General features: G+C 69.6%; 46 protein-coding genes (1 of these 46 running past the window's edge). 22 read left to right on the top strand and 24 right to left on the bottom strand.

Features of this window, described 5'->3' with window-relative positions; translation table 11 throughout:
• Positions 1–194: 194 nt before the first annotated feature.
• Positions 195–2,264: a 4Fe-4S binding protein gene (locus AC1DVI_RS05390; RefSeq protein WP_476957053.1), complete on the bottom strand. Its 2,070-nt coding sequence runs from the start codon at positions 2,262–2,264 to the stop codon at positions 195–197.
• Between the two features lie 194 nt (positions 2,265–2,458).
• Here AC1DVI_RS05390 and AC1DVI_RS05385 point away from each other — a divergent pair, with 194 nt between their 5' ends.
• Positions 2,459–3,022: an N-acetyltransferase family protein gene (locus tag AC1DVI_RS05385; protein WP_476957052.1), complete on the top strand. Its 564-nt coding sequence runs from the start codon at positions 2,459–2,461 to the stop codon at positions 3,020–3,022.
• On the opposite strand, the gene AC1DVI_RS05380 is transcribed toward AC1DVI_RS05385, so the two are convergent.
• From AC1DVI_RS05380 to AC1DVI_RS05370, 3 genes are all read right to left on the bottom strand, one after another.
• Positions 3,019–4,914 (bottom strand): response regulator, encoded by a 1,896-nt coding sequence (locus tag AC1DVI_RS05380; RefSeq protein WP_476957051.1) that lies wholly within the window; start codon positions 4,912–4,914, stop codon positions 3,019–3,021. The two genes, AC1DVI_RS05385 and AC1DVI_RS05380, sit on opposite strands and share 4 nt — an antisense overlap.
• Before the next feature lie 128 nt (positions 4,915–5,042).
• Positions 5,043–5,525, bottom strand: a complete 483-nt coding sequence (locus tag AC1DVI_RS05375) for an MmcB family DNA repair protein (protein ID WP_149163028.1) — start codon at positions 5,523–5,525, stop codon at positions 5,043–5,045.
• A 93-nt stretch (positions 5,526–5,618) separates the two neighbouring features.
• The gene (locus AC1DVI_RS05370) at positions 5,619–6,920 is read right to left on the bottom strand and encodes a sensor histidine kinase (RefSeq protein ID WP_476957050.1); all 1,302 of its coding nucleotides are present in this window, start codon (positions 6,918–6,920) and stop codon (positions 5,619–5,621) included.
• A 329-nt stretch (positions 6,921–7,249) separates the two neighbouring features.
• Between AC1DVI_RS05370 and AC1DVI_RS05365 the strand changes: the two genes are divergently transcribed.
• From AC1DVI_RS05365 to AC1DVI_RS05350, 4 genes are all read left to right on the top strand, one after another.
• Entirely contained in the window at positions 7,250–8,725 is a 1,476-nt protein-coding gene (locus AC1DVI_RS05365; RefSeq protein ID WP_476957049.1) for an ATP-binding response regulator, read from the top strand.
• 244 nt (positions 8,726–8,969) lie between these two features.
• Positions 8,970–11,210 (top strand): sensor histidine kinase, encoded by a 2,241-nt coding sequence (locus AC1DVI_RS05360; RefSeq protein WP_476957048.1) that lies wholly within the window; start codon positions 8,970–8,972, stop codon positions 11,208–11,210.
• Between the two features lie 585 nt (positions 11,211–11,795).
• Positions 11,796–13,247, top strand: a complete 1,452-nt coding sequence (locus tag AC1DVI_RS05355) for a bifunctional enoyl-CoA hydratase/phosphate acetyltransferase (RefSeq protein ID WP_476957047.1) — start codon at positions 11,796–11,798, stop codon at positions 13,245–13,247.
• Between the two features lie 14 nt (positions 13,248–13,261).
• The gene (locus AC1DVI_RS05350; protein ID WP_476957046.1) at positions 13,262–14,470 is read left to right on the top strand and encodes an acetate/propionate family kinase; all 1,209 of its coding nucleotides are present in this window, start codon (positions 13,262–13,264) and stop codon (positions 14,468–14,470) included.
• Positions 14,471–14,560: 90 nt separating this feature from the next.
• Here the strand turns inward: AC1DVI_RS05350 and AC1DVI_RS05345 are convergent, their stop codons facing one another.
• Complete coding sequence (locus AC1DVI_RS05345; RefSeq protein WP_476957045.1) at positions 14,561–14,899, bottom strand: hypothetical protein; 339 nt, start codon at positions 14,897–14,899, stop codon at positions 14,561–14,563.
• A gap of 453 nt (positions 14,900–15,352) precedes the next feature.
• Here AC1DVI_RS05345 and AC1DVI_RS05340 point away from each other — a divergent pair, with 453 nt between their 5' ends.
• Complete coding sequence (locus AC1DVI_RS05340; protein ID WP_476957044.1) at positions 15,353–15,793, top strand: CBS domain-containing protein; 441 nt, start codon at positions 15,353–15,355, stop codon at positions 15,791–15,793.
• 57 nt (positions 15,794–15,850) lie between these two features.
• Here the strand turns inward: AC1DVI_RS05340 and AC1DVI_RS05335 are convergent, their stop codons facing one another.
• Positions 15,851–17,125, bottom strand: coding sequence for a hypothetical protein (locus AC1DVI_RS05335; protein WP_476957043.1), 1,275 nt, complete (start codon positions 17,123–17,125; stop codon positions 15,851–15,853).
• 178 nt (positions 17,126–17,303) lie between these two features.
• Here AC1DVI_RS05335 and AC1DVI_RS05330 point away from each other — a divergent pair, with 178 nt between their 5' ends.
• Positions 17,304–18,461, top strand: a complete 1,158-nt coding sequence (locus AC1DVI_RS05330) for a DUF3095 family protein (RefSeq protein WP_476957042.1) — start codon at positions 17,304–17,306, stop codon at positions 18,459–18,461.
• On the opposite strand, the gene AC1DVI_RS05325 is transcribed toward AC1DVI_RS05330, so the two are convergent.
• Complete coding sequence (locus AC1DVI_RS05325) at positions 18,455–18,904, bottom strand: YccF domain-containing protein (RefSeq protein ID WP_476957041.1); 450 nt, start codon at positions 18,902–18,904, stop codon at positions 18,455–18,457. The genes AC1DVI_RS05330 and AC1DVI_RS05325 overlap by 7 nt on opposite strands.
• Before the next feature lie 232 nt (positions 18,905–19,136).
• Between AC1DVI_RS05325 and AC1DVI_RS05320 the strand changes: the two genes are divergently transcribed.
• Positions 19,137–19,697 (top strand): hypothetical protein, encoded by a 561-nt coding sequence (locus tag AC1DVI_RS05320; protein WP_476957040.1) that lies wholly within the window; start codon positions 19,137–19,139, stop codon positions 19,695–19,697.
• 211 nt (positions 19,698–19,908) lie between these two features.
• Positions 19,909–20,679, top strand: a complete 771-nt coding sequence (locus AC1DVI_RS05315; protein ID WP_476957039.1) for an alpha/beta fold hydrolase — start codon at positions 19,909–19,911, stop codon at positions 20,677–20,679.
• 24 nt (positions 20,680–20,703) lie between these two features.
• On the opposite strand, the gene AC1DVI_RS05310 is transcribed toward AC1DVI_RS05315, so the two are convergent.
• Complete coding sequence (locus AC1DVI_RS05310) at positions 20,704–21,393, bottom strand: LuxR C-terminal-related transcriptional regulator (protein ID WP_476957038.1); 690 nt, start codon at positions 21,391–21,393, stop codon at positions 20,704–20,706.
• A 218-nt stretch (positions 21,394–21,611) separates the two neighbouring features.
• The gene (locus AC1DVI_RS05305; RefSeq protein ID WP_149163040.1) at positions 21,612–22,301 is read right to left on the bottom strand and encodes a LuxR C-terminal-related transcriptional regulator; all 690 of its coding nucleotides are present in this window, start codon (positions 22,299–22,301) and stop codon (positions 21,612–21,614) included.
• Between the two features lie 562 nt (positions 22,302–22,863).
• Here AC1DVI_RS05305 and AC1DVI_RS05300 point away from each other — a divergent pair.
• Positions 22,864–25,191: an ATP-dependent helicase gene (locus AC1DVI_RS05300; RefSeq protein ID WP_476957037.1), complete on the top strand. Its 2,328-nt coding sequence runs from the start codon at positions 22,864–22,866 to the stop codon at positions 25,189–25,191.
• Positions 25,192–25,334: 143 nt separating this feature from the next.
• A complete protein-coding gene (locus AC1DVI_RS05295; RefSeq protein ID WP_476957036.1) occupies positions 25,335–26,531 on the top strand; it encodes a hypothetical protein in 1,197 nt (398 codons plus the stop codon).
• A 16-nt stretch (positions 26,532–26,547) separates the two neighbouring features.
• Here AC1DVI_RS05295 and AC1DVI_RS05290 read toward each other — a convergent pair whose 3' ends face one another.
• On the bottom strand, positions 26,548–27,693 hold the full coding sequence (locus AC1DVI_RS05290) for a PDZ domain-containing protein (protein ID WP_476957035.1): 1,146 nt from the start codon (positions 27,691–27,693) through the stop codon (positions 26,548–26,550).
• 303 nt (positions 27,694–27,996) lie between these two features.
• Here AC1DVI_RS05290 and AC1DVI_RS05285 point away from each other — a divergent pair, with 303 nt between their 5' ends.
• From AC1DVI_RS05285 to AC1DVI_RS05245, 9 genes are all read left to right on the top strand, one after another.
• Positions 27,997–28,911 (top strand): 50S ribosomal protein L11 methyltransferase, encoded by a 915-nt coding sequence (locus tag AC1DVI_RS05285; protein ID WP_476957034.1) that lies wholly within the window; start codon positions 27,997–27,999, stop codon positions 28,909–28,911.
• A gap of 67 nt (positions 28,912–28,978) precedes the next feature.
• Positions 28,979–29,440, top strand: coding sequence for a tellurite resistance TerB family protein (locus AC1DVI_RS05280; RefSeq protein WP_149648405.1), 462 nt, complete (start codon positions 28,979–28,981; stop codon positions 29,438–29,440).
• 107 nt (positions 29,441–29,547) lie between these two features.
• Positions 29,548–31,593 (top strand): M24 family metallopeptidase, encoded by a 2,046-nt coding sequence (locus tag AC1DVI_RS05275; protein ID WP_476957033.1) that lies wholly within the window; start codon positions 29,548–29,550, stop codon positions 31,591–31,593.
• Between the two features lie 366 nt (positions 31,594–31,959).
• Complete coding sequence (locus tag AC1DVI_RS05270) at positions 31,960–32,325, top strand: chemotaxis response regulator CheY (protein WP_014241240.1); 366 nt, start codon at positions 31,960–31,962, stop codon at positions 32,323–32,325.
• A gap of 3 nt (positions 32,326–32,328) precedes the next feature.
• Positions 32,329–33,447, top strand: coding sequence for a protein phosphatase CheZ (locus tag AC1DVI_RS05265; protein WP_476957032.1), 1,119 nt, complete (start codon positions 32,329–32,331; stop codon positions 33,445–33,447).
• Between the two features lie 200 nt (positions 33,448–33,647).
• The gene (locus AC1DVI_RS05260) at positions 33,648–34,385 is read left to right on the top strand and encodes a protein phosphatase CheZ (protein ID WP_014241238.1); all 738 of its coding nucleotides are present in this window, start codon (positions 33,648–33,650) and stop codon (positions 34,383–34,385) included.
• Positions 34,386–34,527: 142 nt separating this feature from the next.
• A complete protein-coding gene (locus AC1DVI_RS05255) occupies positions 34,528–35,346 on the top strand; it encodes an outer membrane protein assembly factor BamD (RefSeq protein WP_145622605.1) in 819 nt (272 codons plus the stop codon).
• An 8-nt stretch (positions 35,347–35,354) separates the two neighbouring features.
• The gene (gene recN, locus AC1DVI_RS05250) at positions 35,355–37,025 is read left to right on the top strand and encodes a DNA repair protein RecN (RefSeq protein WP_476957031.1); all 1,671 of its coding nucleotides are present in this window, start codon (positions 35,355–35,357) and stop codon (positions 37,023–37,025) included.
• A gap of 261 nt (positions 37,026–37,286) precedes the next feature.
• On the top strand, positions 37,287–39,113 hold the full coding sequence (locus AC1DVI_RS05245) for a carbohydrate-binding domain-containing protein (RefSeq protein ID WP_476957030.1): 1,827 nt from the start codon (positions 37,287–37,289) through the stop codon (positions 39,111–39,113).
• Between the two features lie 370 nt (positions 39,114–39,483).
• Here AC1DVI_RS05245 and AC1DVI_RS05240 read toward each other — a convergent pair whose 3' ends face one another.
• Positions 39,484–40,011: a hypothetical protein gene (locus AC1DVI_RS05240; RefSeq protein ID WP_149163049.1), complete on the bottom strand. Its 528-nt coding sequence runs from the start codon at positions 40,009–40,011 to the stop codon at positions 39,484–39,486.
• Positions 40,012–40,256: 245 nt separating this feature from the next.
• Between AC1DVI_RS05240 and ligA the strand changes: the two genes are divergently transcribed.
• Positions 40,257–42,644 carry an NAD-dependent DNA ligase LigA gene (ligA, locus tag AC1DVI_RS05235; protein WP_476957029.1) on the top strand — a complete coding sequence of 796 codons (2,388 nt, stop codon included), beginning with the start codon at positions 40,257–40,259 and terminating at the stop codon, positions 42,642–42,644.
• 125 nt (positions 42,645–42,769) lie between these two features.
• Positions 42,770–43,168, top strand: a complete 399-nt coding sequence (locus AC1DVI_RS05230; RefSeq protein WP_476957028.1) for a bacteriohemerythrin — start codon at positions 42,770–42,772, stop codon at positions 43,166–43,168.
• A 272-nt stretch (positions 43,169–43,440) separates the two neighbouring features.
• Here AC1DVI_RS05230 and lpxC read toward each other — a convergent pair whose 3' ends face one another.
• From lpxC to AC1DVI_RS05165, 13 genes are all read right to left on the bottom strand, one after another.
• On the bottom strand, positions 43,441–44,385 hold the full coding sequence (lpxC, locus tag AC1DVI_RS05225; RefSeq protein WP_476957027.1) for a UDP-3-O-acyl-N-acetylglucosamine deacetylase: 945 nt from the start codon (positions 44,383–44,385) through the stop codon (positions 43,441–43,443).
• 359 nt (positions 44,386–44,744) lie between these two features.
• Positions 44,745–46,490, bottom strand: a complete 1,746-nt coding sequence (gene ftsZ, locus AC1DVI_RS05220) for a cell division protein FtsZ (protein WP_476957026.1) — start codon at positions 46,488–46,490, stop codon at positions 44,745–44,747.
• A 141-nt stretch (positions 46,491–46,631) separates the two neighbouring features.
• Complete coding sequence (ftsA, locus tag AC1DVI_RS05215; RefSeq protein ID WP_170295699.1) at positions 46,632–47,894, bottom strand: cell division protein FtsA; 1,263 nt, start codon at positions 47,892–47,894, stop codon at positions 46,632–46,634.
• Between the two features lie 68 nt (positions 47,895–47,962).
• Entirely contained in the window at positions 47,963–48,925 is a 963-nt protein-coding gene (locus tag AC1DVI_RS05210; protein WP_476957025.1) for a cell division protein FtsQ/DivIB, read from the bottom strand.
• Entirely contained in the window at positions 48,910–49,860 is a 951-nt protein-coding gene (locus tag AC1DVI_RS05205) for a D-alanine--D-alanine ligase (protein WP_476957024.1), read from the bottom strand. The genes AC1DVI_RS05210 and AC1DVI_RS05205 overlap by 16 nt, the downstream gene beginning before the upstream one ends.
• Positions 49,861–50,008: 148 nt before the next feature.
• Positions 50,009–50,917 carry a UDP-N-acetylmuramate dehydrogenase gene (gene murB, locus AC1DVI_RS05200; RefSeq protein ID WP_476957023.1) on the bottom strand — a complete coding sequence of 303 codons (909 nt, stop codon included), beginning with the start codon at positions 50,915–50,917 and terminating at the stop codon, positions 50,009–50,011.
• Positions 50,918–50,928: 11 nt separating this feature from the next.
• Positions 50,929–52,344, bottom strand: coding sequence for a UDP-N-acetylmuramate--L-alanine ligase (gene murC / locus AC1DVI_RS05195; RefSeq protein ID WP_476957022.1), 1,416 nt, complete (start codon positions 52,342–52,344; stop codon positions 50,929–50,931).
• Positions 52,345–52,351: 7 nt separating this feature from the next.
• Positions 52,352–52,618 carry a hypothetical protein gene (locus AC1DVI_RS05190; RefSeq protein ID WP_476957021.1) on the bottom strand — a complete coding sequence of 89 codons (267 nt, stop codon included), beginning with the start codon at positions 52,616–52,618 and terminating at the stop codon, positions 52,352–52,354.
• Complete coding sequence (gene murG, locus AC1DVI_RS05185) at positions 52,615–53,751, bottom strand: undecaprenyldiphospho-muramoylpentapeptide beta-N-acetylglucosaminyltransferase (RefSeq protein ID WP_476957020.1); 1,137 nt, start codon at positions 53,749–53,751, stop codon at positions 52,615–52,617. Before murG ends, AC1DVI_RS05190 begins: the two co-directional genes overlap by 4 nt.
• Before the next feature lie 5 nt (positions 53,752–53,756).
• A complete protein-coding gene (gene ftsW, locus AC1DVI_RS05180; RefSeq protein WP_173400344.1) occupies positions 53,757–54,878 on the bottom strand; it encodes a putative lipid II flippase FtsW in 1,122 nt (373 codons plus the stop codon).
• The gene (gene murD / locus AC1DVI_RS05175; RefSeq protein WP_476957019.1) at positions 54,878–56,281 is read right to left on the bottom strand and encodes a UDP-N-acetylmuramoyl-L-alanine--D-glutamate ligase; all 1,404 of its coding nucleotides are present in this window, start codon (positions 56,279–56,281) and stop codon (positions 54,878–54,880) included. The genes ftsW and murD overlap by 1 nt, the downstream gene beginning before the upstream one ends.
• Before the next feature lie 13 nt (positions 56,282–56,294).
• The gene (gene mraY / locus AC1DVI_RS05170) at positions 56,295–57,380 is read right to left on the bottom strand and encodes a phospho-N-acetylmuramoyl-pentapeptide-transferase (RefSeq protein ID WP_014241218.1); all 1,086 of its coding nucleotides are present in this window, start codon (positions 57,378–57,380) and stop codon (positions 56,295–56,297) included.
• A 10-nt stretch (positions 57,381–57,390) separates the two neighbouring features.
• Positions 57,391–57,671, bottom strand: partial view of a UDP-N-acetylmuramoylalanyl-D-glutamyl-2,6-diaminopimelate--D-alanyl-D-alanine ligase gene (locus AC1DVI_RS05165; protein ID WP_476957018.1) — the 3' end only. 1,216 nt of this gene lie beyond the right edge of the window; the window shows 281 of its 1,497 coding nt (coding positions 1,217–1,497); the start codon falls outside the window, past its right edge — the gene reads right to left on this strand; the stop codon is at positions 57,391–57,393.

The following is a 57,671-nucleotide window of genomic DNA, read 5'->3' as shown; positions in this document are numbered from 1 at the left end:
CAGGCTTCTCCCCAAGGGGGTCCGTATCGTGCAGTCCGGGCGGCGATTATGACCCCGAACCCGATCCTGATATATAGGTCCGAGTTGCGGATTTTTCGCCACCTGGAATTTCAGGCGCAGCAGACCACGGCGCGCGGCGCCGGGACTTGACGGGAATCAAATCCCGGCGCCGCTCACGGTTCGGACGGAAGCGCTCAGTGGATGCTGTCGCTGTCCGGACCGCCGTCCTTGCCGTTTTGGGCCAACTCCCGCTCGCGCAGATAGTCCTCGGTCGTGCGGGGCGCGCGCGGGGCGCCGAGCGCGAAGGGCGAGTCGCCCCGCTCGAACTGGTCGACAACGCGACAGTCGCCGCACATGCGCATGCGGTCGGCGGCCTCCGGCGTGGCGAACATGGCGTGCCGTCCGGCCAGCACCGCGACGATCTTGTCGATCGAGGACTTGGTGGCGAAGGGCTTGCCGCACTTGACGCAGCAGAAGGGCTCCTCCTCCTTCAGCACCTTGGCGCCGCGGGCGCTGTCGCGGAAATCGATCTCCGGGACCAGGGCGATGACCTTCTCCGGACAGGTCGTCTTGCACAGGCCGCACTGCACGCAGGCGTCCTGCGAGAAGGACAGCATCGGCTTGTCGGCGTTGTCGAGCAGCGCCCCGGTCGGGCAGGCACCGACGCAGGACAGGCACAGCGTGCAGCCCTCCGTCATCACCTGCACCCGCCCGAAGGGCGCGCCCGGCGGCAGCGGCAGCACCTCGAGCGGCTCCGGCGCGACCTTGTGCAGATGGCGCAGCGCCAGCATGGTGACGGTGCGCTTGCCGCCCATCGGCAGGAAGGTGCCGGGAGCGGGGGCGCCCTGGCGCGGCAGGTCCCACAACTCCGCGGCCACCGCGTCGGGGTCCTGCGCGTCGATGATCGACACCCGGCCCGAGCCGTAGCCGAGCCCGGCCATCGCCGTCTCGGCCAGACCGATCTGGCTGGCCAGCCCCGCCGTCTCGCCGGCGTTGCCCGGCCCGACCAGGACGCGCACCCGCGCGGCTCCGTAGGCCAGCGCCGCCGCGAACACGTCGAAGCCGAGCTGAGTCACCTCGTTCACCGCGAAGGGCAGCACGCGGGCCGGCAGGCCGCGGCCGTAGCGCGCGATCAGCGAGATCATCTCGTCGCCGTGCCGCGGGTCGTGGACCAGCAGCACCGGCTCCGTCCCGCCGGCCTTGGCGTAGGAGGAGAGCAGCGTGCGCAGCCGCTCATAGACGGTCTGGAGCGGCGGCAGGGCGTAGGTGCTGGCCCCCGTCGGGCAGACCGAGGCGCAGGAGCCGCAGCCGGCGCAGATGTGCGGGTCGATCGCCACATGGTCGCCGTTCGGCGTGATGGCGCCGGTCGGACAGACCTCCAGGCAGCGGGTGCAGCCGGTCTTGCGGCTGCGCGAATGGGCGCAGAGGTCGGCCTTGAAGTCGATGTAGCGCGGCTTTTCGAACTCGCCGACCAGATCGGCTGCCTCGAACACCGCCTTGGCGACGGCGGCGGGGCTGTCCGGATCGGGGCGCAGGTAGCCGTCGCGCTTGCCGTGCGCCGGGAACAGCGGTGCGCCGCCGGTCAGGTCCACGATCACGTCGCAGCGCGAGGCGGCGCCGTGCCGCGGCGGCTCGAAGCCCAGCACGGCACGCGAGGCCGGGATGGCCGCGGCGTAGTCGTCGACCACGATCTCGAAATTGCCGAGCCAGCCCTTGGCGGCGCGGATGGTGCCCTTGAAGACCGGCACGTCCATGACGCGCGGCGGGGCGACGTCCTTGGGGGTCTTCAGCAGAACGGTGACGTCCAGGCTGCCGGACAGCTGCCGGGCCACCTCGATGGCGCGCTCGTCGGTGCCGTAAACCAGCGCTGTGCCTTCCGACGCCAGGGTGATGGTGCCGGTCGGCGGGATGTCCATGGCCGCCTCGGCCAGCAGGGCGGCGATCTTCGGCCCCGCGAGCGCGCCCTCGTCCGACCAGCCGGCGCGCTCGCGGATGTTGGTGAAGGCAAGCGCGGCGTCCGGGTTGTCTTGCGCCGCGATCTCGGCAAACAGCGGGGCCTCCTGGGTGCAGGCGACGAGCAGCGGGACGCCCTCCGCCACGCGCGCCTCGAACCGGTCGAGCTGGGTGCGGCAGAGCTGGGTGGCGACGGACAGCTCGCCCTCCGCCCCCGCCGCGGCCCCGCAGGCCCTGGCCAACGCCTTGCCGTCGAGCGCCATGCTGTGGGCGCAATCGCAGACGAGCACCGTCCGGCCGTTGATCTTCATCGCTTCCAACCCCTTGCCCTGAAAAGACCTGCCCTAAAGCCCTGTTGCACAAGCCCTGTTGCACACAGCGCGTTCCAGTTCTGTACATATCGGCTGGGTGGCACGGTTGCGACAGCAAAATGCTTGCGGCAGGATGGTCGTCCTGCCAATCCCCGCCCCCGGGCTCCAAGCCCCTTCCTCGGATTCGATCGGCCATGACAAGCGCCCCCACCGTCCGCGACGCCCGCATCGAGGACGTCCCCGCCTTCCAGCGAATCTACGAGCACCATGTCCTTCACGGCGTCGGCACCTTCGAGGAGGAGCCGCCGGACGTGGCGGAGCTGGAGACGCGCTTCCGCGCCATCACCGGCGCCGGGCTGCCCTGGCTGGTGGCCGAGCGCGACGGCGTGGTCCTGGGTTACGCCTATGGCAGCGCCTACCACGTCCGTTCCGCCTACCGCTTCACCATCCAGGATTCCGTTTACATCGCCGAGGAGGCGCGCGGCCAGGGACTCGGGCGCCGGCTGCTCCAGGCGCTGATCGACCGCTGCGTGGCGCAGGGCTACCGCCAGATGGTGGCGCTGGTCGGCGGGTCGGAGAACGCCGGCTCCATCGGGCTGCACAGCGCGCTCGGCTTCCGCACCTGCGGCGTCGTCGAGGCTGTCGGGCTGAAGTTCGGGCGCTGGCTGGACGTGGTCATGATGCAGAAGGATCTGGGCGCGGGCCGGTCGGACATTCCGGAAGGCAAGGGGCCGAGCCAGCCGGTGGCGGTGCGTTAGCCGCCGCTCCACCGGTCCAAGGCGGCGAGCGCTGGCGGAACCGCGGTGTCCAGCGCACGGCACAGGGCGTCGGGGTCGCCCTCGCCGGTGTCCAGGGCGCGTTCCAGCGCCTGCGCCGCGCCGCGCAGCGCCATGCAGCCATAGATGCCGGCGACCCCGGCGATCTTGTGGGCCATGGCCCCGGTGGTCGCCCGGTCGCCGGCGTTCCAGGCCTGCTTCAGGGCGGCGTGGTAACCACGCAGCGTGACGAGGGTGTTGGCCACGAGGACGGCCACACGCTCTGCCGGCAGATGCTCGCGCATCTGGCGGATGGCGTCCTCCTCGAACACGGGAAGGCCGGGGGCGCCGTCCAGCGGAGGGGGCATGCCCGCGGCGGCGTCGTCGGTGTCGTCGTCGGTGGACAGGCGGTCCAGCAGGGCGTCCAGCGCGGACAGACGCAGCGGCTTTTCCAGGACGGCGTCGGCCCCCGCCGCCCGGCAGCGCTCCGCCACGTCGGGAAGGGCGGAGGCGGTCAGCGCGACGATGCGCAGCCCCGCCGCCACGGTTCCGGCCCCGTCGGGCAGGGCGCGGATGCGGCGGGTCGCCTCGACCCCGTCCATGCCCGGCATCTGCATGTCCATCAGCACGAGGTCGTAGCGCTCCCGCTCCATCGCTGCCACGGCGGCCCGCCCGTCGCCCGCCACCGTCACCGCGTGGCCGGCGCGGCGCAGCAACATCGCCGCGGCCTGCTGGCTGACCGGCTCGTCCTCCGCCAGCAGGATGCGCAGCGAGGGCCGTTCGCGCGTCGCGCCGGCCGGCTCCGTCTTGTCCGGATCGGGCGGCGCGGTGCGCTGGGCGCGGGGCTGCGCAACGCCCAAGCCGACCGCGAAGACCGCCAGCCCGGTGAGCAGCCCGACACCGGCAGGAGCGGCGGCGGACAGCTCCACCCCTGCCCGTTGGGTGATCGGACCATCCAGCCCGTCCCGCAGCTCGTCCCGCAGGGCCAGCGCGCCGCGGCCGGCCCGATGGGCGAGGTCGCTGGCGGTGCTGCTCAGCAGCGTGGCGATCCCCGCCGCCTTGGCGGTCAGCGCCTCCTGCTCCTGCCGGAGGTCGAAGACGTTCTGCTCGTCCATTCCCAGCGCGACGAGCTGGCGCGCGGCGTCGGCGCGGCGCGGGCTGGCGGCGTCGATCGGCAGATCGTTCAGCGCGTCGAACAGCGCCCCGGCGGCCTTGCGGAATTCGGACCGTGCGGAGCTGGTCGAGGCCGGCGCCGACCCGGCGGCGAGCAGCCGGAGGGCCACCGCCTGCCGTGAGCCGTCGATCCGGCGCATCGTTTCGGCGCCCGGTGACGGCGTGCGCGCCGCGGCGAGCGCCTCCGCCAGCGCCTCGCTGCGGATCGCCACCTGTTCGGTGAGGTCCTGGAGGCTGCTCTGCCCGGCCAGACGGCGTTCCACCGTGGCGTTCAGCTCGTCCGCTTCCGCGCGGATGGCCAAGGCGGCAAACCGCAGTTCCGCGCGCCAATCCCTTGGCAGGGCCTCCAGCATGGCGGCGAGTTGTTGCGTCCTCTGGCGCAGCGCGTTGTGGGCGGTCAGCCGACGCTGGGCGGTGCCCGCCGCTTCCAGCTCGGTCGCGCTGGAGGACAGCCCGGCGGCCAACTCCGCGACGCGCATGAGGTCGAGCGCTTCATCCAGGCTGCGGGTGGCCTGGCCGCGCGCGCGGGCGTCCATCTCGGCCAGGGCGAGCCATGCGGAACCGCCGGCACTGGCACCGGACAGCAGCGCGGCCAGTGCCAGCGCGCCGATCCGAGATGTGCCGAGCCATGTTGTCCCAATCCAGGGGGCGCCCAGCCGCAGGTTGTGGCGTTCATGGCGCGCTTCCGCTGCGGCGGATGGGCTGGCATCCTGTGCGTGCATGTCCGCCCGACCGTTCCCGTTCCCGGTGGAGCTTACACCGGCTTGACGAGGGTTTGCCATGGGACTTCGGTCACACCCGACAATCACGCATCGGGCAATCGCGCGTTGGACGATCAAACCGGGGGCAATCACACCGGCGAGGTGTCCTGGGTCCAGGACGGATCCTCGATCCGGTGCAGGCGCCCGGCCCCGGTGAGCGCGGCGCGCAAGGTCAGCGCCTTGCGCCGGGCGGGGGCCAGCCGGTGTTCCGGCGCCTCGCGAAGGATTTCAGCGCCATAGGAGTCGGCGACCATCAGGCCGCAGTCGTCGGGAATCAGCTCCGCCGGAAAGGCATCGTCCACAGCGAAGTAGAAGGCGTCGCACCAGTCCCGGTATTCCGGCCATTTCTGGTCGGAGCGGAAGTCGGCCGCGCAGCTTTTCACCTCGACGATGACGACGGTGCCGGCCCCGTCCATCGCCAGAACGTCGGCACGGCGGCCGCTGGCCAGCCGGAACTCCGCCATGCTGACGAAGCCGCGTGCGGCCAACGCCCGGCGCACCCCACGGAAGATCGGGACGGCGCCGCTCGCCGGAATCGTCGGCTCATCGCCCTGCAACAGGATATCGGCCATGTGAAACAGAACAGTTCGGGAACGAAGCGGCACAATGACCCGGCTTCGCGCCTTTGCCAAGGGGCTTTCGTCAATCCGGGCGGCGCGAAAGGGTCAGGCGCGGATTCCCGCGTGGGCCATGCCGTAGGAGGTGGCGCCGTGAGAGGTGGCCCCGGGAGAGGTGGCCCCGTGAGAGGTGGCCCCGTGAGAGGTGGAATGAGGCAGGCTGCGCCGCGGCGGGAACATCAGGATGGCGGTCGTGCCGGCGCCGGGCTCGCTGTACAGGTCCAGGCGACCGCCATGCATCTCCATCAGCCGCTTGACCACGGGCAGGCCGATGCCGGTCCCGGTGGCGCCGCGGGGAACAGCCATGTCGGCACTGCCGAACGGCTCCAGGACGCGGGCCAATTCGTCCTCACCGATGCCGGCGCCGGTGTCGGCCACCATCAGCCCGATTCCGCCGTCCGGCATGGGGCTGGCGGACAGCATCACCTGCCCGCCCGACGGGGTGAACTTCACCGCGTTCGACAGGAGGTTGGTCAGCATCCGCTGAAGCGCCCGGGCGTCGCCGTAGAGCAGGGGCAGGTCCCTGGACAGATCCTCCCCGATGTCCACGCCGCGGGCCGCGGCCTTGTCGCCCACCTGGGTCAGCGCCTGACGGGCGGCGTCGGCCACGTTGATGGCCTCCTCCTGCATTTCCGTCCGGGCGGTCTCGCTCTGCGACAGGTCGAGGATGCCGTCGATCAGCGAGAGAAGATGCGTGCCGCTGGCGTGGATGTCCGCGGCGTAGCTTCGGTAGCGGGGGGAACCGAGCGGGCCGAAGGTCTCCGCCAGCAGCACTTCGGAAAAGCCCAGCACCGCATTCAGCGGGGTGCGCAGCTCGTGACTCATGTGCGCCAGGAATTCGGCCTTCGCCCGGTGGGCGCGGTCCGATTCCGGCACGGCGGGAACCTCGGGGCCAAGCTCCACGAGGGTCACGCAGACGGATGGCGCCGCGATGCCGGCGTCGAACGGGGTCGCGGCGATCCGCCAGCGCGCCCCGCCGGGAGCGATCACCAGGCGCCGCACCGCCTGTTTCTCGGCCAGGCAGTCGGCCAGGCAGGCGAACAGGCCGGCTTCCCCACCATCCTGAAGATCGTCCGCGCGCAGCCGGCGCCCGGCCAGGGGATGCCCGAACAGCCGTTCCGCCGCGCGGTTGGCCGTCAGCCATTCGAAATCGCCGATGGCGCCCGTGGCGTCGTGGACCGCGGTCAGCACGCCGATTCCGTCGGCGAGGGCCGCCATCGCCGCACCCGCCAACGCGTCACCGGCCAATCCACCGGCGTCCGGCTTTCCACCGTCCAAAAGCGCAGGATGCTCCGCGCCAGCCGGCGTCGCCGCCTCCGGTTGTCGGTCGCGGAAAGGGGTTTCGATCACGGCATCCATTGGTCGCATAGTCGAAAAGATTCGAGAAACATGCAACCGACAAATTGCGACAATCCATCGTGTTATTGTGAGGTTGTGACGTCAATTCAGTGCCTTTTCTTGACTTTTATATAAAAATGCACCGAACTGTTCGGGAGCCCAGCGGCTTCGGGCGTTGTGCCGGATCGTTCTTGCGGCGGGGGCATGCTGCGGCCCGATTATCCTGCAGGGGTCGGACGAACGGCGGGCTTGATCCTGGACGCCGCTTCCGTAGCCTGGATTGCACGGGGCCGCTTGCGGTCGCCGGGAAAACCGCGTGCACGCAATGGGGGATGCCGCCCGTGACGAGCGAGGGAGCATATCGGCAAGGCGCGGGACGGCGTGGCGCGGTCCTGGTCTTCGACGCCAACGACCGGCTGTCCGCCTGGAACGAGGAGGCGGAGGCGCTGCCCAGCGCCGGGCGCCTGCTGGTCCAGGGCGCCCTGCCGGAAACGCTGGCCCCTCTTTTTCGCGGCCTGCCGGCCGGCCACACCGTCATCGACTGGCCGCTCAGCGGCGGCGGGTTCGTCCGTCGCACCGCTGGAGAGGGCCCGGCCGGAGAGAGCGCCACCGCGAACGGACCCACGGCGGGGGCCGACCTGTCGGGCCGGCTGTTCGCCGCGGCCAGCCACGACCTGCGCCAGCCGCTGGCCGCCCTGTCGCTGCTGCTGGGGGCGCTGGAAGGGCGGCTTGACGGGGCGGCCGGCGGCGGCGGGAAGAGCGCCGCAGGGCGGGGCGGCGCCCTGAACGATCCGGCGGCGCGCGACCTGTTGAACGCCATGGGCAACGCGGTGCAGTCGCTGCGCGGCATGGTGGACGGGCATTTCGACCTCGTGCGGCTGGAGGCCGGTCTGGTCCAGCCGGACATCGGCGCGCCCGTGGTCAACGGCCTCCTGACTCGGATCGCGCTCGACGCGGCCCCGCGCTTCGACGGGCGGGGGCTGCGCTTCTCTGTGCTGCCCTGTTCGGTGCGGGTCGCCACCGACGCCTCGCTTCTTGAGCGGATTCTCCAGGGATTCATCGCCAACACCCTGCGCCACACCGAGCGGGGGCGGGTCGTGCTCGGCTGCCGCCGCCAGGGACCGGACCTGCGGATCGAACTGTGGTCCACCGGGCGCGGCCTGCTGCCCGAACAATTGCGCACCCTGCGGGAGGAGTTCCGGCGCCCGGACGGGGCGGGCGATCCGTTGGTGATCGATCTCGGGTTGCGGCTGGCCTGCGGGCTGGCGCGGCGGCTTGGGCACCGGCTGGAGGTGGACTCGGCGCCCGGTCGCGGCACCATGCTGGCGGTTCTGGTGCCGCGGGCCGCGGACGGCGCGGACGAGCCGTCGGCACTCGCGGAGCCCGCCGGGCCTGCCGGAGTCGACGCCATGGCGCCCGGCGAGGATGTCAGCCGCGCCCGCGTGCTCGTCATCGAGGACGACCCGATGGTGCTGGAGGCGCTGGGCGCGCTGCTCGGCCAATGGGGCTGCGCGGTGATCGCCGCGGACTCGGTGGATGCCGCGTTGGAGCGTCTGGGCCCCGGTCCGCAGGCGCCCGATCTCGTCATCTCCGATCTGCGGCTGAAGGGTGCGATGAACGGGATCGTCGCCATCCGTCAGATCGGCAAGGCGCTCGACGCCGCGCTGCCCGGCCTGATCCTGACCGGCGACACCGACCCGATGCGCCTGCGCGAGGCGCGGCTGTCCGGCTATCCGCTGCTGCACAAGCCGGTGGCGCCGATGGCCCTGCGGGGCGCCGTGGCACGGCTTCTCGGCCGCGAGCGCCTGAAGTCCTGAGAAGGTTTCGTGTCGCTGCCGATGCTTGGGCGCGGCGTCGCGCCTTGTATTGCAGAATTGACATCGAAATGAGTGCGCAATCCCTCTGCAAATGACAACCAATAGTCGGGGCGCCCCGTGTCCTCGCCGGAGCCGACTATCCATTTGGGAGGATGAGGGCTTTTCCATTATCGGGGTGCCGGGCCGCTTGCTATAGTCGGATGATCCGACGATTTTGGTGAAAACGCCGTTGGGAACGGGTGCAATGCCGCTGCTGGACAGAAGGGGGCGGGTCTCGTTTGCGGTTCCGGTGCTGGTCGCCGCGGGCCTGACGCTGACCTTTGGCGCCTTTTTCCAGATGCGCGCCGCCAACCGGGAGGCGGAGCGCTCGCAGCACGAACGGCAGTTCGCCCAGTTCCATGATGCCCTGACGGAGCGGATCGGCAGCCATGCGCTGCTGCTGCGCACGCTGCGCTCGGCCTTTTCGGACCCCCGCCCGGCCACCCGCGACGGATTCTCGGCGGCGGTCCGGCCGATCATGCCGCTCTATCCCGGCTTGTGGTCGGTCGCGTGGGTAAGCCGGGTGCCCGCGGCGGAGGTTCCCGCGCTGGAGGCGGCGATGCGGGCCGCCGGCCGCCGGGACTTCGCCGTCCGGGACGCGGGCGAGACGGGCGACGGCATCCCCGGCACGGCCCCCCCGGCTTCCCAGGGGGATCTCTTCGTCAACACGCTGATGGAGCCGGAGCGGGGCGGCGCCTTCGGGCAGGGGATCAACATCCTGTCCCTGCCCAACCGGCCGGAGGTGCTGGCGCGGGCCTGCGCGTCGGGCGACCTGACGGCGACGGAGGCGTTGCCGCCGCGTCCGCGGGGGGAGGCCGGGCGCAGCATCGGCCTGTATCTTCCCGTTTACCGCTACCCCGTCGACGAGATGGACGGGGCCGACCGCTGCGCGGAGGTCGCCGGCTACGTTTCCTCGGTCTTCGGCATCGCCCGCCTTCTGGAGGAGGCGGGCAACCGTGTGGACGGCCTGCACGGGGCCGTGTACCTGCTTGACGGGCCGGCGGGCGCCGGCGGGCGCGTCCTGGCGTCCCGCGATCTCGCCATTCCGTCCGCGAACCAGGAGGGCGTTCCCTTCGGCGAGCTTCGCAAGGACGGCGAGGCGGTGCTCGAGCGCGATCTGGTGATCGGCGGGCGGCGCTGGACCCTGGTGCTGGCGATTCCGCCCGAACCGCGGCTGGCGCCGATGGATTATCCGGCCTGGATCGTCGTGGCGATGGGGCTTCTGCTGACCGGCGCGTTGGCCGGCTACACCCGGCGCGAGGCGCAGGCCAAGCGCTTTCTGGTGACCGAGGCCCGCGCCCGCGCCGCCATGGCCCGCGCGCTGCGCGAAAGCGAGGAACGGTTCCGCATGGCGCTGCGCCATTCGCGGGTCGCCGTCTTCAGCCTGGATCGCAACCTTCGCTACATGTGGATGTACAACCCGCAGACCGGACGGGCGGCGGAAACCTTCATCGGCCGGACCAACGCCGACATCCACGCGCCGGACGACGCGGCGCGGCTGGACGCGGTGAAGCGGTCCGTGCTGGACACCGGCACCGGCTCCCGGCAGGAGGTCCGCGTGGGGGCGGCGCCCGGCAAGGAACAGGTGTTCGACCTGATCGTCGAGCCGCTGAGGGATGATGCCGGGGTGGTGTCGGGCGTGATCTGCGCCGCCATCGACATCTCCGACGGGGTGCGCATCCGCGAGGCGCTGGCCGAGGCCCACGCCGAGGCGGAGCGGGCCAACCGGGCCAAGTCGCGCTTCCTCGCCGCGGCCAGCCACGACCTGCGCCAGCCTTTCCAGGCGATGAGCCTGTTCCACCACATCCTGTCCGCCCGCCTGTCGGATGCCAAGCAGCTGGAGGTGGCCGGCAAGCTGGGGGAGGCGATCGCCGCCGGCAACACGCTGCTCAACACGCTGCTCGACACCTCCGCGCTGGAGGCCGGCAACGTCAAGCCGCGCCCCACCGTCTTCCCGTTCCAGGACATCGCCGACCGGCTGAACCGCGAATTCGCGGAGCAGGCGTCCGGCAAGGGCATGGTCCTGCGCATGGTGCCGACCTCCGCCTATGTGCTCAGCGATCCGGTTCTGTTGGAGCGCATGGTGCGCAACCTGCTGGTCAACGCGCTGCGCTACGCCGAAACCGGGACGATCCTGCTGGGCTGCCGGCGCCGCGACGGGCATGCGCTGGTCGAGGTGTGGGACACCGGGCCGGGCATTCCCGCCGACCAGCTCAAGCTGATCTTCGACGATTTCTACCGCTGCGGCACCGACCAGCGGGACAGCGGGCGCGGGCTGGGGCTGGGGCTGTCGATCGTCCGGCGCACCGCGCAGATCCTGGGCCATCAGGTCGACGTGCGGTCCCGTGTGGGCAAGGGCACGGTCTTCTCCATTTCCGTGGTGATGGTCGGCGACCGTCACAACCCGTTGCCCGAAGAGCCCACCACGTCGGTGGCGAGCGCCTGAGCCTCCTGCCATGCGCACGGCGTGTGTGTGCACCGCGGAATCGGCAGGGGTGGGTGGGTCCCATAGTCAATTTTTCACGGAAAGCTCAACGTTCCGCCAATGTTCCGTCAATCCTGCGCTCCAACGCGCAAGGTCTTGCCATGCTGCGCCTGCTCAGTGATACAATGCTGCGCGAGCGGATTGTGTTACCGGAAAGTAAACGGATTCCGTCCTCCAACCGCTTGACATAGGTCATGGGGCGAGACCTTGGGCCGTCGTAAGACCGTGACGGAACGACATTTCCGCCGATCGGCAAAGACGGGCGGCGTGGGGTGCGGCGAGGCGGCGGGATCGGTGGCGACAGAGGGGTGCGACATTGTTGCACCGCAACGGAACCGCGAAATGCGCCACCCTGTCACATCTCTTTCACTGTGCCACGCTATTCAGGGCACCCCGAACCGGCCCTTGGCAGGCGGCTCTTCCAGGGCCGGCCGATCCAGGGGTCCAACAAAAAGGCCGCGGACGACAGGGCGATCCGCAGGCCGGGAGGATTCGGCCCGGGAATCATGCGATTCCGAGCCGCTATCCGATTGAGGAGCTTCTCCAATGGACCGTGTTACCGCGCCCGCCACCCCCGACTTCGGCAAGAACGGCTCAGCCATGATCGAGAACGTCACCTTCGAGGAAATCCAGATCGGCCAGCAGGCGAGCCTGTCGCGGCGTCTGACCATGTCCGACATCGAGCTGTTCGCCACGGTGTCCGGCGACATCAACCCCGCACACCTCGACGAGGAGTATGCGGCGGACAGCCAGTTCCACAAGGTGATCGGCCACGGCATGTGGTCGGGCTCGCTGATCTCCGCCGTCCTCGGCACGCTGCTGCCGGGCCCGGGGACGATCTACATGGGCCAGGACCTGCGCTTCAAGCGCCCGGTGGGCCTGGGCGACGTCATCACCGTGACGGTCACCGCCAAGGAGAAGCACGCCGAGAAGAACATCGTCGTCTTCGATTGCGTCGCCCGCAACCAGGACGGCAAGGAGGTCGTCTCCGGCCTTGCCGAGGTGATCGCGCCGACCCGCAAGGTCCGCCGCGCCGCGCACGAGCTGCCGCAGGTCCAGGTCATCCGCCACGACGGCCATGACGAGCTGCTGGGCAAGACCGAATCGCTGCCCCCGGTGCCGACCGCCGTCGTCCATCCCTGCGACGAAAGCTCGCTGAAGGGCGCGGTCGAGGCCGCCGAGGCCAATCTGATCGACCCCGTGCTGATCGGCCCGGCCTCCAAGATCAGGTCGGTCGCCGAGGCCCATGGGCTGGACATCAGCCGTTACCGCATCGTGGACGTGGCGCATTCCCACGCGTCGGCCGAGACCGGCGTCCGGCTGGCCCGCTCCGGCGAGTGCGAGGCGGTGATGAAGGGCAGCCTGCACACCGACGAACTGATGGCCGAGGTCGTCCGCAAGGAGACCGGCCTGCGCACCGGCCGGCGGCTCAGCCACGTCTTCGTGATGAACGTGCCGACCTACCCGCGCACGCTGCTGATCACCGACGCGGCGATCAACATCTACCCGACGCTGGAAGACAAGGTCGACATCGTCCAGAACGCCATCGACCTCGCCAAGGTCCTGGGCGTCGAGACGCCGCGCGTCGCCATCCTGTCGGCGGTCGAGACGGTGAACCCGAAGATCGCCTCGACGCTGGAGGCCGCAGCGCTCTGCAAGATGGCCGACCGCGGCCAGATCAAGGGCGGCATCCTCGACGGCCCGCTGGCTTTCGACAACGCCATCAGCCTGGAGGCCGCCCGCACCAAGGGCATCGTGTCCGAGGTCGCCGGTCAGGCCGACATCCTGCTCGTTCCGGACCTGGAAGCCGGCAACATGCTGGCCAAGCAGCTCTCCTTCCTGGCGAACTCCGACGCGGCGGGCATCGTTCTGGGCGCCCGCGTGCCGATCATCCTGACCAGCCGCGCCGACAACGTGCGCACCCGTCTGGCGTCCTGCGCCGTGGCCGTTCTGGCCGCCGCCGCCCGTCGCCGCGGCGCCGCCGCCGCGGCCGAGTGAGAGGGGCGCCCGTCATGACCAGCCAGAACGCGGGTGGCGGCAACGCCATCCTGGTCATCAACGCCGGCTCCTCCAGCCTGAAATTCTCGGTCTTCCGGGAAAGCGGGGCGGGGGGGCTGCGGGTCACGATCAACGGCCAGATCTCCGGCATCGGCACCGAGCCGAGGTTCGAGGCCAAGGACGCCGCCAAGCGCCCGCTGGCCGAGCGGGTCTGGGCGGCGGGCGAGCCGTCCGACCGCACCGCCCTGCTGGCCTTCCTGCTGGAGTGGATCGAAGGGCGGCTGGACGGCGCGAAGCTGCTGGCCGCCGGCCACCGCGTCGTGCATGGCGGCACCCGCCACGCCGCTCCGGTGCTGCTGACCCCGGCGGTGATGGAGGAACTTGAGGGCTTCATCCCGCTGGCGCCGCTGCACCAGCCTCACAACCTCGCCGCCATCCGCGCGCTGGCCGAGGCCCATCCGGAACTGCCGCAGGTCGCCTGCTTCGACACCGCGTTCCACCGCGGCCAGCCCTGGCAGTCGCAGATGTTCGCCATCCCGCGGGAGCTGACCGACGAGGGCGTGCGCCGCTACGGCTTCCACGGCCTGTCCTACGAGTACATCGCCCGCCGCCTGCCGGAGCTGGCTCCGGAACTGGCGGACGGCCGCGTGGTCGTCGCCCATCTCGGCAGCGGCGCCAGCATGTGCGCGATCCACGCCGGGCGCAGCGTGGACAGCACCATGGGCTTCACGGCGCTGGACGGGCTGCCCATGGGCACCCGCTGCGGCAACATCGATCCCGGCGTGCTGATCTATCTGATGCGCCAGAAGGGCATGGGCGCCGACGCCATCGAGAAGCTGCTCTACAACAAGTCCGGCCTTCTCGGCGTGTCGGGCCTCTCCAACGACATGCGCGCCCTGCTGGACAGCGCGGACCCGCAAGCCGAGGAGGCGGTGGAGCTGTTCTGCTTCCGCATCGCCAAGGAGACGGGCGCGCTCGCCGCGTCCATGGGCGGCATCGATGCGCTGGTCTTCACCGCCGGCATCGGCGAGCGCTCCGCCCCGGTGCGGGCGCGGGTGGGCGACAAGCTGGCCTGGCTCGGCGTGGTCATCGACCCGGCGGCGAACGAGGCCAACGGCCCGCTGATCTCCGCCCCGACCAGCCGCATCCCCGTCTACGTCATCCCGACCGACGAGGAGCAGATGATCGCCCTGCACAGCCGCAAGGCGCTGGAAACCGCCTGACCGGCGGTCTGTTTGGTGATGCCATCAATGAAGAAGGCCCGCCGTCGTGAGACAGCGGGCCTTCCTTTTGCGGGGGAGAGCGGTCTGCTTCTACAGACCTTTCCAGAGCTTCAGATACTCGATCAACTTCCGCGTGTGAGCCGGTGGCGGCTGGTGGAAGCGGGCGACCAGACCGGCCTGCTCGTCCATCTTGACGACGACGCCCCGGCAGGCGAAATCCGAGCTTTCCTCGCCGAGCCGGAAGAGGATGCGGAAGTCGAACTGCTGCTTGGCGATCAAATCGCCGTCATAGGGGCGGATGCGGAAAGACCCGAGGACGAACTCCTCCGGCACATATTCGTGGCTGTCGATCCGGATGGTCGGGGGATCGGTGGGGCGTTCCTTGGCGGACGCCGTGGAAGCGGCGGTGGATTTGCCTCGTCCGCTCAATTTCGACAACCACGACATGGCGGCCCAGGCCCCTTCCAGACAACATCGTGACAGAACTGCAATTGTCCGGAGTTTCGGACCTATTTCCTTTAATAATGGTTAAGCCTGATCCGCCAGCGGGAAAGGTCTGATTTTTCATGCCAGAACCACCGCCGCCAGCCAATGGTGAGTGGTTTTGTCGCATGTTGCGCCGTCATGGCAACCATGACGTTGCTTTGTGGTGGCTTTGCTCGTTAAGTGATGAGAAAGTGATTACCTTTTCAACACTTGATAAATAGGTCTGTGGACAAACTTCGCCCGTTTCGGCATTTCGCGGATGCAGCATCTTCTTCGCGTCTGCAAATGAACAGCGAAAGGAGGCAGGAACCGACGACGAGGCGCGGCGCGGCGGTCCGACCAACGAAAACAGCCGCCGTGGTCTTCCGAAACATCCGCACTTGGAGGAGGAAAGCCATGATGCATCGCAACATCGGGGATCTTTTGAACCGTCGCCGCGTGGTCAGCCTTCCGGCGGGGGCGTCGGTGCGGGATGCCGCGCGGCAGATGAAGGCCGCCCACGTGGCGTCCGTCGTGGTCACCGCCTCCATCGACGAACAGATCGAAGGCATCTTCACCGAACGCGACCTGACCGACCGCGTGGTGGCCGATGGGCTGGACCCGGATCAAACCCCGCTGTCGGCGGTGATGACCCCGTGCCCGGTCACCGTGGGCCACGACGTCACGGTGGGCGAGGCGTTGCGCCGGATGGCCGACCATGGCCTGCGCCACCTGCCCGTCGTCCGCGACGGCCGCGTCGTCGGCGTCGTGTCCATGCGCGACTTCATGGGCGAGGAGCTGATGCTGATCGAGCACGAGCAGGAGGTGATGGACAGCCTGACCGAAGTCATGATGTGACGGCGTGCGAATCCTCCCACACCCTCCGGGGGGCGCGGGAGGATTCGCGCGGGCCTGTTACCCCAACTTCTTCAGGGCCGTCTCGACCTTGTCGATCTTGGTTTCGGCCTTGGTCAGGGCGGCGTGCGATTCCTTGAGCCCGTCCAGGGACACCTTCGCAGCGGCGAGCAGCGGGCCGAAGTCGGGGTCCTTGTCGGAGACCATGGCCGGGAAGGACTTGCGGGTGCCGGTGATCTCGTTGGCGGCGGCGAGGATCTCCTTCTTCGCCTGGGCGGCCTGCTGGCGCACCTGGGTGATGTAGAAGGTCGCCGTCTTGATCGAAGCCGCCCGCTTGTCGTCCTCCGCCTCGTCGGCGACCATCTGCTCCTGCTGTGCACGGTCGGCCTGCCCGCCGACGTCGCGGGCGACCGTGTCGTAGAAGGAGTCGGCGTCCTGCGCCCGCTTGGCCAGCTTGCGGCAACTCGCCAGATAGGTGGCGCGCAGGTCCAGGGCGCCCTTCAGCGCCTGGGCGGCCTCCTTGACGATGCCGGCGGCCTCGGTGGCGGCCTCCGCGGCCTCATCCTTCATCTGGTCCAGCTTCATGACGATGCCGTCGGCCCGGTCGAAGGCTCCCTGGGCCGGGTCGCGCCCGCCATGCTGCTTGGGGTCGAGCTTCATCTTGGCGACGGCGGCCTTGGCCTGGGAGAACAGCTTGGCGGCCTGGGTGGCGGTCGCGGCGATCTTCTTGGCCTGGGTATCCACCGCCTTGGCGGCGGTCTGGACCGCGGCGGCCTGGGCCTTCGCCTCCTTGGCGTTGCCCGCCCCCTGGGCCTCCAGCACGTTGCGCAGCGCGAGGTCGGCGTCGGCGGCGGCCTGATCGAGCAGCTTGACGTCGGCGTTGGTGGTCTTCAGCAGCCCGTCGATCTGCACAGCGGCCTTGTCGGCGATGGCGCGGGCGGCCTTGCCCTGCTCCTCGGCCTCCTTGGCCTTTTCCGCCTCGGCGTCCTCGCGCATCTCGGCGATGCGCTCGTTGACGGCCACGCCGGCGCGGCGCCCGATGTCGTCCAGCGACTGACCGAGCTTCTTCAGCTCCGCCGCGATGGTCGCGGCGCCCTCGGCCTTGGCCGACTTTTCCAGCGTCGTCTGATAGGCGGTGGCGCTCTTCACATAGTCGAGCAGCGCCTTCTCCAGAGCCTTGGCGTCGCTCTTGCCCAGCGCGCTGTCGAGCGCCTTGGTCACGTCCTCCAGCCCGGACTTGTGGAAGACGCCCATGAACTTGGCGCTCGGCTTCTTCTTGCCGGTGGCGGTTTCAAATGCCGTCTTGGCGGATTTCCAGTCGCTCGCGAATCCCATGGCGTTCCTCCCCGGATTGGACGGCGGAACGATGGAACGGACGGGTTGGACCGACAATCCGGGATGGGTCCATTGCGGATGGGTTCAGGGAACGCTTCACGGGGGTGATTCACAGGGCGCGGGCCGGGGCGTAGACTGGAGCGGCCCGTCCCCGGAAACTCCTGGCGTGAGGAAGGCGATGCTTCTGCCGTCCATCCGCGACTTCACCGCCGAAGCCGCCGACCCCGCCCATTACGCGGCGCTGGACGGCGATTGGTCGCTGGCCGTCGCCGACGTGGTGGCGAGCACCCGTCTGGCCGGGGAGGGGCGGCACCGCGACGTGAATTTCGTCGCCGCCGCGGTGGTCGCCGTCCTGTCGGAGGCGGTGCGGGAGCCGGAGCAGGCCCCCGCCTGCCAGTTCGGCGGCGACGGCGCCATCGCCGCGGTTCCGCCAGGCCGCCGGGCGGCGGCGGAGCAGGCGCTGGCGGCGCTCGCCCATTGGGCCGGGACGGAGATGGACGTGCCTCTGCGGGTCGGCCTCGTGCCCGTGCGGGCGCTTCTCGACGAGGGGCTGGAGGTTCTGGTCGCCCTGCAGGATTTCGGCAACGGCGACGCCTTCGGCCTGTTCCTCGGGCGCGGAGTCACCGCGGCGGACGCCTGGGTGAAGGCCGATCCGCGCTGGCGGCTGGAGCCGCGGCCCGGCCCCTTGACCGGGCTGGAGAGCGTGTCCTGCCGCTGGAACCCGGTGGACAGCGGGCGCGGCGTGATCCTGTGCGTGATCGTCGACCCGTCGCCCGGTGGCGGGCCGGGGCTGGCGGTTCTGGCCCGGGTTCAGGCCGACATCGAGCGGATCGTGCCGACCGCCACGGCGGCGCCGCTCGGCATGGGGGAACGGCTGGCGGTGCGCTGGCCACCCTCCTGGCGGTCGCTGTGGCTGGAGGCGCGGACGCGCCCGCGCGGACGGCGGCTGGCTCGCGTGCTGTCGCTTCTCGGAAAGTCCGCCCTGCTCGCCGCGATGCTGGGGGGCGGCTGGCGGCTGGCCGGCTTCGATCCGGACCGCTACCGCCGCGGCATGGCGGAGCGGTCGGACTTCCGCAAGTCGGCGGGCGGGCCGCGCCTCGTCCTCGACGTGACGGAAGGGGAGGCCGCCGCCATCGAGACCATGCTGGCCAGCCACGCGGCGGCCGGGCGCATCCGCTACGGCACGGCGCGGGCGGCGGCTTCCACGGTGACCTGCCTGGTCGGCGACCTCGCCGCCGACCGGCACGTCCATTTCGTGGATGGGGCGGAACTCGGCTTCTGGCGGGCCTCGGTCATGCTGAAGCGGATGGCGGAACGGGAGCCGTCCGCTCAATAGCTCCCGCGGCTCAGCAGTCGGCGGCGGGATTCCGCCTCGTCCACCGTCACGATCTCGGTGCCGACCGGCCATAGGGCCAGCAGGGCGAGCTTCAGGTGCGCCCAGGCGAAGGGCAGGCCGATGATGGTGATGGCGAGGGTGACCGCGGCCACCAGATGGCCGAGCGCCAGCCACCAGCCGGCCAGCACGAACCACAGGATGTTGCCCAGCGTGCCGAGCAGGCCGGTGCCCATGTCCTCGCGGCCACGGAACTCATCCCGGCGGACGGCGGTTTGTCCAAAGGGCAACAGGGTGTACCAGGCGATCGTGACGGCCGATCGCGCCCACGGAATGCCGACGATGGTGATGACCATCAGAACGGCCGCGAGGAGCCATCCCGCGGCCATCCAGATGCCGCCGGTCACCACCCACAGGATGTTGAGAAGAAGGCTGAGGAAGGGCATCGGGTGTTTCTCCTTTTGCCCGCACATGTGGGGATGGTGGGCGGCTTCGCCCAGAGGAGGGATCGGCGAAAGTGGCGCATCGAAAGATTCAGCCCCTTCCGGCTTCCGGCGGCTTGAATGCCTTCCGGAAAAGCCACAGATCGAACGAGGGACCTTTGAGCAAAAAGCGGTTCCGCAGGGAACCGGGGTCCGCGCCGCACGCCATCCAGGGTATCACCGGATCGGAGGCCGCATGAACGAGGTCCAGAACCACGAAGAGTCCACCGACGCCGCCGTCATGGGCGATGACGCCGAAAGCATGGCGCCGGTGGTCACCGCCATCCTTGGCACCGCCATCGCCGCGGCCCTCAAGCGCGCCGGCACCGCCGACGTCACCCATGGGGTGATCGCGGGATTGCGCCTGTTGCGCTCCGCCGCGGAGTCGGAGGCCGGCTACACCATGGGGGCGGCCATCGACACCGCCATCCGCACGCGCCTGCTGGTGGAGAACCTGTCGGCGCTGCGCACCACCGGGTTCGCCCCGGTCCCGGTGCCGTTGCCCGAGCCGGGCGCGGGGGTGGCCATCGCGTCGGCCATCTTCGTCAGCGCCGCCGAATCCTGCCTGACCGTCAACGCCCACGCCGAGGACAACGGGCCGCTGGAGATGGCCGTCTTCGCCTTCTCCACGCAGTTGATCCAGCAGCTCGGCGGGTCGCCGGACTGGCGGGACCTGATGCGCGAGTTGCACCGTCCGTCCGAGCCGCGCGACGACCGCCCGGTCGAGGCGCTTCCCGACGGCAACACCATCCACTGATGTTCCACATTATTGTGCGGGTTCCGCCAGGAATGGCGGGACTGCACAACAATTGGGGTAAAAACCTGCGATTTTCGTGACTTGCGGCCACCGTTCGCGCCATTTCGGGCCTTTTTATGGTACGGGACAAGGCTGCGAACCCTCCATTAGGCTCCCTGTCAATCGGCGGAGACGATCTCCGCGACGTGTTCGGGAATCGGGGAGCGGAGCCTTGACCATACACAGCAGCGCCGGGCGGCCCGCGGGAGCCGCGTTCGGCCTCGTGCCGTCGTCGCCGGGCGAAGTGCCAACCGCAAGCTGCGGCGCATCGCGGGAGATGGGGCCGGGCTGCATCGTCGCCGGCGATCCCGCCGGGCGGCGAATCATCCTGATCCACGCGACGTCCAGCGACTCCAGGGCCTGGACCCGCCTGTTGCGCGCCGTCCCGGCGGGGCAGGAATGGGTGGCCGTGCCGCGTCCCGATCCGACGCCGATCAACGGCGCCTCCCGGCTGCGCGGCGGCGACCCCGGCGTGCCGGCGGCGGCGTTGCGTCCGCTGCTGGCGCTCCGCCGCTCGCGCAAGCCGCTTCTCGTCGGCAGTAGCGGCGGCGTGCCGGTGGCGCTGCGGGCTGTTCTGGAGTTTCCGGAGTTGGTCGGCGGCCTGCTGCTGATCGACCCGATGGCCGAGGAAGCAACTCGGCCGGGCATGTTCCGCCGCATCGCCGCCCGCATCCTGCCGCCCGTCGTTTGCGACAGCGCGGCGGAGCTTCAGGCCATGGCGCCCGCGCTCGACGCGATCCGCGTGCCGGTCATGCTGGTGCAGGGGAAGGACATGCCGGCCGGCTTTGCGGGCGGGTCCTTTCTGGAGCAGCGTCTGACCGGTTGCCGCAACCTGACCGTGGTGACCGTCCCCGGCCAGCAGGTTTTGCCTGCCAAGCACGAATCGGCCATCCGCGGCGCCCTGGCCGCGTTGGTCGCCTCGGTGGAGCGCGGAGGGGCCTGAGAAGGGCTGCGAAAGGGCGCCCGGTCAGAAACCGTTTGCGGTGATCGCCGCCTGGGTCCGGTTGCGGACGCCGAGCTGGCGCAGGATGGCGGTCACATGGACCTTCACCGTGCCTTCGGTCAGGCCCAACTCATGCGCGATCTGCTTGTTGGACTTGCCGTCGCGCAGGCGGTTCAGCACGTCGCGCTGGCGCGGGGTCAGCTGGTCGCCCGCACCGTCGGCCAAGGACCCCATCGGATCGGACTCCCCGGCGCCGTTGCCGGCGTGCGGCGTGCTGTCGGTCATGCGGTCGCCGCGGATCGCCTGTTCCGGCAGATAGACGCCCCCGGCGAGCACGAGCTGGAGGGCGCCCATCAGCACCTTGGCGCTGCTCGACTTCGGGATGAAGCCGGCGGCGCCGTTCTCCAGCGCGGCCAGCAGGTCCGACCGCTTTTCCGATCCCGACACGACGACCAGAAGCGCCTTGGGAAGCCGCTGGTGGATGTCGCCGAGCAGGGAAAAACCGTTCCATCCCGGCATGCCGAGATCCAGCAGGACGAGGTCGAAGGCGATGGCGCCGTCGCACAGGCGGCGGACGTCGTCGAACGTCCCCGCCTCGTGAAACACCATGCTGTCGTCGGATTGGGCGAGCAGACGCCGCAGCCCGTCCCGGAACAGCAGGTGATCGTCGGCAAGCAGAACGTTCAGGGTCGGCTTTTCCGCGCTGGCTTCCATGATGCTCATCGTGTCGGGGCTGCGATCCAAACAAATTCGGAACGTATTGCTGAAATAGCCATCATCATTTCGAGGCAGAAGAGGGCCTTTGGTTCTATGGCGCACCACTTACGGCATGCCGCCGCACCCAAAACGGGTGCTCCGGATGCGACAACGCCGGCCGCGGGATGGCGCGGCCGGCGTTGTCGGTGCCGGGAAAGCAGAACCGCAAGGATGCGTCAGACCACGCTGGCGTTGACCCCGGCGGCTTCCGCCGGCTGATCGCCGATGCCGTTGTTCAGCGCCCAGATCGCCGCCTGGGTGCGGTTGGAGGCGTTGATCTTGCGCAGCAGGCTCTTCAGATGGACCTTCACCGTGGCCTCCGTGATGTGGAGGTGGTTGGCGATCATCTTGTTGGAGTTGCCGTTCAGCAGGCAGCGCAGGATCTGGATCTCACGCTGGGACAGGCCCTTGCGGCGGGCCGGGACCTCGGTCGCCAGTTCTTCGCTGCGGCCGTTGATCAGCAGTTCGGCCAGATGGGTGGGGAACACCTTCTCGCCCATCATCACCAGCTTCAGCGACTGCATCAGCGCTTCGCAGGCGATGTCCTTCATCAGGTAGCCATGGGCGCCGGCGCCGAGCGCGCCCGACAGACGGCGGGTGCAAAGGTCGGTGGTCAGGATGACGACGCGGATGCCGGGATGGCCGTCGCGCAGGGCGCGAAGCTGGTCGGCCTCGTCCTCGCCGCCGTTGACGAGATCGATGAGGACCAGGTCGGGCTGGGTGCCCGCCGCCTCGACCGCCGGAACACCCTCACGCAGGGTGCCCGCCTCGCCCATCACCTTGAAGGGCGTGTTCTCGAACAGACGCTTCATGCCTTCGCGGAAGAGCTTGTTCGCGTCGATCAGGAAAACGTTCACGGGGTCCATTGTTCCTACCCGCCCTCTGTTTGTTTCAATTCGGTCGTTCGTCTGGCGCCTCCGTGGACATCCGGTCCGGTGGGAGGGCCGCTCTCCGCGGCTGTCCGTTTGGTTCCGGGGTGCCACGATCTGATTGGACCTTACCCCGGATTTGCGGAACAGAAAATTTCCCCAAAGGAAAAACTATGTCTCGCAATGGGCATATGCCCTAAGCCGAAATAAGACAAACCGTCCAACGAACCATTCACGAATGTCCCACGCGGAATAATCATTCGGTTCAGAATTCGGCTCACCCTGTGATTTGTCTGTGACTGCGGGTGATTCTTGGGCTCCTATGGCCGATGTGACTTCGGGCTATTGAGATAAGACCAGCGCTATGGGGTGAGGCATAGCGCTGGTCACGCGTATTTCGGCCCATGGGCCTAGTCCCATGCCGATTGGCGGAGCGTCCCGGCCGTTCCGTCGAGGGAAGGGGTTCGATGGGCCGGGGGGCGTGCTATATACGGTGTCCTCTTTCGACGAAGGGCGTCTCCCGACCGCGGGGGAGCCCGCCCAGGAACTCCGGTGCCGCATGTCCGATCCCTACGCCTACGACGATCCGCTGGGCCATGATCCCCTCAGCCACGCGGGCGCTTCGGCCCCCGCGCCGGCGCAGCGTTTCGCCTATCTGGACGGGCTGAACCCCGTGCAGCGCGAGGCGGTCGAGGCTCTGGACGGCCCGGTTCTGGTGCTGGCCGGCGCCGGCACGGGCAAGACGCGCGTGCTGACCACCCGGCTGGCCCATCTGCTGATGACGCGCCGCGCCGCCGCCTTCCAGATCCTGGCGGTGACCTTCACCAACAAGGCCGCCCGCGAGATGCGGGAGCGCGTCGCCCATCTGATGGGGATCGAACCGGAGGGCTGGTGGCTGGGCACCTTCCACGCCCTGGCCGCGCGCATCCTGCGCCGCCATGCGGAGCTGGTGGGGCTGAAGTCCAACTTCACCATCCTCGACACCGACGACCAGATCCGCCTGATCAAGCAGCTTCTGGAAGCGGCGAACGTCGATTCCAAGAAGTGGCCGGCGCGGCAGGTGCTGGGCGTGATCGAGCGCTGGAAGGACCGCGGCCTGACCCCGGACCGGCTGAACGAGGGCGACGGCGGCGACGTGGCCGGCGGGCGCGTGGTGGCGCTCTACCGCGCCTACCAGGAGCGGCTGCGCACGCTGAACGCCTGCGACTTCGGCGACCTTCTGCTGCACAACATCACGCTGTTCCAGAAGCACCCCGACGTGCTGGCCGAATACCACCGCAAGTTCAAGTACATCCTGGTCGACGAGTATCAGGACACCAACGTCGCCCAGTATTTGTGGCTGCGCATCCTCTCGCAGGCCCACAAGAACATCTGCTGCGTCGGCGACGAGGACCAGTCGATCTACGCCTGGCGCGGTGCGGAGATCGGCAACATCCTGCGCTTCGAGGCCGACTTCCCCGGTGCCAAGGTGGTCAAGCTGGAGCAGAACTACCGCTCCACCGGGCACATCCTGTCCGCCGCCTCCGGCCTGATCGCCAACAACAAGGGGCGGCTCGGCAAGACGCTGTGGACCCAGGCGGACGGCGGCGAGCCGGTGCGCGTGCGCGGCGTCTGGGACGGCGAGGAGGAGGCCCGCTGGGTCGGCGACGAGATCGAGGCGCTGCAGCGCCAGGGCTTCTCGCTCGCCCAGATCGCCGTCCTGGTCCGCGCCGGCTTCCAGACCCGCGAGTTCGAGGAGCGCTTCATCACGCTGGGCCTGCCCTACCGGGTGATTGGCGGCCCGCGCTTCTACGAGCGTCAGGAGATCCGCGACGCGCTGGCCTATCTGCGCGTCGTCAACTCGCCCGACGACGATCTGGCCTTCGAGCGCATCGTCAACGTGCCCAAGCGCGGCGTCGGCCCGGCGGCCCTGCAATGCCTCTATCAGGCGGCGCGCTCGCGCGGGATGCCGCTGACCGAGGCCGGCTGGGCGCTGACCGAGACGGACGAGCTGAAGCCCAAGGTGCGCGGCGTGATGCGCAACCTGCTTCAGGACTTCTTCCGCTGGCGCACCCTGTCGGCGACCATGCCGCACACCGAACTGGCCCGCATGGTGCTGGACGAGTCCGGCTACACCCGCATGTGGCAGGAGGACAAGACGCCCGAGGCGCCGGGCCGGCTGGAGAACCTCAAGGAACTCGTCACCGCCATGGCGGAGTTCGAGAACCTGTCGGGCTTCCTGGAGCATGTCGCCCTGGTCATGGAGAACGCCGAGGCCGCCGGCGTCGATCAGGTCACGGTGATGACCCTGCACGGCGCCAAGGGGCTGGAGTTCGACATGGTCTTCCTGCCCGGCTGGGAGGAGGGCGTGTTCCCCAACCAGCGCGCGCTGGACGAGACCGGCATCGCCGGGTTGGAGGAGGAGCGCCGCCTCGCCTATGTCGGGCTGACCCGGGCGCGCAAGCGGGCCTACATCAGCCACGCGGCCAACCGGCGGCTCTACGGCAATTGGGTCAGCGCCATCCCCTCCCGCTTCGTCGAGGAGATCCCCGGCGGCGACGTCGAGGCGGAGGCGGCGAGCGGTCTCTATCCCGGCGGCGGCTTCGGCGGGGGCGGGAGCTTCCGCGATTCGTCGAGCTACGCCGCCTTCCGCGCCGGCCAGCAGGCGGCGGGCCGCCAGCAGCCCCCGTCGCCGCGCACCATCACGCTGGACAGCGGTTCCTATCAGGTCGCCCCGCGCGCGCGCGCGAACGCGCCCTTCCCGAAGGGGGCGCGGGTGTTCCACCAGAAGTTCGGCTACGGCACCGTCACCTCGGTTGACCAGGACAAGCTGGAGATCGACTTCGACCAGGCCGGCAGCAAGAAGGTGATGGACAGCTTCGTGGTGCCGGCGGAGAAGGCGGGCTGACGAAATCAGGGGGCGGGTTGGTGAGGGCAGGGTGACCGATTGCCGCAGCGCTCCGCCGCGGTGACGATCGTCACAGGTCCGGCGGCGGCGTTCGGCTACTGGTGGGGTTCAGACAGCGCGCCCACAACCACGGAACCCGCCCAGTGTTCGGCAAGAGCAGCACCGCGTTCGAGGTCCAGATCCGCCGCGAGGGCCGCTGGACGATCGAGGGGACCTACGACGACGAGCGCCGGGCCCTGGCCTCCGCCCGCAGTTGGTTGGCGGTCAGCGGGGTGGAGGAGGTCAAGACCCTCAAGTTCCGTTCGCTGGCCGGGCTGTCGCTGGAGACGGTGATCTTCCAGAAGGCCGTTCCGGTGGTGACGGACAAGCCCATGACGCTGGGCGGCACGGCGGAGGGGGCGCCCTACTGCACGGCCCCCGGCGATCTCTACGGGTTCGAGTCGCGGGTGGTCACCGGGCGGCTGCTGCGCCCCTTCCTCGACAAATTCCGCATCACCCCGACCGAGCTTCTCCATTCCTGGACCTACCTGCGCAAACTGGACGAGCAGGGCCTGCTGCTGGGCGCGGCGCTCCAGGCGGTGGCCCGCCACCATGCGGACCGCCACGGCGTCGCGGTGCCGGCGCGGGCGCGCGAGCTGCGGGCCTTTGCCGACGTCGTGATGACCCGCGCCCGCGATTTCCAGGCGGAGCGCAAGGCGCTGCCGGCCTTCGACCCCGCCGACCTGTCCCGCTCCAGCCGGGTCCTTGCCTCGGCGGTGGGGGAGGAGGGGCACGATTTCGCCTTCCTCAGCCAGCTCACCGTTCATCTGGCCGACCGCAATTCGCTGGCCGGCAAGCTGGAGATGCTGCTCGACCTGATCGGGCCGGAGGTCGAGCCGCGGCACCTCGCCCTGCTCGACGGGGTGATGGCCGACGCGCTGGGCTCCGCCGAGCTGGTGAAGGAGCTTCTGGGCGCGCAGCCGAACCTCGCCCTGGGGCTGTGCGCTCTGGCCGACCTGATCCTGGGCCGCGACCCGCAGCCGAAGAGCGAGCCGGTCAGCCCCCTGCTCGCCCATGTCGGGGCGCTGATCGTCCAGGGGCGCGCGCCCTGCTGCCGCGCTGTCCTGCTGGAGCGCATCCAGCACTCGCTGAACGGCACCCAGCCGCTCGACCGCCGCGACCCGAAGAAGGAGGCGCTGCTGGCCGACCACCTCGCCACCCATCTGCGCGATCCGCAGGGGCGCCTGCTCGGCGGCGCCGAGGTCGAGAAGGCGCTGGCCCGCCGCCTGATCCGCCACCGTCAGGCGATCCTGCGCGAGCAGGGGATGCATGACATCGCGGACCGGCTGTCGGGACGGTAACTCCGCCGGCTTCGCCTCACGACGCCGGCGGCGACCCCGGCGGCGACCCCGGCGGCGACCAGGGCAGTTCGGTCAGCGACTTGTCCCGCCGCAGCGCTTCGTAGATCTCCACGCCCTTTCCGCGGTCCGTCTCGCACATCATCATCAGCACGTCGGAGTCGGCGCTGGCCGACGTGCAGACCTTCGAATCCCGGCTGCAGGTCGGCCGCGGGTGCGGCGCCAGCCAATATCCGGGTTGAGCCTTCCGCGCCGCCTCCAAAAAGGCTGTCGTCAGCTTGGCGCTTTCCGCCTCGCTGCCGTCGTTTCGCACCGTGAACAGTGGCGAGTGCACGCTGCTCGAGAACAGGCCCGAACCGGTCATTTGGGCCACGCAGAAGCGCTCGCGCACCGGCGCGGCAGGCAGGACCGGCGCATCGGCGTACACAGCACCCGGCGGCAGGGCCGGGGTGGTGCTGGTGATCGGGCCGACGATCAGCTCGCGCGGCTCGCGGGCGCGCCACAGCTTGACCAGCACGCTCTGCCCGCTGGGCACCGCGCCCAGGACGCGGCGCATCTGCACGGCATCGTCCACCGCCACGCCGTGCACCTCCAGGATCACGTCGCCCGCCCGGATGCCCGACAGCTCGGCCGCCTTGCCCGGTGCCAGCGCCGTCACCACCAGACCGCGCGGCGATTCCAGCCCCAAGGCCTGCACCAGATGGGGGGTCAGGGGCTCCACGGCCGTCCCCATCGCCCCCTGCGGTTCGCGCGCCGCCGCTGGTGCCGGGGCGGAACCGGCCGTGCCGGGCCCGGCGGTGACCGCCGCCGAAGCGGAGCCCGCATTCGCCACCGCCGCGGTGCCCTCCGCCGGGCAGCGCTGCTCCGCCATGAGCTGCCGCACCGCGGTGATGTGGATCATCTGCGCTTGGCGTTCGCTGCCGCTCAGAGTGGGCAGCGGGTCGTTGTAAGCTTTCAGCAGCGCCGCCAGCGTCGGGCAATCCGTCCCTCGGTAGGCGGCGGCGACATCGGCCGTCATCGACGCTTCCGACGGCCCGCTCACCGAGCCTGCCGCTCCGATCGCCAGCCCGACCGGATCGAGCGCGCAGCCCGACACCATCACCGCCCCGGAAATCGCCAGCAGCGCGGTCATCCACGCCCTGGCCGCTTTGCAAACACGCTGCATCAAGCCCGTCTCCCCCTGCACCCGCAAAACAGCCTCCTGCGGACCTCGGGTCCGCTTGTCCCCGGGCGCAGTGTGCCCGCTCAAAAGTGGTAAGAAAAGCGGCGGCAAGCCTGTGCCGTGCTTTCGTCGGCCAAAACGTCGCACCCTGCGGTCGATCCAGCGCGACGGACCCGTTTCCGGATGCGGCAGCCCTGTGCGGCGATGGAGCCGTGCGTCCGGCCGCAGGAAATCTTTGTGTCGCCGCGTCTCTGTGGTTAAGTCTCCCACCAGACAATGACCACCCCATCATCGGCGACCTTCCCCATGTCCTCCTCCAAGCTCTGGCGCATCGCGCTCGTCATTCCCGAAGCCCACGCCCCCGCGTTCGCCGAGGCGATTGGCGACCACGCCGACGCGGTGTCCACCTTCGAGCTGGAGGAACACGGCGATTGGCTGGTCGAGGCGACGGTCTACGGGCAGCCGGACGAGCCGCGGCTGAACGCCCGCGTCGCCGTGCTGGCCGAGGCCGTGGGCATCCCCGAGCCGAAGCTGATCGTCGAGGAGTTGCCCCTCATCGACTGGGTGTCGCACAGCTATCAGGGTTTTCCGCCGATCCAGGCCGGGCGCTTCTTCGTCCACGGCTCCCACCATGAGGGGCTTGTCCCGGCGGGCAGCATCCCGCTGCTGGTCGACGCCGCCACCGCCTTCGGCACCGGCGAGCATGGCTCGACCAAGGGCTGCCTGATGGCGCTGGACCGGCTGGCCCGGCGGATGAGCCTGCCGCGCGCCGGGCGTGGCGGGGCGCTCGACATGGGTTGCGGCTCGGGCATCCTGGCGCTGGCCGTGACCAAGCGCTGGCGGGTCCCCGTCACCGCCGTGGACATCGACCCGGAGGCGGTGCGCGTCACCCGCGTCAACGCCGCCCTCAACGGGGTGAAGGCCCGCATCCGCTCGCAGGGCGGCGACGGCTACCACACCGCCATCGTGGGCAGGCACAAGCCCTACCGCCTGATCACCGCCAACATCCTGGCCCGCCCGCTGGCCCGCATGGCGCCGCAGCTGAAGCGGCATCTGCAGCGCGGCGGCGTGGCCGTGCTGGCCGGCCTGCTGAACCGGCAGGAACGCCACGTCATCCAGGCGCACCGCACGCAGGGCCTGCATCTGGTTGCGCGCATCCCGGTCGGCGAATGGACCACCCTTGTGGTGAAGCGCCCGAAGCGGAAAGCCGTAAAGGGCTGACACCCCTGGATTTCGGTCCTCCCGCCGCCAATGTCTTGCGGACATATGGACGATCTGCGGAGGACCGATGCTGAACCGGATCAGGGCGCTGTTCCAGGAGAACGACCCCGGCGACGACCGCCACAGGCTGGAGGCCGCCGCCGCCGCCCTTCTGGTCGAGGCCGCACGCACCGACAACACCATTTCCCCGGCGGAGCGCGAGCGCATCCTCGACGTCACGCGCCGCCACTTCCATCTGAGCGAGGAAGAGGCGCAGGACCTGCTGTCCGCCGCCGTGTTCGACACGGAGGGCGCCTCGCCCTACTACCGCTACGTCACGGTGATCAACGACCATTGCCCGCCGGACAAGCGGCTGTGGATCATCGAGATGCTGTGGGAGGTCGCCTACGCCGACGGCGAGCTGAACGACCTGGAGGCGAATCTGCTGCGCCGCATCGGCGGCCTGCTGCACGTTCCCGACGTCGACCGCGGCCTTGCACGCAAGCGCGTCCTGGAGCGGCTGGGCCTGCCCGACGATTCGGGGCTGTAGAGCCGTCCGGGGGCTTTCGCGCGGCTATGCCCTTTCCCGCGCTTGCGCGGTGGGGCGTCCCTGCCTAGCCTGTCGCGGTCGGCTTCACCGGATGAGGATCAGCCCCCGTGTCCAGCGCTTACCGCGGCGACGAAACCCTGGCGCAGCTCCTGGCCCGAGCGGGCCTGCCCCAAACCCCCGCGGACATCCGCGGCCTCGTCGCCGGGGTGCTTGCCGCGCCGGAGGGGGAGGACCCCGACGGCTGGATGGTTCTGGTCGGGGCAAGCCTTCCCGAGGATCTCGCCGGGCAGCTCCGCGCCCTGAAGGCCGAACTTGCCGACAGCTGTCTCGCCGCTGGCCGCGCCGCCGGGGCGCCGGATTACGCCGCCCGCATCGCCGCCCTGCGCGGCGTCCTGGCGCGCGCCGACCTCGACGGCTTCATCGTGCCGCGCGGCGACGAGCATCAGGGCGAGTATGTGCCGCCGCGCGCCCAGCGCCTCGCCTGGCTGACCGGCTTCACCGGGTCGGCGGGCCACGCCATCGTGGGGCGGCAGCGCGCCGCCCTCTTCGTGGACGGGCGCTACACCCTGCAGGTCCAGGCGGAGGTGTCGGGCGACCTCTACGAATACCGGCATCTGGTCGACGATCCGCTGACCGAATGGGCGGGGGAGGCGCTGCCGCGCGGCGGACGGCTCGGCTACGATCCGTGGCTGCACACCGCCGGCTGGGTGGAGCGCACCCGCCAGCAGCTGGAGCGCATCGGCCTGTCGCTGGTGCCCTGCCCGGACAACCCGGTGGACCGCGTGTGGACGGACCAGCCGCCGCCTCCGCTGGCTCCGGTGGTCGCCCAGGACATCGCCTTCGCCGGGGACAGCGCCGCCGACAAGCGCGCCCGCATCGCCGGCGACCTGACGCGCAACGGAATCGGCGCCGTGGTGCTGACCCAGCCCGACTCCATCGCGTGGCTGCTCAACCTGCGCGGCGCGGACGTGCCCTGCACGCCGCTGCCGCTGTCCTTCGCGATCCTGAAGGACGACGGGCAGGTGGACCTGTTCATCGACCGCCGCAAGTTGGCGCCGGGCGTGGAATCCCACCTTGGCAATCAGGTCGCCGTGCGCGCGCCCGACGAGTTGGGCGCCGCGCTCGACGGGCTGGGGCGCGAGGGGCGCAAGGTGATGGCCGACCCGGCCGGCACATCGGCCTGGATCTTCGACCGGCTGCACATGGCCGGCGCCAAGCTGGAGCGCGACCCCGACCCCTGCGCCCTGCCCAAGGCCTGCAAGAACGAGGCGGAGCTGGCCGGCACCCGCGCCGCCCACGCCCGCGACGGCGCGGCGCTCGTCCGCTTCCTGCACTGGCTGTCGCAGGAGGCGCCGTCGGGCACCGTGACGGAGATCGCGGCGGCGGAGCGGCTGCTGGCCTTCCGCCGCGCCAACGACCGCTTCCGCGGCCTCAGCTTCGACACGATCTCCGGGGCCGGGCCGAACGGCGCCATCGTCCATTACCGGGTGTCGGAGGCGACCGACCGCCGGCTGGAGCCGGGCAGCCTGTTCCTGCTGGACAGCGGCGCCCAGTATCAGGACGGCACCACCGACGTGACGCGCACCATCGCCATCGGCGCGCCGACCCCGGAAATGCGCGAGCGCTTCACCCTGGTCCTCAAGGGCCACATCGCCGTCAGCACGGCGCGCTTCCCGCGCGGCACCACGGGGTCGCAGCTCGACACGCTGGCCCGTCTGCCCCTGTGGTCGCTGGGGCTGGACTACGACCACGGCACCGGCCACGGGGTGGGCAGCTACCTGTCGGTGCATGAGGGGCCGCAGCGGATCTCCAAGGTGCCGAACAGCGTGGCGCTGCAGCCCGGCATGATCCTGTCCAACGAGCCCGGCTACTACAAGACCGGCGCCTATGGCATCCGCATCGAGAACCTGATCGTCGTCCAGCCGCTCGACCTGCCCATGGCGGAGCGGCCCATGCTGGGGTTCGAGGTGCTGACCCTGGCCCCGATCGACCGCAATCTGGTCGAGCCGGCGCTGCTGACCCAGGCGGAGATCGCCTGGTTGAACGCCTACCACACCCAGGTGCGCGAGGCGCTGGAGCCGCGGATCGCGGGTGAGGAGGGCGGTGCCGTGACGCAGTGGTTGAGGCAGGCGACCTCCCCGATCATCGATTGAGGGCGATGGCCCGGGGTGGACCATTGCCGGTGGGTGGGGCGTATGGAGCGAGAATCAGCCCGTGCGTTCGCCTGTGAAATCTGGCAAGGTCCCCACCCGGCGCAGGGGCATGCCTGTTCGGGCCGCCGCCGGACGCTCGCCCGTGCCCTCAAACGATGCCTCATCGCGTCGGGGCGCGGCGGAAATTCGGCGGTCTTGGTAACCCGATATTTACGGGCGTGCGTCACTGTCGCCGTGAGGGATGACTTTTCGGCAGACTTAAGGCATCACAGTCGGACCAGACCGACCTCGGCGCACGCCATGCCGCGCCGGGCGGGCTGAACGCCGGGCCGGGGCCTAGCAACGGAAGAATGCGGAGACGCGTAGATGAAGATCCTTGTCGTCGATGACTACGCCACCATGCGGCGCATCGTGCGGAACCTCCTGACCCAGATCGGCTACACGGACATCGACGAGGCCGGCGACGGCGTCTCGGCCCTGCAGAAGCTGCGCGAGAGCAAGTTTGGCCTCATCATTTCCGACTGGAACATGGAGCCGATGACCGGTCTGCAGCTCCTCAAGGAGATCCGCGCCGACGCCAAGCTCGCCTCGACCCCGTTCATCATGGTCACCGCCGAAAGCAAGACCGAGAACGTGATCGCCGCCAAGCAGGCCGGTGTGAACAACTACATCGTCAAGCCTTTCAACGCCGACACCCTGAAGCAGAAGATTCAGGCCGTCATCGGCGGGTAAGGAGTGGTTGGGTTGGATCAGCTTCCGCAGCTTTCCGAGGAAGAGTTCGACCAGATCGAGGAAGCGATCGCCCGCACCACAAAGGGGCGAGCCTTCCTGCGCCGCTTCCACCGCCGGGCCCATGGGGCCGCGGCGGAGGAGGTGCGCAGCATGCTGCTGGAGTTCCGCAACTCCTGGCATCAGCAGAACGAAGTGGTGGAAGCGGCCAAGCACGTCGAAGTGCTGCGGCTCGAACTGATGGAGATGGCGGCCTCCATCGAGCAGGCGCGGCGCGAGGTCGCAGCCCTGCGTCCGCCCGACGGCGGCGGCGACAAGATCACGTCGGCCACCAACGAACTGGACGCCATCGTTATCTCGACCGAACGCGCGTCCTTCGAGATCCTGAACGCCGCCGAACGGCTGATGGATCTGTCGGGCAAGCTGAAGGCGGATGGCGCCGACCCCGGCCTGTGCTCCGAGATCGAGGGGGAGGTGACCAACATCTTCACCGCCTGCTCGTTCCAGGACCTGACCGGCCAGCGCACCAGCAAGGTGGTCAACGCGCTCCGCTACATCGAGCAGCGCGTCAACGCGATGATCAACATCTGGGGCGTCGAGAAGCTCGCCGGCCTTCAGATCGCGCAGGAAAACACGGACACCCGGCCCGACTCCCATCTGCTGAACGGTCCCCAGCTCGACGGCCTCGGCGTCAGCCAGGCCGACGTGGACAGCATGTTCGACAGCCCGGCGATGGCGGCACCGCCGCCGCCGGCTCCCGAACCGCCACCCGCTCCCGCTCCGGCCCCCGCCCCGGCGGCCCAGACCGGAGCCAAGGCGAGTCAGGCCGATATCGACAGCCTGTTCGACAGCCCGGCCCCGGCCCCTGTGCCGGCCGCTCCGGCGAAGGCGAGCCAGGCGGACATCGACAGCCTGTTCGACAGTCCGGCTCCGGCCGCGGCTCCGCCGGTTCCCGCCCCGGCTCCGGCTGCGGCCCCCGCCGCCAAGAAGCCGGTGCCGAAGCCCGCCTCGGCGGCCAAGCCCGCCCCCAAGCCGGTTGCCAAGCCGGCGGCCGCCCCGCCGCCCGCGGCGGACGAGCCTCCGGCGCCATTGGATCAGGCGGCGATCGACGCCCTGTTCGGCTGACCTCACGGTCAACAAGACGGTTCGGCGTCGGATTTGTGAAGAGTTGCCGCCGCTCCAATCGGCGGGCGAATTGGGACATGAAGTTTGCTATGACGATCGTCGCCCGCCGGGCCGATGCCGGCCTTGGCGGGCAGTCCTGACCAGACGGGCCGGCGTGCACGGACGCCCCGGACGTCCCTTCGGAAAGAGGCGCAGCCCGCATGAGGAATCTCTCGAAACCCTTCATGGCGGAGCTTCAGAAGGCTCGCCGGACCGGCAATCCTTATCAGGCGGTGGTGGATGACGCCTCCGCCCTGGCGCCGGCGCTGGCGTCGCTGCCGTCCGGCCCGGTCACGGTGGACAACAGCGACGTCATCCGCGCCATCAGCGACCTCGGCGCGAAGCTCGACCGCTTCCTGACCATGGACGCCCAGCAGATCGACCAGATCCAGGTCGAGATCGCCGACATCTCGGGCCGGATCAAGGCGACCAAGGTGGAGATGGCGGCCATCCGCCACCCGCTGGCCGGCGACGACAAGTTCGTGCAGGCATCGCAGGAACTGAACGCCGTCGTCTCGGCGACGGAGGCCGCGACCAACACCATCATGGCCTGCGCCGAGGAGCTGGAGGAGGTCGTTCACGAACTGAAGTCCTCGCTGCCGGAGGGCTACCACGCCGACCGCGTCAACGACATGAACGACGTGATCGTCCGCATCTACGAGGCCTGCAACTTCCAGGACCTGACCGGCCAGCGCATCACCAAGGTCGTCCGCGCCCTGTCCTTCATCGAAGAGCGCGTCGACGCGATGATGAGCCACTGGAACAAGCGCGAGTTCGAGGCGATGCCCCTGCCGCCCACCGTCACCAAGATGGACGAGACGCTGGAGCTGCACGGCCCGGCCGACCATCAGGAGATGGGCAACATCAGCCAGGCCGACATCGACGCCCTGTTCGGCTGACCGGACCACCATTCGGGCCTCCGTTCCGGAGAGCCCGGCCGCCTCACGGCGGCGAGGTTCGAAATTTGTTCGCCGAAGCGGCTTGCCGCCCCCGCGCCCCGGCGTGCTATATAGGGCCAACTTCGAAAGCACCGCGACGACCATGCCCTGCCGTTTTTCCCGTCTGCCGCTTGCGGCCCTCCTCCTGGCTTCCGCCCTGACCGCCTGCTCCTCGACCAAACCCGAGGACCAGTATGTCGAGCGTCCGGCCGAGCAGATCTACCAAGAGGCCGACGCCGCCATGCGGGAGGAGCGGTTCAAGGTGGCCGCCAAGCTCTATGACGAGGTGGAGCGCCAGCACCCCTATTCCGAATGGGCGGGCAAGGCGCAGATCATGGCGGCCTACGCCCATTACCAGGATCTGAAGTACGACGACGCGATCCTGGCGCTCGACCGCTACATCCAGCTTCATCCGGGCAGCCCCGACGTCTCCTACGCCTACTACATGCGGGCGCTGTCCTATTACGAGCAGATCACCGACGTCCGCCGCGACCAGCGCATGACCCGTCTGGCGCTGGACGCGCTGTCGGAAGTCGTGCGCCGCTTCCCGGACAGCCAGTACGCCCGCGACGCCAAGATCAAGATCGACCTGACCAACGACCATCTCGCCGGCAAGGAGATGGAGGTCGGGCGCTTCTATCTGAAGCAGGGTCAGTACACCGCCGCCATCGGCCGGTTCCGCATGGTGATTGAAAACTACCAGACCACCTCCCACGTCCCTGAGGCGCTGCACCGGCTGGTGGAGTGCTATCTGGCGCTGGGAATCACGGACGAGGCGAAGACCGCCGCCGCCGTGCTCGGCCACAACTTCCCCGGCAGCGAATGGTACACGGACAGCTACGCACTGCTGGTGGACGCCAACGTGCGTCCGGAGCGAAACGAGAAGTCTTGGATCAGCAGAGCCTGGAGCTCCCTGTTCTAGGACGATCCATGCTGGCGTCGCTGACGATCCGGGACGTGGTCCTGATCGAACGGCTGGGGCTGGGCTTCCGCAAGGGTCTGTGCGTCCTCACCGGCGAGACCGGTGCGGGCAAGTCGATCCTGCTCGATGCGCTGGGCTTGGCGCTGGGCGCGCGGGCCGATTCGGGCCTCGTCCGCCATGGCGCCGATCAGGCGTCGGTGACGGCGGAGTTCGATCTGTCCGGCGACCACCCGGCGCTCGCCATCCTCAGGGAGCAGGGGCTCGACCCCGAGGAGCGGCTGGTCGTCCGCCGCACCGTCAGCGCCGACGGCCGCAGCCGCGCCTGGGTCAACGACCAGGCGGTCGGCGTCGGCCTGCTGAAGCGGCTGGGCGAGGAGCTGGTCGAGGTTCATGGCCAGTTCGACACCCACGGCCTCCTGAATCCGCAGACCCATCGCGGCGTGCTGGACGCCTACGCCGGACTGTCCGGCCAGGCCGCCCAGGTCGCCGCCGCCCACCGCGCCTGGAGGCAGGTCGAGGACGCGCGCGCCAACGCCGCCGCCGAGATCGCCCGCGCCCGCTCGGAGGAGGAGTATCTCCGCCACGCCGTGGCCGAGCTGGACGCGCTGGCCCCCAAGGCCGGCGAGGAGGAGGAACTGGCCGAGACCCGCGCCGTGCTGATGCACCGGGAAAAGCTGGTCGACGCCCTGAACGCCGCCTATGGGGAGCTGTCGGGCGACCGCGGGGTGGAGCGCGCCCTGTCCTCGGCCATCCGCACGCTGAGCCGGATCGCCGACAAGGCCGCCGGCAAGCTGGATCCGGTCATCGCCGCCCTGGACCGCGCCGCGACCGAGGCGGGGGAGGCCATCGCCGGGCTCCAGGCCGTGTCCTCCGACGTGGACATGGACCCGCAGGCCCTGGAGAAGCTGGAGGAGCGGCTGTTCGCCCTGCGCGCCGCCGCCCGCAAGCACGGGGTGGACGTGGACGCGCTGGCCCCCTTGCGCAAGGACATGGCCGACCGGCTGCTGCTGATCGAGGACCAGGGCGATCTGCTGGCCCGCCTCGCCCGCGAGGCGGAGGTCGCCCGCGACGCCTACCGCAAGGCCGCCGAGTCGCTGAGCCGTGAGCGCCAGCAGGCCGCCGGGCGGCTGGACGCCGCCGTCGCCACGGAACTCGCTCCGCTGAAGCTGGAAAAGGCGAAGTTCCGCACGCTGGTCGAGCCGCTGGCCGACGAATCGGACTGGACGGCGTCGGGCATGGACCGCGTGGCCTTCCAGGTCGCCACCAACCCCGGATCGCCCCCCGGCGCGCTGAACAAGATCGCGTCGGGCGGCGAACTGGCGCGCTTCATGCTGGCGCTGAAGGTGGTTCTGGCCCAGACCTCGACCGTCGGCACGCTGGTGTTCGACGAGGTGGACACCGGCATCGGCGGCGCCGTCGCCGCCGCGGTGGGCCAGCGTCTGGCGACTCTCGGCAACGGGCTCCAGGTGCTGGTCGTCACCCACAGCCCGCAGGTCGCCGCCCGCGGCTCCATCCACCTCAAGGTCCAGAAGTCGGTGAAGGGCGAGCAGGTGACGACCGGCGTGGTCGAACTGGACGGTGACGACCGTCGCGAGGAGATCGCCCGCATGCTGTCCGGCGCCACCGTCACCGCCGAGGCCCGCGCCGCCGCCGACAGCCTGATCGCCGGGCGGGGGTAGCGAAACGCCTCTATCCCCTCTCCCCTCTGGGGAGAGGGTTAGGGTGAGGGGGATGTGCGTGGCGCCACGTTCGGCACAAGCGCAACCCCCTCACCGGCCCTTTGGGCCACCCTCTCCCCGGAGGGGAGAGGGCTATCCTCCGTCCAGGTCACAGCAATCGCCCGCAGGGGTCATACGGCGGCCACAGCAAAACACGCATAGTCCAGCCTTGCGCGTCCGGAAACGGGCGCTGTTCTCCCAAGAACGAACAAGGTTGGCAAGATGTCGAACAGCTCCGCTTCCGCCGGCAACGTCGTCGTGATCGACAGCGGCCTGTCCTCCGCCTGGAACACGGGCCGGCTGGTCTACCAGCATGACTTCTACGGAAACGACAACGACGTCATGGTCGCCAACGCGAACACGCACGGCGCCTTGGTCACCGCAGAGATCCTAGAGAACGCGCCCGACGTCGGCATCATCGCGCTGAAGGTCATGCCCGACGACGGCAGCGGCGCCAGCGAGGCCAACATCGAGAAGGCCCTGCAATGGGTCGTCGCCAACGCCGACGCCTACAACATCACGGCGGTGAACCTGTCGCTGGGCGGCGGCGCGCAGACGAGCGCGGCCACCACCTCCATTTCCGACGAACTGGCGGCGCTCGCCGCCAAGCGCGTTCTGACCGTGGCCGCCGCCGGCAACAGCGGCGACGGCGGGGTGTCGCAGAGCGTGTCCAGCTACTCGGCCGACGTGAACCAGATCTGCGTCTCGGCCTCCACCGGCGACGGCGCCTTCCCGTCCTGGGCGCAGCGCAGCCCGACCCTGACCGACGTCTGCGCCGACGGCACCGACGTGCGGATCACCAATCTCTCGGGTGTCACCTACACGGCCAACGGCTCCTCCTTCGCCGCCCCGGCGGTCACCGCGGCGGCGGCGCAGGCGCAGCAGGCGTGGGTGGAGCAGACCGGCACCCGGCTGACCCAGGGGGAGTTCCTCGATCTCGCCCGCAGCACCGGCAAGGCCATGGGCACCGCCGGCTATTTCGAGCTGGACACCGACGCCCTGCTCGCCAAGATCGCCCAGTCCGCCCCGGTTCCCACGGCGCAGAGCGCCACGACGATCACCGTCAACGCCTCCGGCGCACCGGCGGGCGGGGTGAACGCCCATTTCAAGCTGCTGGTGGACGGCAAGACGGTGGGGCAGGCCACGGTGGATTCGGCGGCCAAGGATTACAGCTTCACCGCCAACCTGACCGCCGACCAGGCGCACAAGGTGCAGGTCCAGTACGACAACGACGGCTTCGTGAACGGCCAGGACCGCAACCTGTTCGTCAACAAGGTCGCCATCAACGGCACCGCCCACAGCCCGACCGCCGCCAACGTCACCTATGACAAGGGCGCACTCGACGGCAAGGACGTGGTGAAGGGCCAGTCGTCGATGTGGTGGGGCGGCACGCTCGTGGTCGACGCTCCGGCGAAGGATTTTCCGGCTCAGGATGCGCCCGCCAACACGACGATCACCGTCAACGCCTCCGGTGCCGCGGCGGGCGGGGTGAACGCCCATTTCAACCTGTTGGTGGACGGCAAGGCCATCGGCGGCGCCACGGTCGGCACCGCGGCCAAGGACTTCACCTTCGCCACCAACCTGACCGCCGATCAGGCCCACAAGGTGCAGGTCCAGTACGACAACGACGCCGTGGTGAACGGGCAGGACCGCTCGCTGTTCGTCAACAAGCTCACCATCAACGGCCATGCCGTCGCTCCCACGGCGTCGAACGTCACCTACGACAAGGGCGCTCTCGACGGGAAGGACGTGGTGAAGGGGCAGGCCGGCCTGTGGTGGAACGGCACGCTGGTGGTCGACGCCGACAAGTCATGGTTTCCCTCCGCCGGGACGGCCGCCGTGGCGTCGGCCCTGTCCGCGAGCCAGTCCGCGGACGGGCAGGACACCGTGTGGCAGCATCTCGTCGCCCAGGGGCTGGAGGCTGCGGCGCCGGTCCATGCGGATGCCGCCTTCGCCATGGCGGACGTCGGCCTGACCGCGGATGCCTATGCCCACGCCGCGCTGATGGACCATCATCCCGACCCGCTGCACCCGTTCGACGCCGCCTGAGGCGGGGCGCCCGTCACGCCGCCTGGTGCAGGGGCATCATGTGTGATACCAAGGGCGCTTGATGCCTATTCCATCAAACGCCCTTGGTTCGACCCGGCAGCACATTGCGCAGCAATGTGCGAGAGGGTCATACGGCCGACCGATCATGGAAGCATCATGCGCCGGCCGTATGACAGGGCGCCTGTCCGGCACGGCGCGCAACTCCTCCGTCGTCCCGATCAACTGAGCGGGGGTGTGGAAGGCGTCATCGACCGACGCCATGACCGACCGCGCGCCATCGGCCAGTCGGCGGACTGGCTGGCCTCTTATTGGAATTGTTTGCGGATTGGCACCGTTGTGTGCGGCAAGCGGGCGCAGGCCCAGGCCGGTGTCAGGCGGCGCGTTTCCAGGGCTGCCAACCGCCCAGGCGCAGTCCGACGGCGATGCCCGTAAAGGGAATCCGCAGTTCCAAATCCCGCGGTTGGAAGAAGGTCAGGCGTTCCGGTGCGCCGGTGGGGCCGTATTCCAGGCGCGCGCCCTTCGGCTCCTCGGCGAACTCGTCGCTCATCACCTGCCAGATCTCCAGGTCGTCGCCGTGGTTGGAGATCTTGTACTGACCGCAGCGCCAGACCGGGGCCTCGCCCACGCCGCCCTCGACCACCTTCTTGTCGCCGTCCATCTTCACGTCGCCCACTCCGGCGGCGCGGCCCGACATCGACGGCCCCTGGCTTTCCGCGCGGAAGCCCAGCCGCAGCCAGGCGGAGCGGGTGCGCGGAATCATGCGGCGCAGCAGGCGCGCGTCCGCCGTCGCGAAATGGTCGGGATCGTCGTACAGAATGCGGTCGAGCGCCGCGGCGATGACGAATCGATCGTCGATGGTCAGGCTGCCGGCGGTCGCACGGCTGGTCGGCTCGGTCATACAGCACATCCGTTCACGGGCGCCGGCTCATCATACACGCAACCCTCGCGCCCCCGCACCTTTCCAGGTCTGCTCAAGGTCTGCGGTTTCAAGGTTGGTGCGATGGGGGCCAAATGCCAGACCGGCTCAGGCCGGACTCCACGGCACGCCCCCGCGGCGCTATGCTGCGCCCCCGGCGGCGCCCGCCGATCCACAGCACCGTCCCCCAGCGTCATCCCCATAAGAAGGCACCGAAGAGACCCGCCATGAACGACCTGTTCGATACCCCCGCCGCGCTCCGCAGCATCCCCGTGGAGGAGCTGACGGTGGAGCAGGCGCAGGCGGAACTGGCCGCGCTGGCCCAGGAGATCGCCCACCACGACCGGCTCTATCACCAGCAGGACAAGCCGGAGATTTCCGACGCCGCCTATGACGCGCTGGTCCGCCGCAACAACGGGGTCGAGGCGCGCTATCCGGAGCTGCGCCGGGCCGATTCGCCCTCGCTGCGCGTCGGCGCCGCCCCGGCGGCAGCTTTCCGCAAGGTGCGCCACGCGCTGCCCATGCTGTCGCTTGGCAACGCCTTCGAGCCGGAGGAGGCGCACGAGTTCGTCGCCCGCGTCCGCCGCTTCCTCGGCTTGTCCGACGACGCCCCGCTGGAGTTTGTCGCCGAGCCGAAGATCGACGGGCTGTCCTGCTCGCTGCGCTACGAGAACGGCCGGCTGGTGCTGGCCGCCACCCGCGGCGACGGCACGGAGGGCGAGGACGTGACCGCCAACGTCCGCACCATCAGGGACGTGCCGCAGACCCTGGAGGCGCCCTATCCCGCCGTTCTGGAGGTGCGCGGCGAGGTCTACATGAACCGCGACGACTTCTTGGGCATGAACCGCGCCTACGCGGAGCGGGGCGAGGACCTGTTCGCCAACCCGCGCAACGCCGCCGCCGGTTCGCTGCGCCAGAAGGATTCGACGATCACCGCGTCGCGCCCGCTCTGCTTCTTCGGCTACGCCCTGGGTGAGCTGTCGGAGCCGATCGCCGACACCCAGTGGGGCATCCGCGAGCGGTTGCGCGGCTGGGGCTTCTCGCTGAACCGCCCGGCCAACCTGTGCGACGGCGCCGAGGCGCTGCTGACCCATTACCGCAAGATCGGCGAGGAGCGCTCGGCGCTGCCCTTCGACATCGACGGGGTGGTCTACAAGGTCAACAGCCTGGAGCTTCAGCAGCGGCTGGGCTTCGTCAGCCGGGCGCCGCGCTGGGCCATCGCCCACAAATTCCCGGCGGAGCAGGCGCAGACCCGGCTGAAGGGAATCACCATCCAGGTCGGCCGCACCGGCGCCCTGACCCCGGTGGCCGAGCTGGAGGACATCACCGTCGGCGGCGTGGTGGTCAGCCGCGCCACCCTGCACAACGAGGATGAGATCGCCCGCAAGGACGTCCGCATCGGCGATCTGGTGACCGTTCAGCGGGCCGGCGACGTGATCCCGCAGATCGTCGGGGTGGTGGAGGGGCAGCGACCCGACGACGCCGTGCCCTACGTCTTCCCCGACCATTGTCCGGTCTGCGGCAGCCTCGCCGTGCGCGAGCCGGACGAGGCGGTGCGCCGCTGCACCGGCGGCCTGATCTGCGCCGCCCAGGCCAAGGAGCGGCTGCGCCATTTCGTGTCGCGCAACGCCTTCGACATCGAAGGGCTGGGCGAGAAGACCATCGAGGAGTTCTGGGAGGACGGGCTGATCCGCTCCCCCGTGGACATCTTCACGCTGGAGCGCCGGGTGACGGCGGGGGAGATCGCCATCCTCGGCCGTCCGGGTTGGAAGGAGAAGTCGGTCGAGAACCTGTTCGCCGCCATCAACCAGCGGCGCGAGCGCATCGACCTGCACCGCTTCATCTTCGCGCTGGGCATCCGCCACATCGGCGAAGTGACCGCCAAGTCGCTGGCCCGCCAGTACGGCTCGATCGACGGCTGGCTGGAGGGGATGGAGCGCGCCGTCGCCAACATGCCGGGCGAGGCGTGGCGCGACCTGCACGCGCTGAACGGTCTCGGCCCGGTGAAGGCCGACGCTCTGCTCGCCTGGTTCGCCGATCCGGAGAACCTGCCGAAGCTGGACTTCTACGCCGGTCAGGAGGCGCTGCGGCTGGACAGCGTGATCAAGCTGCTGGGCATCAAGAAGGTGGACAGCCGCGCCGCCCAGGCGCTGGCCGAACGCTACGGCGCCCTGGAGGACTGGAAGGCGGCGATGCTCGCCGCGGTCGCCGCGCAGCCCGGTCCCGGCTGGGGCGAACTGGTCGCCATCCCCGACGTCGGCGAGGTCGCCGCGGAGGAACTGGCCGGCTTCTTCCAGGAGGAGCGCAACCGCGCCATCATCCACGACCTGCGCGCCGCGGGCGTGCGGGTGGCCGACGCCGAACGCCCGAAGGCGGCCAGCGGCTCCCCCGTCGCCGGCAAGACGGTGGTCTTCACCGGCACGCTGGAGACCATGACCCGCACCGAGGCCAAGACCCGCGCGGAGTCGCTGGGGGCCAAGGTCGCCGGCTCGGTCTCGGCCAAGACCGACTACGTCATCTGCGGTGCGGACGCGGGCAGCAAGGCCACCAAGGCGCGCGACCTGGGCGTGACCATCCTCAGCGAGCAGGAGTGGGCCGAACTGATCGCCGGTTGACGGGGGACGGCAGGGGAGAGGTGGAAGGGGAGGGGCGGCGCGGCCGAGTGCCGCGTTGACGCTCCTCGCCGCCGGTTCCATAAAAGGGGCTAAGCACCATAAGAAAAACGAGACGGGGGATCGCTATGGACTCCATTCAATGGTCGCGCTGGATGAGCGTCGGCATCGAAGAACTCGATGAGGATCATCGCGTTCTTGTCGACATCGTCAACAAGCTGGGTGCGGACGAAAACCGCGCCTCTCCTGACGTTGTCGAAGCGATCCTCGACGAGCTGATCCACTACACCAAGGATCATTTCGCACGCGAAGAAGCGCACATGGCCCAGGCCAACTATCCGACCTTCGCCGCGCACAAGGCCCTGCACGACACGTTGACGCGCAACGTCGAATCCTACCGTGAACGCTTCCACGCCCAGCGCGACACCATCACCGGAAACGAGGTGTTCGAATTCTGCGCCGACTGGCTGGGCAAGCACATCCTGAAGGAAGACACCCGCTTCGGCGCCTACGCCGCGGAGCAGTGAGTGAGTGTCCCTCTCCCCTCCGGGGAGCGGGTATTTCGATACCGCGCCTCAGTCGACATCTCAAGAACACCAAATAAAATATTGATATAATTTAATATTTTATCAATCCCCAGTGCCGCGCGCAAAAATCCTGTCCCTCACTCCCCCGGAAGGGGAGGGGAGTGCGCGCGAAACTCCTCAGGCGCGAATCCGAGAGGGGAGGGGGTGCGCAAAACGAAAATGCCCTCCCCGGAAGGGGAGGGCAGGGGCAAAACCGACGTGTGAGGCGCGTCTCAGGCGACGGCGAGCCGCTCGGCCGTGTGCCAGGCGGCGCCCGGCAGCGCCGTGCTCGGCGGGGTCTCGTAGCACCAGGCGCTGGCGTCGGCGAACAGCGCGTGCAGGAGCTGGTTGTTCAGGGCGTGGCCGGACCGGACACCGTGGAAGTGACCGATGAACATCGCGCCGGCCAGATAGAGGTCGCCGACCGCGTCGAGGATCTTGTGGCGCACGAACTCGTCGTCGAAGCGCAGGCCGCCTTCGTTCATCACCTCGTCGCCGGAGATGACCACCGCGTTGTCCAGCGAACCGCCGCGGGCGAGGCCCATCTTGCGCAGCCCCTCGACCTCGTGCAGGAAGCCGAAGGTGCGGGCGGCGCTGATCTCGTCGCGGAAGGTCTCGGCGTCCAGTTCCACCTCGTGGCTCTGCTGGGCGATGGCCTTGCTCGCGAAGTCGATCTCGAAGCTGAAGCCCGTCGTGTGGTCCGGCGTGAAGGTGGCGCTCTTGTTGCCCTCGGTCACGGTGACCGGCTTCAGGATGCGGATGGCCCGGCGCGGCGCGTTCTGCGACACGGTGCCGACGCGCTCGATGGCCTCCACGAAGGGGGCGGCGCTGCCGTCCATGATCGGCACCTCGATGTTGTCCAGCGCGACCAGGGCGTTGTCCACGCCGCAGCCGGCCAGCGCCGACATCAGATGCTCGATGGTGCCGATGGTGGTGCCGTGGGCGTTGCCGATAACCGTGCACAGCTTGGTGTCGACCACATGGTCCCAGCGTGCCGGGATCACGGCGGCGGGGCCGCTGAGGTCGGTGCGCCGGAAGACGATGCCGGTGTTCGGCTCGGCCGGGGAAATCGTCAGGGTGACCGTCGCGCCCGTATGCAGCCCGACGCCGGAGCAACGCACCGGCTTCGCCAGGGTACGCTGCAGCATGCCTTCGGTCTTGATGCGATTCTGAGCCACGGTGTCTGTCCCGTTTCAATCTTGGTCTTGTGCGGTCGGTCCGCGACTTGCCGCCGGTCTCCTTGGGGAGGGGGGCGGGTCAGCGCTTATGACCACATATGCTAGGTATCATTGGCCCCTGTGGAGGACAAATCACTCTTTGTTACCGTTTGTTGCAGGGCGGTAGGGTGCGGTCGCCGAACGCGAAACGGGCGTCTTCCGGACACGAAAAGACCGCCTCCGGAGCGTTCTTGCGAAGCTCTGGAGGCGGCTGAAGTCTAACAGGTTGTGGATACCCGCCGATGCCGCTTCGAAAGAGGCGGCGGCGACCGGCGGGTTGCTGTTGCCCTCAGATCAATTGGGCCAGCCTCGTTGACGCGTCAGTTGGCCTGACGGCGCAGGAAGGCGGGGATGTCCAGCGCTTCCTCGTCGATCTTCTGAGTGGTGCCGTCGCCCATCGCCTGCGGGCGCGGGGCCTGGGCCATCGGCTGCGGGGCGGTCATCGGCGGCTGCGGCATCATCGGCTGCTGGTGCTGCGGCTGCTGGTGATGCTGCGGCTGCGGTTGCGGGGCCGGCTGCGGGGCCGGTTCGGCCTTGCGGCCGGCCAGACCGGTGACCAGCCCGAACAGGAAGTTCGGCTTGCGCGCCGGCGGCTCCGCCTGGGCGGCGGCGGCGAGCTGGCTCGACATCGGCACGGAGGACTGGCGCGGGCCGGGATCGGCGGCCTTCGGAGCGATGAAGTGACCGTCGCGGCGCTCGCTGTGCAGCGGACCGGTGGCGACGTTGCGGGCCGGGGCGGTTTCCACCGGCTGCATGGCGTCGTGGCCCATCGGCATGTGCGGGTGGGGCGCGTGCTGCGGGGCGTGCTGAACCATCGGCTCAATCGGCTGGACCGGCTGCTGGACCGGAACATGCTGCTGGAACTCCGACGGATGAACCGGCGGCTGAACCTGGGGCTGCGCGATCCCGCCCATCGGGCGCGGGGCCATGCCGGCGCCGGGGATCGCCGGGGCGACCTGACCGGAGGAGGCGAGCGGCGCCGGGGCGGCCTGGGTCAGGCCGGCCGCGCCGGCGGGCTTCTTGGCGCCGCCATTGCCGCCGTTGCGGTCGGAAACCAGCGACAGGTTGACCGGGTGCAGGGTGCGCGGGTTGGACATGGCCGCGGCGTCGATGCCGGTGGCGACCACGGACACGCGCATCACGCCGTCCAGCGAGCTGTCGAAGGTCGAGCCGAAGATGATGTTGGCGTCCGGATCGACCTCGTCGCGGACGCGGTTCGCCGCCTCGTCGACCTCGAACAGGGTCATGTCGTAGCCGCCGGTGATGTTGATGAGGACGCCGCGGGCACCCTTCATCGACACGTCGTCGAGCAGCGGGTTGGAGATGGCGGCCTCGGCTGCCTCGATGGCGCGGCGCTCGCCGCCGGCCTCGCCGGTGCCCATCATCGCCTTGCCCATCTCGGTCATCACCGAGCGGATGTCGGCGAAGTCCAGGTTGATGAGGCCGGGCATCACCATCAGGTCGGTCACGCCGCGAACGCCGGAATGCAGAACGTCGTCGGCCATCTTGAAGGCGTCCGCAAAGGTCGTCTTCTCGTTGGCGATGCGGAACAGGTTCTGGTTCGGGATGATGATCAGCGTGTCGACATACTGCTGCAGTTCGGCGATGCCCGATTCGGCCAGCCGCATGCGGTGCGCGCCCTCGAAATGGAAGGGCTTGGTCACCACGCCGACGGTCAGCAGGCCGCGCTCGCGGGCCGCGCGGGCGATGACCGGGGCAGCGCCCGTGCCGGTGCCGCCGCCCATGCCGGCGGTGATGAACACCATGTTGGCGCCTTCGAGGTGACCGATGATCTCCTCGAGCTGCTCCTCGGCGGAGGCGCGGCCGACGTCCGGCTTGGAGCCGGCGCCCAGGCCGCGGGTCATGGTGGTGCCGAGCTGGACGCGCTTCTCGCAGAGCGAGCCCTTCAGGGCCTGCGCGTCGGTGTTGCCCACGACGAAGTCCACACCTTCGAGGTTGGACTTGATCATGTTGTTCACGGCGTTGCCGCCGGCACCGCCGACACCGAAGACGGTGATGCGGGGCTTCAGCTCGGGTTCGATGCTGGGGATGGTCACGTTGATCATGTTATGGCCTCCACAACCTTTTGATTGGTTCGATGCTTTGCGTCGCAGGTCTTTGCCCGGTTGGGTCCGGGTGGTGTTTTTAGGCAGGAATGCCGTGGTGCGGCGGGAGCCTTTTTCGGGCCGGGAACCATTTCCGGTGGGTCATAGGTTCTCCCGCAGCCACAGGCCGACGCGCCCGAAGAACCCCGTGCCGGCGCCAGCCTCATGGCCCGCCACGGGAAGTTCCGCCGGATTGCGCACGGCGTGGAGAAGGAGGCCCGCGGCGGTCGAATAGGACGGACCGCCTTGCGCCTCGTTCAGACCGGTGATCCGCGTCGGTCGCCCGATGCGGACCTGTTTGTCCAGGATCAGCTGCGCCAGCTCGCGCATGCCCGGCAGTTGGCTGGCGCCGCCCGTCAGGACGACGCGCCGGCCGACCAGCTTCGCGTAGCCGGAATGCTCCAGCCGCGAGCGGACATGCTCGAAGATCTCCTCCAGCCGGGGCTGGATGATGCGCACCAGATAGGATTTCGGCAGGTTGTTGGCGCCGAGGCGCTCCTCCTCGCCGACCTGGGGGACGTCGATCATCTCGCGCTCGTCGGCGGGGCTGGTGATGGCGCTGCCGTGCAACGTCTTCATGCGCTCCGCATGGACGACCGGTGTGGTCAGCCCGCGCGCGATGTCGTTGGTGACGTGGTTGCCGCCCAGCCGGATGCAGTCCGACCAGACCAGCGTGCCTTCGGAGAAGACCGAGATGGTCGTGGTGCCGCCGCCCATGTCGATGCAGGCCGAGCCCATCTCCATCTCGTCGTCGACCAGACAGGCGAGGCCGGACGCGTAGGGGCTGGCGACCAGACCCTCGATGTCGAGATGGCAGCGCGCCACGCAGGTCTGCAGGTTGCGCACCGCCCCGGCGGGCGAGGTGATGACGTGGGCCTGGACGCCCAGCCGCTCGCCGTACATGCCCTTGGGGTCGCGGATGCCGCGGCTGCCATCCAGCGCGAAGCCGACGGGGATCGCGTGGACCAGCGCCTGGTCGGGACCGACCTGCAGGCTGCGGGCGTGGGCCAGCGCGCGGCGGACGTCGCCGTCCGTCACCTCCTGGCCGGAGACGGCAACTTCGGCGTTGAAGCCGTGGGAGATCGGGGAGGACACGTTGACGATCACGTCGCGGATCGTCTCGTTGGCCATCTGCTCCGCCGCATGGACGGCGGCTCCGATGGAGGTCTCCGCCGCTTCCATGTCGATGATGGCGCCGGCGCGCACGCCCGTGGCGATCTGATGGCCGATCCCCAGGATGCGCACGGCCCCCGCATCCTCGACGCGGGCGATGAGGCAGCACACCTTGGTCGAGCCGACGTCCAGCGCGGCGATGATCCCGCCGCGGGTGGCTCGTTTTGGCTTTTTCGCCCCGTTGAAGCCCATGTTCAGCACAACCCTATGGCCTCGATGCGTCCGGTCGTTCGTGATTCAGGAAGAGGGGTGGCGGAGGATCACGTCTTCTTGCCGGGCTTCTTCTTGTTGTCCTCCTCCGTCCAGGGCAGGACGGCGGTGGCGGAGGTCTGAAGCACGGCGCGGTCGTTCTGGCGCAGGTCGATGGCCACGATGTCGCGGTCGAGGACCTGTCCCGTCGCGTCCATCTCCGCCAACTGGCGCAGCGCGGACGGCATGCGGGCTTCCGGCAGTTTCACCACGACACCGTTCTTCAGCTTGAGGTCCCAGCGGCGGTCGCCGACCCAGGAGGCGGCGCTCACCTTGTCGCGCAGAGCCGGCACGTTGTCGAGGGCCGCGAGCAGCTTCGGCACCTGCATCGGCGCGTTGGCGCCGACGACCTGCGGCAGCGTCTCGATCCGGCGGTTGCCGCGCCGCGCCAGCTCGGTCGCGTCGGCCAGCGGGCGGCCTTCGCGGTCGATGACGGTGAACTTGCGGTCGTGCTGCCAGATCGCCATCGGCTGCCGCTCCGTCAGGCGGACGAACAGGATGCCGGGCAGGTGCCGCTCGATGGAGGCCGAAGCGACCCAGGGCAGGCTTTCCAGCTTCTCCTTGGCGTCGGACAGCGTGACGGCGAGGATCGGGTCGCCGCGCTGCACGCCGAGCACGCGCAGGATGGAGGCCGGGTCGGTCTCGGTCCGGCCCTCGACCAGCACGTCGGCGATGGCGAAACCGGCGGACGCGCTGGTCTGGATCAGGCTTTCCTGCAACGCCGCGGTGGTCTCGGCGAAGGTGCCGCGCTGCCACGCCGACGCGGCCATGCCGGCGACGACCAGGACCGGCGTCAGCAGGATGGCCGCCTTGACCGCGGGGCGCGTCCAGCGCGGCCAGGCGCGGCGGCGGTTGCCTTTCTGGGCCGACTTCGCCATGGCGCGCGGCGGCACGGGCCTGTCGTCGCGGCCCCGGTTCGCAGAGCCCCCGAAACCGGCGCGGAACTGCGGATCGATGCTCAGTCGAGTTGACATGCGGCGTTCTCCACCATCCAAGCGACGAGAGCCCCGTAGGAGAGCCCCACGGCAGCGGCCTGTTCGGGAACCAGCGACAGCGGCGTCATGCCCGGCTGGTTGTTGATTTCCAGGAAAAAGAGTCCGTCGGTCCCACTTTTACGATCATCCCAGCGGAAGTCGCTGCGCGAAACGCCGCGGCATCCCAGGGTCCGGTGGGCCAGGACCGCCAACCTCTTGGCTTCTTCCGCGACGTGTTCGGGAATCTGCGCGGGCACAGTATGAACGGCATGACCGGCGCTGTATTTAGCCGTGTAGTCATACACCTGCGCCTCGAACCGGATTTCCGTCACTTCGAGGGCGCGGCACTCGCCGTCCAGCCCGCCCATGACGCCGACGGTCAGCTCGCGGCCCGGGATGAACTCCTCGACCAGGGCGCGCTCGCCGAAGGTCCAGGCGTCGCCGACCGGGCTGTTCTGCCCCTCGCGCACCAGCGTGACCCCGACGGTCGAGCCTTCGTCCACCGGCTTGACGATGTAGGGGGCGGGCATCGGGTGGGCGCCGCCGGTCAGCTCGCCCTTGGTCAGGACGAGGCCCCTGGGCGAGCGCACGCCGACCGGGGCGAGCAGCGCCTTGGTCATCGCCTTGTCCATGGCGACCGCAGCGGCGCGCACGCCGGAATGGGTGTAGGGAATGCCGAGGAATTCCAGCACGCCCTGGATCGTCCCGTCCTCGCCGCCGCGCCCGTGCAGGGCGTTGAACACCGCGTCGGGGCGCGGGTCGGTCAGCGCGCGCAGCAGCCCCTCCAGGTCGCGCTGCACGTCCACCGCGGTGACGCGGTAGCCTTCCTCCTCCAGCGCCTTGGCGACGCCGGCGCCGCTGACCAGCGACACCTCGCGCTCCGCCGACCAGCCGCCCATCAGGACGGCGACATGCTTCTTGTGGGGGGTGGTCATGCGGACGCTCCGTCATTCCCTCTCCCCCCCGGGGAGAGGGTTAGGGTGAGGGGGTTTCGCATGTGCCGGACGTGAGGGAGCCGCGAGGCCGCCCCCTCACCCCGACCCTCTCCCCGGGGGGGAGAGGGGGAAAGATTGCGGTGGATGGTCATGGCACGCCGACCCGCTTGATTTCCCACTCCAGCGTGACGCCGGAGGCCTCGAACACGCGGCGCCGGACCTCTTCGCCCAGCGCCTCCAGCTCCGCCGCGGTGGCGGCGCCCTGGTTGATGAGGAAGTTGCAGTGCTTCTCCGACACCTGCGCGCCGCCGACGGTCAGCCCGCGGCAACCGGCCCGGTCGATCAGCTCCCACGCCTTGTGGCCGGGCGGGTTCTTGAAGGTGGAGCCGCCGGTGCGGGAGCGGACCGGCTGGGTGTCGGCGCGCTTGTCGGAAATCTCCGCCATGCGCTGGGCGATCGCCGCCGGGTCGCCGGCCGCGCCGCGCAGGGTGGCGCCGGTGAAGATCACGTCCTCCGGCACTCCGGCGTGGCGGTAGGTGAAGCCCATGCTGGCGTTGTCGTAGGACACGCGCTCGCCGCGGCGGGTCACGCCCTGGGCGGAGACCAGCACGTCCTTGATCTCGTGGCCGTAGGCGCCGCCGTTCATGCGCAGCGCGCCGCCGATGGTGCCGGGGATGCCCGACAGGAACTCCAGCCCGGCGACGCCGGCGTCGCGCGCCACGGCGGCGACGTTCAGGTCGAGTGCCGCGGCCCCGGCCTCCAGTGTCAGCCCGTCCGCCGCGATGCCGGCGAAGCCGCGGCCCAGCCGGATCACCACGCCGGGAATGCCGCCGTCGCGGATCAGCAGGTTGGAGGCGACGCCCAGCACCGTCACCGGCACGTCGTCCGGCAGTCCGGCCAGGAAGCCCGCCAGATCCTCGGCATCCTCCGGCCGGAACATGACCTCCGCCGGACCGCCGACGCGGAACCACGTCACGTTGGCCAGCGGTGCCGCGGCGGTCAGCCGTCCGCGGCAGGCGGGCATCCGGTCGATGAGGGAGGCGGTGGTGGCTGTCATCGGAGAACCCGTCACGCCTTGCCCGACAGCTTGTCCAGCTCGCCCGGCAGGGCGTTGGCCCACTGGGTGATGTTGCCGGCGCCCAGGCAGACCACGAGGTCGCCGGACCGCGCGATCTCGCGGACCAGCTGCGGCAGCTCGTCCGGGCCGTGCAGGGCGAGCACCTGACGGTGGCCGTGCATGCGCAGGCCCTCGACGAGGCTGTCGCGGTTGACGTTCTCGATCGGCTGCTCCCCGGCGGCGTAGACGTCGGCCACGATCACCGCGTCGGCGTCGTTGAAGCAGGTGCAGAACTCCTCGAACAGGTTGGCGAGGCGCGAATAGCGGTGCGGCTGGACGACGGCGATGGTGCGGCCGGTGCCGGCGGTGCGCGCGGCCTTGAGGACGGCGGCGATCTCCACCGGGTGGTGGCCGTAATCGTCGATGACGGTGATGCCGTTCGACTCGCCCGTCTTGGTGAAGCGGCGCTTGACGCCCTGGAACTTCGCCATGCTGTCGCGCATCACCACGTCGGGCAGGCCCATCTCGTTGCCCACGGCGAAGCAGGCCAGCGAGTTCTGGACGTTGTGCGGCCCGTACATGGGCAGGCGGACGCCGATGATCGTCCGGCTCTCCCCGGTGTGGCGGTCGTCGATCACCACGTCGTACTCGGCGCCCTCGGGCCCCAGCCGCATGTTCACGGCGCGCACGTCGGCCTGCGGGCTGAAGCCGTAGGTGATGATGCGGCGGTCCGACACGCGCGGGATCATCGCCTGCACCTCCGGATGGTCGATGCAGAGCGCCGCGAAGCCGTAGAAGGGGATGTTCTGGACGAAGCTGTCGAAGGCGGCCCGCATGTTGTCGAAGGTGCCGTAATAGTCCAGATGCTCCGGGTCCATGTTGGTGACCACGGCGATGCAAGCCGGCAGCTTGATGAAGGTGCCGTCGCTCTCGTCCGCCTCGACGACCATCCAGTCGCCGGAGCCGAGCCGCGTGTTGGTGCCGTAGGCGTTGATGATGCCGCCGTTGATGACCGTGGGATCGAGGTTGGCGTGCTCCAGCATGTTGCCGACCATCGAGGTCGTCGTGGTCTTGCCGTGGGTGCCGCCGATGGCGATGGCCCATTTCAGGCGCATCAGCTCGCCCAGCATCTCGGCGCGGCGGACGACCGGGACCAGGGCGGCGCGGGCGGCGACGACCTCCGGGTTGTCGCGCTTGACGGCGGAGGAGACAACGACGACCGCGGCCCCGGCGATGTTCTCCGCCCGGTGGCCGATGCTGATCTGGATGCCCAGCCCGCGCAGGCGCTTCACGTTGGCGCTCTCCGCCAGGTCGGAGCCCTGGACGGTGTAGCCGAGGTTGCGCAGCACTTCGGCGATGCCGCTCATGCCGATGCCGCCGATGCCGACGAAATGGATGGTGCCGATCGAGAGGGGGAGGGCGCGCATGTCTGGATTACTTTCCGCGGCGGAGCATCAGGCTGAGGGTGGCGTCCACGGCCATGTCGGACAGGCCGTAGGGAAGGGGCTGGGCGCCAGTGGCGACGTGCAGCCGGTCGCGCAGGAAGCCGGCGCCGGCGCGCGGCAGCAGCGGGCAGTCGGGCCGGTTGCCCCAGGCGCCTTCGGTCCGCGTCATGGCCGCCGGCCAGTCGCCCAGAGGCCGGGACAAGGGGGGCCGGGACGAGCGGGGGCGTGCGATGGTGCTGCGCGTTGCCTTGTTCATTCCGCGGCTTCCTTGCTTCGGGCGTGGTTCGGGTTGGCGATCATGTCGAGCACGGCGTCGGCCAGCCGGCGCGCGGCGTCGGCCATGCCCCAGCCGTGGGCGGCCCGGGCCGCTGCGGTCAGCGCGTCGGGCGTCTCCAGCAGCGCCGTCAGGCGGTCGGCGAGCGCGTCGGCGGTGAAGTCCGGCTGCGGCATCAGCCAGGCGGCCCCGGCGGCGGCGAGCTGTCGCGCGTTGGCCGTCTGGTGGTCGTCCATGGCATGGGGATATGGCACAAGAATGGCCGGGCGCCCGATGCAGGTCAGCTCCGCGATGGTCGAGGCGCCGGCCCGCGTGACAGCGAGGTGGCAGGCGGCCAGCCGCTCCGGCACGTCGCGGAAGAAGCTCTCCAGTTCCAGCCCGCCGAGCCCCATGCCGGCGTAGGCGGCGCGGGCGGCCTCCAAGTCCTCGGGCCGGCACTGCTGCGCCAGATGGATGCGGGCGCGCAGGTCGGCGGGCAACCGGCCCAGCGCCTCCGGGATGACTTCGGAGAAGACGCGGGCGCCCTGGCTGCCGCCCATCACCAGGATGCGCACGGGGCCGCCGGGGGCGGGAACGGCGTAGGCGGCGTCGCGCCGGGCGGCGATGGCCGGGCGGACCGGGTTGCCGGTGCGGACGAGGCGCGGCCGGTGCTCCGCCTTCACCGAGGCGACCTCGGGGAAGGCGACGGCGATGCGGCGCGCGGCGGCGGCGAGCATCCGGTTGGCGCGGCCCAGCACGGCGTTCTGCTCGTGCAGCATCACCGGCACGCGGCCTTGCGCGGCGGCGTAGACCGTGGGGACGGAGGGGTAGCCGCCGAAGCCGACGACCGCCGCCGGCTTCAGGTGGCGCATCAGCGCGTTGGCGCCGAGCAGGCCGAGGCCCATCTGCCACGCCGCGTTCATCTTGGCCAGCAGGTTGCCGCCGGGGGCGGCGGAGCGGATGCGGTGGACCGTTACCTCCGGCAGGCTGTCGCCGAAGGCTTGGCCGCGCTTGTCGGTGACCAGCGCCACCGCCTCGCCGCGGGCCAGCAGCTCCCGCGCCAGCGCTTCCGCCGGGAAGAAGTGGCCGCCGGTGCCGCCGGCGGCGAGAACAATGGGACGTTGGGTGTCGGCCATGCGCGTCACTCCGCCGGGCCGAAGCGTTTGCGGGTCAGCGCCAGCACCATCCCCATGCCGAAGCCCAGCGCCAGCAGCGAGGAGCCGCCGTAGGAGATGAAGGGCAGCGTCATGCCCTTGGTCGGCATCAGATGCAGGGCGGAGCCCATGTTGATCGCCGCCTGCAGGCCGAACTGGATCAGCAGGCCGCTCGCCGCCAGCAGCACGAAATAGTTGGTGTCGTTGAACACCCGCGCGAAGCCGCGCAGCACGATGAAGGCGAACAGGATGATGATGATCAGGCAGAAGATCAGCCCCATCTCCTCGCCGGCGACGGCGAAGATGAAGTCGGCGTGGCTGTCCGGCAGCGAATATTTCACCGTTCCCTGGCCGGGGCCGGTGCCCATCAGCCCGCCGTTGGCGAAGGCCTCCAGCGAGCGGCTGACCTGATAGGTGTCGCCGCTGGACGGGTCGAGGAAGCGGTTGATGCGGCTGTGGACGTGCGGCAGCGTGAAATAGGCGCCGACGAGGCCGGCGACGCCCAGCACGCCGAGGCCGCCGACCAGCATGATGTTCAGCCCGGCCAGGAAGAACTGCGAGAACCACACCGCCGACACCACCACCGTCATGCCCAGGTCGGGCTGGAGCAGCAGGCCGCCGACGGTGAGGCCGTAGAGCAGGATCGACAGGATCGTGCCGGGAAAGCCGGGGTTGGTGCGCGACAGCGAGAACAGCCACGCCCCGACCACCGCGAAGGCCGGCTTCACGAACTCCGACGGCTGGATCGACAGGCCCGGAATGTGAATCCAGCGCCGCGCGCCCTTGATCTCGACGCCGACGACGAGCGTCGCGTAGACCAGAGCCACCGAAATCAGGAAGACCGCCAGCGCCGCCCGCCGCACGCCGCGCGGGCTGAGCAGCGAGACGCCGCACATGATGGCGACGCTGGGGATCAGCATCATCAGGTGGCGTTCGACGAAGTAGAAGGTGTCCTGGATGCCGATGCGCTCCGCCACCGGCGGGCTGGCCGCGGTGATCAGGACCGTGCCGAGCGCCATCAGCACCGCCAGCGCGGCGAGCTGCCAGCGGTCCACCGTCCACCACCAGCGGCCGAAGATGGATTGGTCGGTGCGGTCGAAGGTCATCATCAGGCGCGGTCCCCCGGAACGGCGTTGCCTTCGAGGCGGTTCACGGCGTCGGCGAAGGCCTCGCCGCGCTTCTCGAAATTCGCGAACTGGTCCCAGGAGGCGCAGGCCGGCGACAGCAGCACGCAGGCGCCGGGCAGCGCCTCGGCCAGCGCCAGCTCCGCCGCGGCGTTGACCGCCACGTCCAGCGTGCCGCAGCGGGTGTGCGGAACCTTGTTGGCCTCCAGCCACGCGGCGAAGCGGTCCGACGCCTCGCCGATCAGGAAGGCGTGGCGGACGCGCGGCGCGTAGGCCTCCAGCCCGTCCAGCCCGGTCTCCTTCGCCTGACCGCCGAGGATCCAATAGATCGGGTCGAAGGTCGCCAGCGCCTTTTCCGTCGCGTCGGCGTTGGTCGCCTTGCTGTCGTTGACGAAGCGCACGCCGTCGATGGTCCGCACCAGCTGCTGGCGGTGGGCGAGGCCGGGGAAGGTGGTCATGGCGGCGACGATGGCCGGGGTCGGCACGCCCGCCGCCTTGCAAGCGGCGTAGGCCGCGGCGGCGTTCTGCCAGTTGTGCGTGCCGAGCAGCGCCGGGAAGGCGGCCAACTCGGCCACGCGCTCCGCGGCGCCAAAGGTGTCGTCGACCAGCCAGCCGTCCGCGGCGTAGACGCCGCCGGGCACCGGACCCAGGGCGGAGACCGGCCAGATCACCTGGTCGCCCTTGGCCTTCAGCTCCTCCCAGATGGCCCGGCAGGTCGGGTCGTCCACGCCGATCACCGCGGTGCGCGGCTTGGTCTGGCGGTGGAAGACGAGTTTCTTGGCGGCGACGTAGCCGTCCATGCCGCCGTGCCGTGCCAGATGGTCCGGCGTGATGTTCAGCAGCACCGCCACGTCGAAGGTGATCGAGTAGGTCAGCTCGAGCTGGTAGCTCGACATCTCCAAAACGTAGCTGCCGCCGGCCCCCACGGAGGGGAAGGTCAGCGCCGGGGTGCCCAGGTTGCCGCCGACCGCGATGCGCCGCCCGGCGGCCTCCATCACATGGCCGATCAGGGTCGTCGTCGTGGACTTCCCGTTGGTGCCGGTGATGCCGATGTAGGCCGAATCGCGCTCCGACCGGGCCAGCAGCTCGATGTCGCAGACCAGCTCGATGTTCGCGGCGCGGGCGCGCAGGGCGACCGGGTGGGGCTTCGGGTGGGTGTGCGGGATGCCCGGCGACCAGACGATGGTGGTCAGCTCGGTCAGGTCCGCCGTGGTCAGGTCGACGACCTTGTAGCCTTTTTCGAGCGCGGCGGCGCGGCTGGACTCGTTGTCGTCCCACACCCAGACGTCGGCGCCGCTTTGGGTCAGCGCCTCCGCCGTGGCGAGGCCCGACTTTCCCAGCCCCATGACCGCCACCGGCAGTCCTTCCATGTAGAACAGGTTGATCATCGGGCGGCGACCCTCAGCGGAGCTTCAGCGTGGACAGGCCGACCAGGGCCAGGATGGAGGCGATGATCCAGAAGCGGATGACCACGGTGGACTCCGCCCATCCCTTCTTCTCGAAGTGATGGTGCAGAGGCGCCATGCGGAACACCCGCTTGCCGGTCAGCTTGAACGAGGCGACCTGGACGATCACCGACACGGTCTCCAGCACGAACAGGCCGCCGATGATCGCCAGCACGATCTCGTGCTTGGTGACCACGCTGACGGCTCCCAGCGCGCCGCCGAGGGCCAGCGAGCCGGTGTCGCCCATGAAGACCATGGCGGGGGGCGCGTTGTACCAGAGGAAACCGATCCCCGCACCGACCAGAGCCCCGCAGAAAACGGCAAGCTCACCAGCACCGGGCACATGGTGGATCTGGAGGTAGTTGGCGAAGATCGCGTTGCCGGTGAGGTAGGCGATCAGGCCGAAGCAGCCCGCCGCGATCATCGTCGGCACGATGGCCAGCCCGTCCAGCCCGTCGGTCAGGTTCACCGCGTTCGACGCCCCGACCATGACGAAGGCGCCGACGGGGATGAAGAACCAGGAAAGCTGGATCAGGAAGTCCTTCACGAAGGGCACGGCCAGACCGCCGGACAGCGGCGGGGCCGACACATACATGATGGCGGCGGCGGCGGAGACGCCGATGATGATCTCCCAGGTCAGGCGGAAGCGGCCCGACAGGCCCTTGGTGTTGCGCTTGGTCAGCTTCAGATAGTCGTCGCCGAAGCCGATCAGCCCGTAGCCGATCGTCACCAGCAGCACGATCCAGGTGTAGGCGTTGGTCAGGTCGACCCACAGCAGCGTGCTGATCGACACGGCGATCAGGATCATCAGGCCGCCCATGGTGGGCGTGCCCTTCTTCTTCATATGGCTTTCCGGCCCGTCGGAGCGGATCGGCTGGCCCTCGCCCTGCTTGCGTTTCAGCCACGCGATCAGACGCGGAAAGAACACGAAGCTGATGACGAGCGCCGTCAGCACCGCGCCCCCCGTCCGGAAGGTCAGATACCGGAACAGGTTGAACGGCGTGAAGACGTCCGCCAGAGGGAAGAGCAGGTTGTAGAGCATCGTGAAGCGGTCAGCCTTTGTGCCCGTGCGCCGCGGTCTGATCCGTGTCAGCCGCGGGCGAGGAGCCGTTGTTGTTCTTTTCGGTTTGTTTGTCGTCTTTGGTGTCCAGGGCGGACAGGGCGTCCACCACCGTCGCCATGCGGCTGCCCAGCGACCCCTTGATCAGCACCACGTCGCCGCCGCGCACCGCGCCGGCCAGGATGGGGGCCAGTTCGGCGCTGGTCTCCGTCCAGGCGCCGCGCTTGGCGGCGGGCAGGCGGTCGAACAGGGCGCGCATGTGCGGACCGCAGG

Source organism: Azospirillum sp. P4_B5, assembly GCF_056402275.1.
This window is presented reverse-complemented; position numbering and strand designations above follow the sequence as displayed.

Excerpts from the sequence above, each read along its gene's own strand:
- AC1DVI_RS05390 (WP_476957053.1), bottom strand. The coding sequence starts at position 2,264 with ATGAAGATCAACGGCCGGACGGTGCTCGTCTGCGATTGCGCCCACAGC.
- AC1DVI_RS05385 (WP_476957052.1), top strand. The coding sequence starts at position 2,459 with ATGACAAGCGCCCCCACCGTCCGCGACGCCCGCATCGAGGACGTCCCC.
- AC1DVI_RS05380 (WP_476957051.1), bottom strand. The coding sequence starts at position 4,914 with ATGCACGCACAGGATGCCAGCCCATCCGCCGCAGCGGAAGCGCGCCAT.
- AC1DVI_RS05375 (WP_149163028.1), bottom strand. The coding sequence starts at position 5,525 with ATGGCCGATATCCTGTTGCAGGGCGATGAGCCGACGATTCCGGCGAGC.
- AC1DVI_RS05360 (WP_476957048.1), top strand. The coding sequence starts at position 8,970 with ATGCCGCTGCTGGACAGAAGGGGGCGGGTCTCGTTTGCGGTTCCGGTG.
- AC1DVI_RS05355 (WP_476957047.1), top strand. The coding sequence starts at position 11,796 with ATGGACCGTGTTACCGCGCCCGCCACCCCCGACTTCGGCAAGAACGGC.
- AC1DVI_RS05350 (WP_476957046.1), top strand. The coding sequence starts at position 13,262 with ATGACCAGCCAGAACGCGGGTGGCGGCAACGCCATCCTGGTCATCAAC.
- AC1DVI_RS05340 (WP_476957044.1), top strand. The coding sequence starts at position 15,353 with ATGATGCATCGCAACATCGGGGATCTTTTGAACCGTCGCCGCGTGGTC.
- AC1DVI_RS05335 (WP_476957043.1), bottom strand. The coding sequence starts at position 17,125 with ATGGGATTCGCGAGCGACTGGAAATCCGCCAAGACGGCATTTGAAACC.
- AC1DVI_RS05330 (WP_476957042.1), top strand. The coding sequence starts at position 17,304 with ATGCTTCTGCCGTCCATCCGCGACTTCACCGCCGAAGCCGCCGACCCC.
- AC1DVI_RS05325 (WP_476957041.1), bottom strand. The coding sequence starts at position 18,904 with ATGCCCTTCCTCAGCCTTCTTCTCAACATCCTGTGGGTGGTGACCGGC.
- AC1DVI_RS05320 (WP_476957040.1), top strand. The coding sequence starts at position 19,137 with ATGAACGAGGTCCAGAACCACGAAGAGTCCACCGACGCCGCCGTCATG.
- AC1DVI_RS05310 (WP_476957038.1), bottom strand. The coding sequence starts at position 21,393 with ATGGAAGCCAGCGCGGAAAAGCCGACCCTGAACGTTCTGCTTGCCGAC.
- AC1DVI_RS05305 (WP_149163040.1), bottom strand. The coding sequence starts at position 22,301 with ATGGACCCCGTGAACGTTTTCCTGATCGACGCGAACAAGCTCTTCCGC.
- AC1DVI_RS05300 (WP_476957037.1), top strand. The coding sequence starts at position 22,864 with ATGTCCGATCCCTACGCCTACGACGATCCGCTGGGCCATGATCCCCTC.
- AC1DVI_RS05290 (WP_476957035.1), bottom strand. The coding sequence starts at position 27,693 with ATGCAGCGTGTTTGCAAAGCGGCCAGGGCGTGGATGACCGCGCTGCTG.
- AC1DVI_RS05285 (WP_476957034.1), top strand. The coding sequence starts at position 27,997 with ATGTCCTCCTCCAAGCTCTGGCGCATCGCGCTCGTCATTCCCGAAGCC.
- AC1DVI_RS05280 (WP_149648405.1), top strand. The coding sequence starts at position 28,979 with ATGCTGAACCGGATCAGGGCGCTGTTCCAGGAGAACGACCCCGGCGAC.
- AC1DVI_RS05270 (WP_014241240.1), top strand. The coding sequence starts at position 31,960 with ATGAAGATCCTTGTCGTCGATGACTACGCCACCATGCGGCGCATCGTG.
- AC1DVI_RS05260 (WP_014241238.1), top strand. The coding sequence starts at position 33,648 with ATGAGGAATCTCTCGAAACCCTTCATGGCGGAGCTTCAGAAGGCTCGC.
- AC1DVI_RS05255 (WP_145622605.1), top strand. The coding sequence starts at position 34,528 with ATGCCCTGCCGTTTTTCCCGTCTGCCGCTTGCGGCCCTCCTCCTGGCT.
- recN (WP_476957031.1), top strand. The coding sequence starts at position 35,355 with ATGCTGGCGTCGCTGACGATCCGGGACGTGGTCCTGATCGAACGGCTG.
- AC1DVI_RS05245 (WP_476957030.1), top strand. The coding sequence starts at position 37,287 with ATGTCGAACAGCTCCGCTTCCGCCGGCAACGTCGTCGTGATCGACAGC.
- AC1DVI_RS05240 (WP_149163049.1), bottom strand. The coding sequence starts at position 40,011 with ATGACCGAGCCGACCAGCCGTGCGACCGCCGGCAGCCTGACCATCGAC.
- ligA (WP_476957029.1), top strand. The coding sequence starts at position 40,257 with ATGAACGACCTGTTCGATACCCCCGCCGCGCTCCGCAGCATCCCCGTG.
- AC1DVI_RS05230 (WP_476957028.1), top strand. The coding sequence starts at position 42,770 with ATGGACTCCATTCAATGGTCGCGCTGGATGAGCGTCGGCATCGAAGAA.
- ftsZ (WP_476957026.1), bottom strand. The coding sequence starts at position 46,490 with ATGATCAACGTGACCATCCCCAGCATCGAACCCGAGCTGAAGCCCCGC.
- ftsA (WP_170295699.1), bottom strand. The coding sequence starts at position 47,894 with ATGGGCTTCAACGGGGCGAAAAAGCCAAAACGAGCCACCCGCGGCGGG.
- AC1DVI_RS05210 (WP_476957025.1), bottom strand. The coding sequence starts at position 48,925 with ATGTCAACTCGACTGAGCATCGATCCGCAGTTCCGCGCCGGTTTCGGG.
- AC1DVI_RS05205 (WP_476957024.1), bottom strand. The coding sequence starts at position 49,860 with ATGACCACCCCCCACAAGAAGCATGTCGCCGTCCTGATGGGCGGCTGG.
- murB (WP_476957023.1), bottom strand. The coding sequence starts at position 50,917 with ATGACAGCCACCACCGCCTCCCTCATCGACCGGATGCCCGCCTGCCGC.
- murC (WP_476957022.1), bottom strand. The coding sequence starts at position 52,344 with ATGCGCGCCCTCCCCCTCTCGATCGGCACCATCCATTTCGTCGGCATC.
- AC1DVI_RS05190 (WP_476957021.1), bottom strand. The coding sequence starts at position 52,618 with ATGAACAAGGCAACGCGCAGCACCATCGCACGCCCCCGCTCGTCCCGG.
- murG (WP_476957020.1), bottom strand. The coding sequence starts at position 53,751 with ATGGCCGACACCCAACGTCCCATTGTTCTCGCCGCCGGCGGCACCGGC.
- ftsW (WP_173400344.1), bottom strand. The coding sequence starts at position 54,878 with ATGATGACCTTCGACCGCACCGACCAATCCATCTTCGGCCGCTGGTGG.
- murD (WP_476957019.1), bottom strand. The coding sequence starts at position 56,281 with ATGATCAACCTGTTCTACATGGAAGGACTGCCGGTGGCGGTCATGGGG.
- mraY (WP_014241218.1), bottom strand. The coding sequence starts at position 57,380 with ATGCTCTACAACCTGCTCTTCCCTCTGGCGGACGTCTTCACGCCGTTC.